Consider the following 41,033-nt stretch of genomic DNA (forward strand, 5'->3'; position numbering starts at 1 on the left):
TTGAACATGGTAAAGGTACCCTGTAATAAATCTTTTAAGGCGATGATTTCTAAAGCACTCAATAAATAGATGTGCTCGCAACCATTAAAGGTAACCAATTCGAAATCGGCTTTGTGGGTATTTAAAAGAAGTGCTTCGATATCGATATCTTCTACAACCTTTTTCAATTTTTGGAGCGACAGGCAATTGAAGCGGGCAAACTTGCCGCCAAAATCTACATAAAAGCAATTTAATTTATCTGATTGATAAATAGAACCATGGGTATTTGAGAATACGTTAACCAGTTCGTTAATATCGATACATGCTTTTTCCATCGGTTACAAAAATTGGTATTATTTAGATTAAATACAAATAAAAATGGAAATAAATTTGAGAAGCGCTTTGCGGGGAGCGTTCAGCGAAAAGCGTTTGGCGGTAAGCGTGAATAACCAGAGGCTAATTATTTGATCTTAAAAATCATGTGGTGATACAAGCCACCCATAAATTGTTTTTCGTTCTGGATAAAGAAACCCATTTTTTGGTAAAGCTTTACTGCGTTTTCATTATTTTGTTCTACCAGAAGGCCAACAGTATGGTGACCAAGTTTTTTAGCCCAATCGATGCCAGCCTTAATTAATTGTTTTCCAATTCCCTTTCCCTGGGCGGAGGGCTTAACGCTGATGCTATCGAGGTAAAACTCTCCGGCTTCGGTTTCTGTGCCTTGATTGAGGTCGCTTGCATGGTAGTGCGCTGCTACATAGGCTAAAAAAGGTTTGCGGAGTTCGAGCAGTTTTGCCCCATCATAAGTGTTTAAGGATCCCAGTACTTTGCCTTCTTCTTCAAAAACCAGGGTATCCCGTAACTGTATTGATTGCCCTCCAGTTTAAAGAAGTGCGTAAATGTCGCATTAATCAATTCGTCGTCTTCAATATTGGTTAATTTATGCGCTAGTGGACCCATCGCCTGGATAATCAATGGCACTACTTCTTCTGCATCTGTGGGTTTGGCTGGTCTGATCATTTAAATGTCGCTTAGGTTGAAGATTTCGGCCACACGGATTCCTTTTTCTGTTCTTTGTAGGGTACAGCATTCATGAATAGGGTCGTGCTCTAAGTATAATATATAGTTGTTGTTAACCGCTTCTTCTAAAAAGGCTTGTTTCTCTGTCAGGGTTTTTAAAGGGAACATATCGTAGGCCATTACATAGGGTAGGGGAAGGTGACCAACGGAAGGCAATAAATCGGCCATATATACAATGGTTCGTCCTTTATAGTTAATTTTTGGCAACATCATGGCATCGGTATGTCCGTATGCAAAACTAATGTTGATGTTTTTCTGCCATTCGATGTTTTCTTGCTCTTCAATAAATTTAAGTTGCCCACTTTCCTGGATTGGAAGAATGTTTTCTTTCAGGAAAGAGGCTTTTTCCCGTGCATTTGGTTCTACAGCCCATTGCCAATGTTTTTCGTTGCTCCAGTAGGTTGCGTTTTTAAAGGCTGGTATCAGTTTATCGTTTTCTCTTACCACTGCGCCACCAACATGATCGAAGTGTAAGTGGGTGAGGAAAACATCTGTAATATCAGCTGTTCCGAAACCCAGTTGTGCCAGCGATTTTTCTATCGTATCATCGCCATGCAGATAATAGTGGCTGAAAAATTTTTCATCCTGTTTGTTTCCTATACCGGTATCCACTAAAATCAATTGATTACCTTCTTCAATTAAAAGAAGACGCATGGCCCAGGTACAAAGGTTATTCGCATCTGCAGGATTGGTTTTTTGCCAGATCGCCTTTGGGACAACGCCAAACATAGCGCCGCCATCTAATTTAAATAAGCCTGAGTTTATGGTGTGGAGTTTCATTTTTGTAGTATCGAGTATTTAGTATCAAGTATCAGGTATCAAGACTTGATTGGTTAAAAATACAAAAACCCTTTAGGATTAACTAAAGGGTTTTGTTATGTGGACCCTGGACTATAGACTTTCGACTACAGACTCTGGACTTATAAGTGGATCACTTCTCCGTAAGCATCAGCGGCAGCTTCCATAATGGCTTCGCTCATGGTAGGGTGAGGGTGAACAGATTTAATCATTTCATGACCAGTGGTTTCCAGTTTACGTGCCACTACGATCTCGGCAATCATTTCGGTAACGTTTGTACCGATCATGTGTGCGCCTAATAATTCGCCGTATTTAGCATCGAAAATTAATTTTACGAAACCATCTTTAGCACCTGCAGCACTTGCTTTACCTGAAGCTGAAAATGGGAACTTACCGATTTTCAATTCGTAACCCGCTGCTTTCGCTGCTTTTTCGGTATAACCTACTGAAGCAATTTCTGGAGTGCAATAAGTACAGCCCGGGATATTGTTGTAATCTAAAGGCTCTGCATGCTGACCAGCAATTTTTTCTACACAGATAATACCTTCTGCAGAAGCTACGTGGGCTAATGCTTGTCCGCCAACTACATCACCAATGGCATAATATCCTTTAACTGATGTATTGTAGAATTCGTCGGTAACGATTTTACCTTTTTCGGTTTTGATACCGGTTTCTTCTAAACCAATGTTTTCGATGTTGGCTACGATACCAGCCGCTGAAAGCACGATATCGGCTTCGATGGTTTGCATACCTGAAGCTGTTTTAACAGAAACTTTACAGCCTGCACCGCTAGTATCAACCGCTTCAACACTTGCTGAAGTCATTACATCGATACCCACTTTTTTCAGGCTGCGCAATAATTGTTTAGAAACGTCTTCATCCTCAACCGGAACAACGTTATCCATAAATTCGACGATGGTTACTTTGGTACCCATTGTGGCATAGAAATAAGCAAACTCTACACCAATAGCACCAGAACCTACTACTACCATGCTTTTTGGCAATTCAGGAAGTACCATGGCCTGGCGGTAGCCGATAATTTTTTTACCGTCTTGTTTCAGGTTAGGCAATTCTCTCGAACGTGCGCCTGTAGCGATGATGATATTTTTTGCACTTAGTTCTTGTTGAGAACCATCGGCACCTTTAACTTCTAATTTGTTTCCTGGTTTTACTTTACCAGTACCCATAATAACGTCAATTTTATTTTTTTTCATTAAAAATTGAACGCCTTTGCTCATCCCGTCTGCTACACCACGGCTACGTTTTACCACTGCTGCAAAATCTGCAGTTGCACCAGCTGTTGTAATGCCGTAATCAGCTGCATGATTAATATATTCGAAAACCTGCGCGCTTTTTAAAAGGGCTTTAGTAGGGATACAGCCCCAGTTTAAACAAATACCACCTAATGATTCACGCTCAACAATTGCAACTTTTAGTCCCAATTGAGAAGCTCTGATTGCAGCTACGTAACCACCTGGGCCGCTGCCTAAAACAATAACATCGTAATTCATCTGTTTTTTCTAGTTTATTTTTTATCTCTCAAATGGAGTTTATATTATTAAAGTCATCATTAATGATATGGCCCCTATCTATTTTAAGAGATTTATTTTTTAATTGTTTTGTATTCGCTGTAATCTTCGGATGAAGGAGTCTCTGCTTTGGGCGGATTAATCTCGTGCTTATAGTTTCCTATTTTCACCTTACAAAAAGTTAAAGGGTCGTCATCCTTAAACAATCGTTCAAAACTAAAAAAAAAATGTCAATTGACTAGATCAATATTGAGATAGCAGGTAAAATTTACACTGACTGAATATTGTTGCTTAAAATTTAAGGTTTTGTGTTGGTGCATTATATGGAGTTTATGCTAAAAAATTGCAGCCGTTTACGGCGATAAGTTAAATTAATGTGCTGTTTTTGCTTCGAGAATTGCTGTTAGTAGCTCTTTTTAGAAAAATACCAATGTTTAGAAGGGTTTTTTGCTTAAATTATAATCAACGGTAAGTTTTGTTGTTAAAAATTTACTTGTGTCATCAATGTATTGATAAAGTGAAAGTTATAACAGACTCAATGTGTGTTAAATGTTGAAAAGTTTTGCCCGACTTAATAATTATTTAACATTGAATGTTAAAATGTGTTAAATTTTATTGGGTAACTTTGTAGCATTAATTATCCCTTTTTAGATTATTATTCAACAACAAAAAACATTTAAAAAACAAAGTATGAAGAAATCTTTACTTTTAAGATTAGTACTGGTTATTGTGGCATTTGTAGGTATTACTATTGGTGCAAGCGCACAGGTAACCACATCATCAATAACAGGAACAATTAAGGATGCCAAAGGCGCCTTACCTGGTGCAAGTGTTAAAGCAACACACACACCAACCGGTACTGTTTATTCAGTATCTACAAACAGCGATGGTCGTTTTACAATTGGTGGTACTCGCGTAGGTGGACCATACACCATTGAAATTAGTTTTGTTGGTTACAATCCAGAAAAATTAACTGATGTTTATTTAAAATTAGGTGAACCTTACTTATTGAATGTAGTATTAGCAGACAATAGCTCTACTTTATCAGAAGTTAAAGTTGTTGGTCAAAGTACTAACAGCATCATGAATTCAAGCAGAAATGGTACTTCTACAGTTATTACAAAGCAACAAATTCAAAGTTTGCCAACCATTACCCGTAGTGTTAACGATTTAACCCGTTTAACACCACAAGCTAATGGTACATCAATTGGGGGTGGTAACTACCGCTCAAATAACTTTACGGTAGATGGTGCCAACTTTAATAATCAATTTGGTATTGGTCAGAACATTCCTGCTGGTGGTTCTCCAATTTCGATTGATGCATTGGAGCAAATCTCGATCAATGTAACTCCTTTTGATGTACGCCAGACCGGTTTTACGGGAGGTTCTGTAACTGCGGTTACCCGTTCAGGTACAAATACTTTTACTGGTAATGCTTTCTACACGATGCGCGGTGAAGAACAACAAGGAAAAAGAATCGGTGAAGAATTTAGATTAGGTACGCTTCAAAAGCTAGATGAGAAAAATTACGGGGCCAGTTTTGGTGGTCCAATTATTAAAGATAGATTGTTCTTTTTTGTGAATTATGAAAAAAAACATACTGTATCTCCAGGTACTACTAAAATTGCCGCTACATCAGCACTTCCGTTCGGAGGATCTTCTCCTTCGTTTGTATCTAGGCCAACGGTAGATTTTCTAAATGGGGTTTCTGCTTATTTAGATTCTAAGTATGGTTATAAAACGGGTCCTTACCAAGGTTATTCAAATATCAGCGACAACGAAAAAATGTTTGCACGTTTAGATTGGAATATTTCTAAAACTCAACGCTTTAGTGTACGTTATAATCAGGTAGAAAGTCAGTCGCCATCATCTTTGAGTAATTCTACAACAGGTTCTGGTGTAACTTTTGCATCTGCAAATAATAGGGTTGCAAATACTGCATTGTCATTTGCCAATTCAAATTACTATCAAGCGGCTAATCTATATTCAGGAGTTGCTGAGTTAACATCATCTTTCGGAAGTAAAGTAACAAATGTTGCGAGAGCTACCTATTCACATCAGAATGATCCAAGAAAATCAGATAGTAGCCCTTTTCCATTGGTTGATATCCTAGATGGTTCTGCTGTTGCAACATCATTTGGTTATGAGCCATTTACTTATGGCAACTTAAGAGATGTTAAAGGTTATACTTATTCTGATGATTTAAGTATTGCTTTGGGTAAACATAACTTAAGTGTTGGTTTACAAGCAGAATTTAGTACAACTAAAAATGGTTTCCAACGTTTTGGTACAGGTTATTATGTATTTAATTCTTGGAATGACTTTGTAAATGGTGCAAAACCATCAAACTACGCCGTAACTTATCCTTTAACTGCTGATGGTTCTCAGGCATATCCAAGTTTTAAATTCAACCAATATTCTGCTTATTTGCAAGACGAGTTTACGGTTTCTGATCGTTTGAAATTAACTGCTGGTTTACGTGTTGAACAAGCTAGTTATCCAGATGTTAGTGAAGTTAAAACCCATCCTTTAGTGGCAGGTTTAAATTTTGCAGGTCAAAAAGTAGATACTGGTGTTTTACCTGAAAACAGAATTTCTTATTCACCTCGTTTTGGTTTTAACTGGAATGTATTTGGTGATCGTTCTTTCCAAGTACGTGGAGGTACGGGTATCTTTACTGGTCGTATTCCTTTTGTATGGATCGTTTCTCAATCGGGTGATGCAGGTCTATTACAATACACTCAAACTTATTCTGGTCAGGCAAATACGCCATTTTTCAATCCAAGTATTGCACCGAATTTATTATCTGCTGCACCTGCCGCAGGTTCATCAATTCCAAGTAGCATTAGCGTAATGTCTCCTAATTTGAAATTCCCACAAACATGGAAATCCAGTATCGCATTTGATATTAAATTGCCTTGGGGTATCGTAGGTACATTAGAAGGTATTTACGGAAGAGATTTAAATGTAGCTGTTGCCAAAAATATCAATTTAGTTGACCCTACTGCTTTAAATATTAGTGGATATGGGGATAATAGGCCTATGTTCCCTTCTGGTGGACAATTGCCAACAACTTCGGCTGGTGCATTTGCAAGACAAAACGTATCATTAACTGCCGCGGGTGCTGTTGCTACGACTGCTGCTGCAACAAGTTCTTCTGGTTTTAACGTAATTCAAATGAGCAATGCAAAAGGTGGATATAACTGGCAAGCTACTGCTCAATTGACTAAACAGTTCAAAGGTGGTCTTAATGCTATGATTGCTTATACACGTTCTGATCAACGTAATTACGGTGATGGTGGTGGTGATCAATTGTTAAACCTTTGGTCTATACCTCAAACAACGGGTAATCCTAATTCGCCAACTTTAAGTTATTCTAGTAACTTAAATCCTGACCGCGTAATTGCTAACATCTCTTACAGAAAAGAATATTTTGGTAATTTAGCAACATCATTCTCACTGTTCTATGAGGGGTCTCAGCAAGGAAGATTCTCTTATACATATAGTTCAGATTTCAATCGTGACGGTATATCTGGAAATGATTTGATCTATATTCCAAAAGACGCGTCTGATATTACTTTTAGTGGTAATGTGGTTGTAGGTACAGGACCTACCCAAAAGACATATACACCTCAACAACAAAGTGATATTTTTATGGCTTATATTGAGCAGGATAAATATTTAAGTAAACATAAAGGTGAATATGCTCAACGTAATGCTGCGACTTCTCCTTGGAGAAATCAATTCGATTTCAGATTAACCCAAGAGGTGTTCAAGAATTTTGGAAAAACAAAAAACTCTTTCCAGTTTACTGCTGATATTTTTAATGTTGGGAATTTGTTAAACCGTAAATGGGGTAATCAAAATTTCGTGAACAACGCTGCAATTCTTGTTCCTCAAAATGTTGGTGCTATTAACAATACTACTAAGCCAACATTTAGGTTGAATACGGCTAATAATGATATCGTGAAAGAAACATTTGGTACATCGCAAACTATTATTTCTACTTACTATATGCAATTTGGTGTTCGTTATAACTTTAACTAATACTTAATTCACTTTATATTTTATGAATCCCCGATCAGTTTGATCGGGGATTTTTTTATGATTTTATTTTAAATACTATTATTGTATTTTAGAGTAAGTATTTGGCAGCGTGAAATGCTGTAATGATGAATAGAAATTGTAGCGTTTATTATCCTAGATACGTTTTTGTAATAAATCTAAAAAAAAATATGAAAAATCTTATCTATTTAACACTCTTGTTTTTATGTTTTACTTCTTGTAAAAAGCTAACGGTAAAGGAAGAAAAAACATTTTATGAAATTAATGTACCCAAGCCAAATGGATACCTTAGCAGTGCGATTCGTGTTACACTCATGGTAGATGGCAAAGCAGATATAGTACCAGGTGGCGATGTTTCAGATAGGGGTACCTACAAAATTAAGGGTAAAAAGCTAACTATAACCACAGTGAAAGAATACGAATTTGAAATCACCTCCGAAACAGAAATTAAGTATGGTGAACGGATTTTGAGGTTACAATAGTTGATACAGGTAACTAAATGTTTTTGAAACGCCCGGTCAATTTGATCGGGGATTTTTTTGTAAATAAATAAAACCATTTGGGCTGGTATAGGATTTTAAGATTAGATCTATTTATTAAACTAATATTTAAAACAATGAGCAGTTCAAAACAAACCCATGATCATGCTACCATAAAAGCATGGGTAGAAAAACATGATGGTGTACCAGCAATAGTTGCTGATACTGCAAAAACTAAAAGTGAAGGTATTTTAAGGATACACTTCCCAAAACATAGTAACAGTTCTTCTGATTTAAAAGAAACAGATTGGGATAGCTTCTTTAAAACCTTTGATGATCATAAACTCGATTTCCTTTATCAGGATAAAAAGGCGGATGGAAAGGAAAGTACCTTCCACAAATTTGTAGATCGTGAATAACCCGTAAAAAAAAAGCCTGCTGAAAATTTAATTTCAGCAGGCTTTTTAATTGAATATTATCTCTTAATGATAGACAAAAGTTCCTTTTTCGCTTTCGATGGTTACCTGTTTTTGCTCAGCTTTTTCTACGCGACCGATGATCTGCGCATCGATGTTAAAACTTTTCGATATTTCGATAATGCTTTCGGCAATTGCTTGTGGTACGTATAACTCCATGCGGTGACCCATATTAAATACCTTGTACATTTCTTTCCAATCGGTGCCCGATTGCTCCTGTATGAGTTTAAAAAGCGGTGGAATAGGAAATAAATTATCTTTAATCACATGGATATCATCATTGATGAAATGTAATATCTTGGTTTGTGCACCACCGCTGCAATGTACAATACCATTGATCTGACTGCGGTAAGCTTCTAAAATCTTTTTGATTACAGGTGCGTAGGTACGGGTAGGAGATAATACCAGTTTACCAACGGTGATTTTGCCGAAATCTTCAATTTCGATTTCTTCTGTCAACTGTTTTTTTCCAGAGAAAACCAGGTCGAAAGGTACTGCCGGGTCAAAACTTTCCGGATAACTATTGGCTACGGTTTTATCAAAAACATCATGGCGGGCAGAGGTTAATCCGTTTGATCCCATACCACCGTTGTATTCCGTTTCGTAAGTAGCCTGTCCGGAAGAGGCCAGGGCCACAATTACGTCGCCTGGTTGAATGTTATCGTTGCTGATGATGTCTTCGCGCTTTAACCTGCAGGTTACGGTAGAATCGACGATAATGGTTCTTACCAAGTCGCCCACATCGGCAGTTTCGCCACCTGTTGAATAGATGGAGATACCCTGCTCGCGTAAATCGGCCAAAATTTCTTCAGTTCCATTGATTACGGCGGCAATTACTTCACCTGGGATCAGGTTTTTGTTCCGGCCGATAGTTGAGGATAACAAAATATTATCGGTAGCACCCACGCAGATTAAATCGTCGATATTCATGATGATGGCATCTTGTGCAATGCCTTTCCATACCGAAATATCGCCGGTTTCTTTCCAGTATACGTAAGCTAAAGATGATTTGGTACCTGCACCATCTGCGTGCATGATATTGCAATATTCCTCATTTCCACCCAAAATATCGGGGATGATTTTGCAGAATGCTTTAGGGAAAATTCCTTTATCGATGTTTTTGATGGCATTGTGCACATCTTCTTTTGAGGCAGAAACGCCACGTTGATTGTACCTGTTATCACTCATGTTGGCGCAAAGATAAGGTTTTAAGGGGAAAGACTAAAGCTAAATACTTAAGGTTTTTTACGGCTAAGCGGCAAGGTTTTTTTACCACATAAGGTGCCTGAGTGCAACTAAGCTGATTTGACCACAAAGGCACAAAGCACACAAAGGTTTGCGATTATGAAAGGGAGTATTTTATTTTTTTTGGAAGTGAATGTTCGTTTTTCATGGCGGCTTTCAGTCCCGCTTTTCCTCTCCAGACTTAACGTCCCGGTGTGTGGACAAAAATATTCAATTATCTTTTCCGCTCTTTGCCGCGGAGGCATGGTACTTTGGAGCGCCAAAGTACCCAAAGCGCTTTGTCATCCGATAGCTATCGGATCCAGCAAGGTGGCTTCTCAGTGCCCACGCTCATCAAAAAAACAGTGGCACTTCGTTTTGTGTTCAGAGTTTATACTAAACTTTCAATTCGGTGCAAATGAACACAAAACCACTGCGTTTCAGGTTTGTTAGTGCTGGTATTGCTATTGTACACCTTTTTTTTTGATTCTTCTGCCACTTGGAATTGACGCCGTCCTTCGGTAAAGCCTGTGGTTTTTCAAAGCCGGTTTGCATGACGCCCAAACTATTTTAAAAAAAGACACCCACACAGTAGGATTTTATTTCTGGACCATACAATCGGGCTTATTAGGGTACGAAGAGCAGTTCGTTGTGGCGGGGTTTCTCTTGCACCTGCCTAACTGAACTAAACCTGATTGGATGGATGCTGTAAACCATGAATTAAAAATCTGGAGAAAACTCTACAGCAGGAAGGAAAGCAGGACTGGATTAACCGATGCGCACTGAAATTGCTTTCCAAATTAATTTTTACCACCTAAGGCACCTCCGTACAGCTAAACTGATTTGACCACAAAAGCACAAAGCACACCAAGGTTTGAGATTGTTAAAGGTTGTTTTTAGTTTTAGGATGGATTTTTTTACACAGATCAAGCAATTAGCCAGGGTTTAGCACTCTCTATCAGATCCTGAAACAAGTTCAGGAGGACGATATACAGGAATACAGTTAACCGATTAACCAGTTTGCAATTTTCAGTTGGCAGTTGACAGTTAACCGATTTCAACAATTAACCGATTAACAAGTTTGCAATTTACAGTTGGCAGTTTCCGATTGACAGTTAACCGATTAACCAATTTTCAGTTGGCAGTTTTCAATTGGCAGGTTACAATTACTAATGAACTTGACTAAGTTTGGAGTTGGGAGTCGATTAACCGATTTAAACAATTAACCGATTAACCAGTTTGCAATTACTAATGAACCAATGACAAATGAACTAATGAACCAAAAAGAAAAGGGCGTAAAGTTTAAAACCTTACGCCCTATACCTTAAACCTTACGGCTTAAAATCTATTTCATGAATAACAATTCTCTGAATTTTGGTAAAGGCCAAACGCTGTCGTCAACAATCTGCTCTAATTTATCAGCGTGGTAACGGATGATATCGAAGTAAGATTTAACTTTCTCATCGTAAGCAATCGCTTTTTCGCGGGTATCTTCGATTTTGTTGGTTACTTTACGTTCTTCTAACATCGCATCGATATTGGTTTTCACAATTTCTAAATGCTCAGTTAATTTTTTAACGATATCGATAGAAACTTTGCTATCTACACCAATTGCTTTTAATCCTTGTACGTTTGCGATTAAAGAGTTTTGGTAAGCAATTGCAGCCGGGATAATGGCTGTGTTAGCCACTTCGCCCATTACACGTGCTTCGATCTGTAATTTTTTGTAGAAGTTTTCTAACATGATTTCATGACGGGCATGAATCTCACGTGCACTGTAAATACCTGTTGTAGCAAATAACTCAGCAGATTTTTCAGTTAAATAAGCGTCTAAAGCTTTAGGTGTAGTTTTGATGTTTGATAAACCGCGTGTTGCCGCTTCATCTTCCCACTCCTGGCTGTAACCATTGCCTTCGAAACGGATACCTTTAGATTCTTTGATGTATTTTTTGATTACTGTTAATAAAGCGATGTCTTTTTTGTCGCCTTTTTTGATCAATTTATCAACTTCAACTTTAAATTTAACCAATTGCTCAGCCATAATCGCGTTTAAGATCGTCATTGGTGCAGAAGAGTTTGCTGAAGATCCAACAGCTCTAAGCTCAAATTTGTTACCTGTAAATGCGAAAGGAGAAGTACGGTTACGGTCGGTATTGTCTAATAAAATCTGAGGGATTTTAGGGATACCTAACCAAAGTGCATTATCTTCTTTGATTTTTTTGCTGATACGTGAGTGCTCAATCTCATCTAATACGTCGTTCAATTGAGAACCTAAGAAGATAGAGATAATTGCAGGTGGCGCTTCGTTGGCACCTAAACGGTGATCGTTGCTTACTGATGCAATACTTGCGCGTAATAAATCGGCATGCTCGCTAACGGCTTTGATTGTATTTACAAAGAAAGCAAGGAACATTAAGTTGTTTTTAGGCGTTTTACCTGGTGCCAATAAGTTTTTACCAGTATCGGTAATTAACGACCAGTTGTTGTGTTTACCTGATCCGTTGATACCTGCGTATGGTTTTTCGTGTAACAATACACGGAAATGGTGACGGCGGGCAACTTTTTCCATCAAATCCATCAACAATTGATTGTGATCGATAGCCAGGTTGATTTCTTCATAAATCGGTGCACACTCAAACTGAGATGGTGCAACCTCATTGTGACGGGTTTTTAAAGGAATACCTAATTTTAAAGCTTCGTTTTCGAAATCTACCATGTAGCTGAATACGCGCTCAGGGATAGAACCGAAATAATGATCTTCTAATTGCTGGCCTTTAGCAGACATGTGTCCGAATAAAGCACGGCCAGTTAATAATAAATCGGGACGAGCATTGAATAACGACTCATCAACCAGGAAATATTCTTGTTCGATACCTAAAGAAGCATTTACTTTAGTAATGCTTTTATCGAAATATTGGCAAACATCAACGGCAGCTTTATCAAGCGCAGCTAATGCTTTTAATAAAGGTGCTTTATAATCCAAGGCTTCACCGGTATATGATACAAATACTGTAGGGATACAAAGTGTTTTACCTGCTTTACTTTCCATGATGAAAGCTGGAGAAGAAGGATCCCATGCAGTATAACCACGTGCTTCGAAAGTATTACGGATACCACCGTTAGGGAAACTAGATGCATCTGGTTCTTGTTGAACTAATGCACTACCAGCAAATTTCTCGATAGCTCCATCGCCACTTGGCTCAAAAAATGAATCGTGTTTTTCTGCAGTTGTACCAGTTAATGGCTGGAACCAGTGCGTATAATGCGTTGCGCCAGCGCTCATTGCCCACGCTTTCATAGCAGTTGCAATTTGGTTGGCATCGTCTGAATTAATTAATTCACCCTGGTTGATGGATGATATTAATTTTTCGTACACGTCCTTAGATAAGAAATCTCTCATTTTTCTCTTATCAAATACATTAGCGCCAAAAAAGTCAGAAATTTTTGCTGCTGGTGCTTTAACTTCTGGTGAAATTCTGTTTTGAGCCTCTTTTAATGCGATGGTTCTTAAGCTTTTCATTAATTTGTTATGTTTTTTGTCAAAAATAGTATATTTTATTAATTTTCGTAAAACAATCGTATTATTTATATCAATTTTATTGAAAATGAAATAAAAAAATGTTTTTCAGATGAAAAATTTCATTTTTTGTAAAGAAAATAGATTTTTTAACGCTTTTATGGAATCGGTGATTTGGCTGCATCATGCTATAAAAATAAAAGCTATGTTCAACTCTTTCATTAACGTATACAAAACCGAGTGGCTCGATCTTGTATTTGCAGACCGCAACAAAAACTATGGTGCTTATCAATTAAGGTCTAAATCTTCGTCGATTATGACAAGGGCACTTTTCGTATCTGGCAGTTTATTTATCCTGTTGTGTTTTTCTCCTTTGATTTATGCGAAGTTGTTTCCAAAAACAATTGTAAATGATGATAAAGGAATAATAGTGATTACCCCACCCGATCAGATCCATCAGATGAAACCGGATGTGCCCAAACCGGAAGAAAAACCTCAGCCCAAACAAGCTGATCCGGTTAAGCTTAAAACAATAGCGCTTCCATCACAAGTAGTGGTGGTTGATAAAACAGAGCTTCCGCCGCCACCAACAGTTGATGATATCAAACTGGCAGTGATCGGTCCTAAAACTCAGGATGGCGTTGTGGCTCCTAATGCTACTGTTTCTGATGGTAAGGGAAGTGGCGATGGCACGGGGACAGCTAAAGAAGGTACGGGTGCTGGTGAGGATAAAGAAATTTATTTAGGTGCTGATGAGTACCCTGAATTTACCGGTGGTGCTAAAGCCTGGTCTAAATATATGGAGCGTAATTTAAGATATCCATCCAGGGCACAGGAAGAAGGTGCTGCAGGTAAAGTATATGTAAGTTTTGTGGTAGAGAAAGATGGTTCGATTACCGATGTATCGGTGATTAAGGGGATTGGTTTTGGTTGTGATGAGGAAGCGATTAAAGTAATTAAAAAATCACCGTTATGGAAACCGGGAAAAAATAAAGGTACCCCAGTACGGGTGAGGTATAATATGGCCATCAACTTTCAGATTTCTAATTAAAGCATTCCATCATGAAAAAGTCCCTTTTAATATTATTCCTTGTTTGTTTTACAATGCTTCATTTGAGTGCTCAAATTGTAAAGACTATTGATAGTGCTAAAGTATACAGTACTAAACTTGCTAATGTCGACTTGAAGAATGGAAGTGTTAAATTTTTAATCCGTGGGGGCATTGTATCTTCATATGTTAAGGGACAGGAAGTGTTTGAAGCTAAATATGGTATTGCTTATTATAGTTTTGGCTGTGTAATGCCGGTTAATATTTCTATTAACGATTATAATAAAGTAGTGGCTTCTTTTATGGACCGTAAATATGGAAGGGACTGGCGGAAAGAGGTGAGGAGTGATATTCAGGGGATTTAGAAAGGATGGCAGAGGGGAGATGGAAAATGGATGATGGAGGGGCTTTATTTGCTTAAACGTACTCATTGTCAGTATGAGCGTAGCCGAAGACCTAATATTATATGAGAAATCAAAAAAGATCCTTCGACTACGCTCAGGATGACACCTCCTTTTTTTAATTAAAAGATGAATTTTCTATTAACGCTCCAGGTTTTTAGGAGAAGTAGGGTTGGGTAAATTGAAACGGTTTGGGTGGTGCCCGGGCCGTTTTTTTGGTTCTCGCGGTTTGTCACCCTGTTGAGATTTTCATCTGTGGCAGGACAGAAATATATTTATAAAACCGCTTTGGTTCTGACCTTAATAAGGATAAGTATTTATTGTTGCTTTTTTGGAAAGCGAGAAAAGCACTTTTTTGTAATTGCAGTCCCGCCCTTTGTTTCAAATCCTCGCCCTCGTACCTCAGGCTGCGGGTTTTCCACTTCGGTCGGGTTTAGGTGGCAAGGCAGGTAGCGCTATTAAAGGTTTATTGCGAGGGCAGAAACAGGCCGTATGTTGAAGAACAGGCTTTTGTTCAATAAACCCGACAGAGCGGTTAGCCCGCAGTGTAGTGCAACGGAACGAGGACTATAAGTGATGGCGGGTGTACAGCAGCTATGAAAAGCGGAACGCTCATTTTCTGATAAAGCAATCATTCAGAATACTTTTGTTAATCCACATTTCCATTGGTAGTGGCACGGTGGTCTGTAAACAAAAATGGATGATGGCTTTAATTCCATCATCCATTTTACATCCTCCATCAAAGGTCTATCCTTTATTCTCAATCCACTTGCGTGCATTTACAAAGGCTTCCATCCATGGTGAAACTTCATCTTTACGGCCTTGTGGGTAATTTGCCCAGTGCCACTGGAACAATGAACGCTCGATGTGTGGCATCATTACCAGGTGACGGCCTGTTTCGTCGCATAACATTGCGGTGTTATAATCAGATCCATTCGGACTGGCCGGATAACCTTCGTATGCATATTTTGCTACAATTTTATATTGATCTTCTGCATATGGCAACGAGAACCTGCCTTCACCATGTGATACCCAAACACCTAAAGTGCTTCCGGCCAAAGTAGATAACATGACCGAATTGTTTTCCTGTAGGGTTAAAGAAGTGAAAATACTTTCGTGCTTGCCACTTTTGTTGTGCAGCATTTTAGGTTTTTCGGCGTGGTCTTTATTAATTAAGCCCAACTCTACAAATAACTGGCAACCGTTACAAACACCAACCGATAAGGTATCCGGACGGGCAAAGAATTTCTCTAAAGCCAATCTTGCTTTGTCGTTGTATAAAAATGCACCTGCCCAACCTTTAGCTGATCCTAAAACATCAGAGTTAGAGAAACCACCCACGGCACCGATAAACTGAATGTCTTCTAAAGTTTCTCTACCGGTAATTAAATCGGTCATGTGTACATCTTTCACATCGAAACCAGCTAAATACATCGCATTGGCCAGTTCGCGTTCGGAGTTACTTCCTTTTTCGCGGATAATGGCTGCTTTTGGCCTCGGCTTGGTGGTATCAATTACAGGTTTCTTTCCATCAAATTGCGGTGGGAAAGTATAGTTTAAAACCTGGTTTTTATAATTATCATAACGTTCTTTCGCTAATCCGTTGCCAGTTTGCTTGCTATCTAACAGGTATGAAGTTTTGAACCAAACATCACGTAAATGGTCGATATCGAAACTGAAGCTATCTGTAGCATTTTTAACTTCCAATTTAGCTGAAGTATTTACCTCACCGATTTTATGGAAAGCAACACCAGCCTGTTTGAAAGTTTCTTCAACCGAAGCATCGGCCTGGAATACAATACCAATGTTCTCTGCAAACAGTACTTTAATGCTGTCTGCTTCTGCTAATGAAGATAAATCTAAACTTGCGCCTAAATCGCGATCGGCAAAACACATTTCCAATAAGGTTGTGATTAAACCGCCGCTACCAATATCGTGTCCGGCCTGGATTTTATCCGCTTTAATTAATTGTTGTAGTGTATTGAAGGTGGTTTTAAATTGGGCAGCATCTTTAATATCCGGTGTTTCGGTGCCGATTTTATTTAAAATCTGTGCGAAAGACGAACCACCTAATTTATACGTATCATTAGAAAGGTTGATGTAATAAATTGATCCGCCATTTTTCTGCAATACTGGCTCAACCACTTTAGTAATATCATCACAATTTGCTCCTGCAGAAATGATTACGGTACCTGGTGCAATCACATCACCATCTTTGTATTTCTGTTTCATCGATAACGAATCTTTCCCGGTTGGGATATTGATTCCTAAATCGATGGCAAAATCAGAACAGGCTTTAACCGCTGCATATAAACGGGCATCTTCGCCTTCGTTTTTACAGGCCCACATCCAGTTGGCAGAAAGTGATACACTTTTTAAACCATCTTTTAACGGCGCCCAAACAATATTCGAAAGTGATTCGGCAATTGCATTGCGGCTACCCGCTGCAGGATCGATCAAAGCTGAAAGTGGTGCATGGCCAACTGAAGTGGCGATACCTTCCTTACCCTGGAAATCTAATGCCATTACGCCACAATTGTTTAAAGGCAATTGTAACGGACCTGCACATTGTTGTTTGGCCACACGGCCACCCACACAACGGTCTACTTTATTGGTTAACCAATCTTTAGATGCAACTGCTTCCAATTGAAGTACTTGCTCTAAGTAGGTGTTTAATTCATTATTGTTGTATTCAACGGCTTCGTATTTACGGTCGATGGTTTGATCGTCCATTACGATTTTAGGTGAACTGCCAAACATGGCGGCCAGTTCAAAATCCATTGGCTTTAAACCTGTCGTTGCAGATTTAAAGGTAAAACGGTGATCGCCGGTTACTTTACCTACGGTATACATTGGTGAACGTTCGCGATCGGCTATTTTTTGTAGGGTTTCGATATGCTCGTTGCCGATTACCAATCCCATTCTTTCCTGCGATTCGTTACCGATAATTTCTTTGGCCGAAAGGGTAGGGTCGCCAACAGGTAATTTATCTAAGTCGATTAAACCACCTGTTTCTTCTACCAGTTCTGATAAACAGTTTAAGTGGCCACCTGCTCCGTGATCGTGGATAGAGATAATCGAATTGTGATCGCTTTCTACCATGCCACGTACCGCATTGGCTGCACGTTTCTGCATTTCGGGGTTTGAACGCTGAATGGCATTTAATTCGATGCCACTTCCATGCTGACCGGTATCTGCAGATGAAACTGCTGCTCCGCCCATTCCGATCCTATAATTCTCTCCACCAAGAATAACGATGTTATCGCCTTCTTTTGGTTTAAGTTTTTGTGCCTGGCTGGCTTTACCGTAACCGATACCGCCTGCAAGCATAATTACTTTATCGAAGCCTAACTTGCGCGATGTCATACTGAGCTTGTCGAAGTGCTCGTGCTCGAAGGTTAATACCGAACCTGTAATGAGCGGTTGTCCGAATTTATTTCCAAAATCTGTAGCACCGTTTGATGCTTTGATCAGGATATCCATTGGGGTTTGGTATAACCATTCTCTTTCTTCAACACCTTTTTCCCAGGGACGGTTATCTTCCAAACGCGAAAGCGCTGTCATATAAACTGCGGTTCCGGCCAAAGGCAATGAACCTTGTCCACCAGCTAAGCGGTCTCTGATTTCGCCTCCTGAGCCCGTTGCAGCACCATTAAAAGGCTCTACTGTGGTTGGGAAGTTATGGGTTTCTGCTTTTAATGAGATGACCGATTCGAAGTCGCTTGTGGTGTAATAATCAGGCTCATCGGCACGTTTAGGTGCAAACTGCTGTACTTTAGGGCCTTTAATAAAAGCCACGTTATCTTTATAGGCCGAAACAATATCGTTAGGGTTTTCTTCGGATGTTTTGCGGATCAGTTTGAATAATGAAGTAGGCTGTTCTACTCCATCGATTACAAATTTGCCATTGAAAATTTTGTGGCGGCAGTGTTCTGAGTTCACCTGAGAGAAACCAAAAACTTCAGAATCGGTTAAAGGTCTTTCCAGTTTTTGTGCCAAGGTATTTAAATACTCAACTTCTTCATCACTTAAAGAGAGTCCTTCCTGTTTGTTATAAGCAGCAATATCGTTGATTTCTAAAATCGGCTCAGGTTTGATATTAATGGTGTATACCTCTTGATCGAGCTTGCTGTATTTTTGAGAAAGCATCGGGTCAAAATCAGCAAAGTTTTCTTCAACCTGCTTAAATTCTTCGATCCTGATGATCCCCTGCATGTCCATGTTTTGGGTAATCTCAACGGCGTTGGTACTCCAGGGAGTAATCATTGCTGCTCTTGGTCCAACGAAAAAGCCGGTTAGGGCCGTTTCTTGCGAGATTTTGGCGCCGCCAAATAACCATTCAAGTTTAGTAATATCAGTGGTAGAAAGCGCTTTGTCTGTTTGTAGAACAAAAATCGCCTGCGATTGACTAAGGAAGAAATGAATCATGCTTTTTTTTTGAAGTTGCAAAAATAGCTTTTTTAAATGAAAAAACTGGTGTAGTGGAGGGATTGAATGAGAATATTTAATTATTGAATGAGAGAATTTTGAATGATTGAATGTCAAAATATAATGATTGAATGATTGAGTTTTGAATGAGAGAATATTTAATTATTGAATGAGTGATTTTTGAATGATGGAATGTCAAAATATAATGATTGAATGATTGATTTTTGAATGAGAGAATGGATGTTGATTGAATGATTGAGTTTTGAATGAGAAAATGCTGAAAATAATTTTCATTTACTGATTAGATATTTTGCAACTTTGCTTATACGATCGGTAATTCACTCACTCACTCACTCACTCATTCACTCATTCATTCAATCAATCAATCAATCTGTCATTCAATCATTATCTATGCTTCGCATCCATCATATTGCCATTATCTGTTCTGATTACGAAAAATCGAAAGATTTTTATGTAAATAAATTGGGTTTTACTGTATTGGCGGAAGTTTATCGTGCCGAAAGGAAATCCTATAAATTAGATCTGGCAGTAAACGGGGTGTATCAGATTGAGCTTTTTTCTTTTGAAAATCCTCCGGCGAGGCCATCGCGACCTGAAGCACAAGGTTTACGGCATTTGGCTTTTGAGGTTGAGGATATTGAAAAAGAAATTTCGCGTTTGAATCATCAGGGCATAATAACGGAACCGATCCGTATTGATGAATTTACCGATAAAAGGTTTACCTTTTTTGCTGACCCAGATGGTTTGCCCTTAGAATTGTACGAAATTTAAGATGAGTATTTTTAAGTTCAAACAATTTGAAGTCGACCAGACCGGTTGCGCCATGAAAATTAATACTGATGGGGTGTTGCTCGCTGCAACTGTTGCCCACCCTTCGCCATCGGCAATATTGGATATTGGTACGGGCACAGGTGTAATTGCACTGATGTTGGCACAACGTTTTCCGCATGCAAATATACACGCGGTAGAAATTGATGAACAGGCTGCGGAAACTGCTGGAAGGAATTTTCAATCCTCAGTTTTTAGTGAGCGGTTAACGGTTAAACATGTTTCAATTGAAGAATATAGTCATACTCAGCAATTCGACCTCATTGTTTCCAATCCTCCTTTTTTTGTAAATGACTTAAAGAGTGAAGAAGAGAGGAAAGGAATAGCGAGGCATGCGCATGAAGACTTTTTTGCCATGTTGATTGAAAAATCAAATGCTCTTTTGGCTGATGGCGGGATGATCTGGCTCATTTTACCCATCAAGCAGGCTGATGAGGTGATCGGTTATGCCTCTCACTACGGTTTGTCACTTGTGGAGCGGATCCATATTCATTCTGATGAAAATAAGCCAACTTTCAGGCAGATCATCTGTTTGAAAAAAGGTGAAGCGGTTTTGAAGGAAAATGATTTTTATATTTATGAATCTTTAAAGCAGCATACGCAAGAATATAAGCTTTTGCTCAGTGATTTTTTTCTGGCTTACTAAGGGAATAGTTGAATTTAACCATTTTCTGATAGAATCCTCATTATCATTTGTAATTTAGGGCGTATAAATATCTCACCTAAATTAAAATGAAACGTAGCCTAAATGTGTTCTTATTGTGCTTAATGGCACTATCTGCCCTTGCGCAATCGAAAAAACAAAAAACAGTAGATCCTTTAAAAGGGATTGATACTTTATTAAACAGGATTTTGAAAGATCAGCAGGTGGCTGGTTTTGCGGTAGCTGTGGTAAAGGGCGATCAGGTAATTTACAGTAAGGGTTTCGGTTATCGTGATGTAGAAAACAAAAAACCGGTTACTCCAAATACCCTTTTTGCCATCGGCTCGAGTACAAAGGCCTTCACATCCGGTCTTGTTGGTCTGTTGCAAAAAGAAGGAAAGCTTTCATATGATGGTATTGCAACCTCTTATTTACCGCAATTAAAGTTTTATAACGATAATATGAACAACCAGATTACGGTGCGTGATATGATGTGCCACCGAACCGGTTTATCGCGTTATGATCTTTCGTGGTTTATATTTAATACTTCCAACCGCGATAGCATTATACAAAGGGTGCGTTATATGGAGCCGACGGCCGCCGTGCGCGAAAAGTGGCAGTATAATAACTTTATGTTTTTGGCGCAGGGCATGATTGTTGAAAAACTGACCGGAAAAACCTGGGAGCAGAATATTAAAGAAAAGTTTTTTGATCCATTGGAGATGACCCATTCCAATACCAACATTTTTGAATTCGAAAAAGATAGCGAAGCTTCGTTGCCTTACACGATTAACAGCAAAGGCGGTATCGAAAAAATTGATTATTTTAATATCGACGGAATGGGGCCTGCAGGGAGCATCAATAGCAGTGTAAACGATATGACGCATTGGCTGAAAGTTTGGATTAACGGCGGGACTTATAAGGGAAAAGAAATTCTGCCTGTTTCTTATATCAGAGAAGCCGCGAGCTCTCAAATGGTGAGAGATGGGGGTTTACCAGCGAAGGATAATGATATTTACCTATCTACTTATGGTTTTGGCTGGATGATCAACTCTTACCGCGGTCATTATATGGTAGAGCATGGCGGTAATATCAATGGTTTTTCGGCTAGCGTATCCTTTTTTCCGACCGATAATTTGGGTATTGTCGTGTTAACCAATCAAAATACTTCAAGTGTTCCGGAAATCGTATACAGCAGTATTGCCGACAGGTTGTTGGGGTTGAAAATCATTGATTGGAATGGGCGAACCAATAAAGAAAAAGCTGCGGCGAAAGAAAGGGAGAAAGCGGTGAAGAAAACCACTGAAAATGCACATATTTTAAATACCAAACCTTCACATCCTTTAAAAGATTATGATGGTTTGTTTGATAATCCTGCTTATGGTGTAGTTAATGTAACCTTTAAAAATGATTCACTTTTTGCCATGATGGGTAAAGAGAAACTCCTGCTCAGGCATTATCATTACGATGTATTTAGCATTAGTGGGATAGATAAAAACGGTAAAATTGACACAGCCGAAAGTGACCTGCGTTTTAATTTCATCAGCGGTCAGGATGGCAAGATAGAGGGAATTAGTATTCCGCTCGAACGGGGAATGAAACCTGCTGTGTTTGCATATAAGACAAAGACGATCGAATTGAGCGCAGCAAATTTAGCTGGTTATGTTGGTAGTTATGGCGAAAAAGGCATGAGTAAAGTCTACTTAAAAGGTAAGGTTTTATTCGTTTCGGTACCTGGTCAGCCAGAATATGAAACCATTTCTGTAGGAAACGATACTTTCAATTTTAAAAATCTGAAGGGATTTAGTCTAAAATTTGAAAAGAAAGAAGGGACAGAAAAGGCTATAGCTGTTTCGTTTATCCAGCCTAATGGAATATTTAAGCAGGTAAGAAAAGATTAAATAAAACAGTCTTATCTATATTACTACTCAAATGTTTAGGTGTTTTGGCCGCTGGTGTAAAGATAATTTAGCTAAAATTTTATAGTTGTAGAGGATAATATCCTATAACTTAAAAATGATGATTTCTTTTACTTTGTTTGTTATTTAGGTTTAGAAAAAAGGTTTTTTCTGAATTTTTTAATCCAATAAAAATAATTTTGAGGTCAGTTAAATGTGTAAAAACTGGAGGGTATTAAATTACAAAATGAGAAAAATAGGATTAATTTCTGATACGCATGGTTTTTTGGATGAAGCGGTTTTTAAACACTTCGACAGTGTGGATGAGATTTGGCATGCGGGCGATTTTGGACCTGATGTTGCCGAACCTCTGGCAGCGTTTAAACCTTTACGCGGGGTATTCGGAAATATAGATGATGCAACAATCAGATCTGAATTCCCTGAACAAAATCGATTTAGTTGCGAGGGGGTGGATGTATGGATGACGCATATTGGCGGATACCCAGGGCGATACTCTTCGTATGTTAAGCCTGAAATATACACTAACCCTCCGAAATTGTTCATTACCGGGCATTCGCATATTTTAAAGGTAATGTTTGATGAAAAAATAAAATGTTTACATATAAACCCCGGATCAGCAGGAAAACACGGCTGGCACAAGGTGCGGACCCTGATCAGATTTTGCATAACTGATGAAAATATTCATACCTTAGAGGTTATAGAGTTATCGGGTAGATAATGTAAAATATACACTAAGTATGGTTTGTGGCGTTAAAACACTAGGACAATTTATTATAGAAAAACAAGCAGATTTCCCTTATGCAAAAGGTGAACTTTCGAGATTACTTAGGGATATTGCCATTGCCGCTAAAATTGTAAACCGCGAAATCAATAAAGCGGGTTTGGTTGATATTCTTGGCGATATGGGAACCACCAATATCCAGGGAGAGGAACAAAAGAAACTGGATGTTTATGCAGATGAACAGTTTATTGCTGCCTTAACCAGTGGTGGCGAATGTTGTATTGTAGCAACTGAAGAGGAAGATGAAATTATCCATATCGATTCGCCGGTTTCTCAAAATGCCAAATATATTGTGTGTATTGATCCTTTAGATGGTTCTTCGAATACCGATGTAAATGTTGCCGTAGGAACGATCTTTTCTATTTATCGGAGAAAATCGGTTGATGGCAGGGCAAGTATGGCGGATGTACTGCAAAAAGGCACGCAACAGGTTGCTGCAGGTTATATTATTTATGGTTCATCTACCATGTTGGTGTATACCACAGGGAAGGGCGTTAATGGTTTTACGCTCGATCCCTCAATTGGTGAGTTCTGTCTTTCGCACCCGCAGATGAAAATACCCGAAGCGGGCTATATGTATTCGGTTAATGAGGGGAATTATGTACACTTTCCTGATGGGGTTAAAAAGTATATTAAGTATTGTCAGGTTGAAGATGAGGCCACGAAGCGCCCGTATACCTCACGTTATATCGGTTCGATGGTGGGCGATATCCACCGGAATTTAATTAAGGGTGGAATTTATATTTATCCAACTACTTCACGCTCTCCGAACGGGAAGTTAAGGTTGTTGTACGAATGTAACCCCATGGCTTTTATTATTGAGCAGGCTGGGGGCAAGGCAAGTACAGGCTTTGATCGTATACTCGATATCAACCCTACCGAATTGCATCAGCGTGTTCCGATTTTTATCGGCTCAAAAAAGATGGTCGAAAAAGCAGAAGAAATGATGTTGTTATATACCGCAAAATCAATTTCTGTTGATGCCAGTGTAAATGCTAAACTTGAAGATTTAAATGTAATCGGTGGGTTAGACTAAAGCTGCGCTTTGCTTCTTTCCACTTCAAAAAAAGTATCTATAGCTAAATTTTGCTTGTCTTGTGAGGCAAAAACAGCTAAGCGGTCGCAACGCTCATTCTCAGGATGGTCGTTGTGGCCTTTTATCCAGATGAACTTCACTTTGTGTAGTTTGTACAATTCCAGGAACCTCAACCAGAGATCCTTGTTTTTTTTGTCTTTAAAATTTTTGGTTACCCAGCCGAAAACCCATTTCTTTTCTACGGCATCTACCACATATTTCGAATCGGAATAAACGGTTACCTGTTGGTTCAGGCTTTTTAATGCTTCTAATCCTTTTATTACAGCCAATAGCTCCATGCGGTTATTTGTGGTCATTCTAAAGCCACCACTCAGTTCTTTGTAGTGTTGTCCTGCCCTTAAAATTGTACCCCAACCACCTGGTCCGGGGTTTCCGCTAGCTGCTCCGTCTGTATAAATTTCGATCATAAACGCTGTAAAGTTATGTTTTTAGGTTCAAAATAGCTTGTTTTATCTGCGTATGTGAAAATATTTTGATTTCAAATAATTGAATGTTAAGGAATTAAAAATTTGTTGTAAAAACTTCGAAAAAAATATTTGCTGGAAATATTAAAAGTCGTACTTTTGTGACACTAAAAACGGTGGTTGTAGCTCAGTTGGTTAGAGTATTGGTTTGTGGTGCCGAGGGTCGTGGGTTCGAGCCCCATCAGCCACCCAGGTTTTGAAAGCAGTTCTGAAAAGAGCTGCTTTTTTTGTTTAGAGTGTATTATTTAATAAGTTACAAACCAATCAAGTTAATAGAAATTGGTATGATATCTATACGCCAATAATGAAGATATCCTCAAAAACGCATTGTGGGCACAGCGCTATTTATTTTTGATTGTGGTCTCACCAAGTATCAGCATCTAATTTTTGATTAAAAAATATTGTTTAAGTTTTTCTTAATTCTCCCGGAGTTATTAGCATTGAGTTTAACATAATAATGTGAGTCAACGCATACTAGCGCAAGTCTTACCGGTTAAGGCAATGAGGGCCGGCTGACTTGTGCTTTAAAGTTTTTTTAAAGTTAATATATTGATTTAACGAAAGCACATTCGAGGCCTCTGCTTGGGCCTGGCGCTAAGACTTGCGCTAGTGGGGGTTTTATATTGGTCACTAAGATTTGGAAGATGAAAGGTATAATAAAAATAATAATAGTTGGATATGTGCTGATCTGTTTTGCCTGTCAACAAAAAAGCGTTTATTATCTTGAGCTTCAGAATATCAGAAAAGAACAAAAGATCGATACCCTTGAAAGATTAAATGATATAGCAATAGTCAATATAATAACTTATGGTGCTCTGGGAGATTTTGAGAGTCAATTAGGTTTCTTGAAGCAGCAAAACCCAAATAAATCCATCATTTATGCTATTAAGCAAGGAAATAGAGAAGGAGCTAGAATATATAAGCGGTACATTTCTTTTTCAGATATAAGTAGTGTACATAACTGGGGATGGTTCTTTATAAAAAAAGGCATAATTCAAAAAAAACTTCCAGCTATTGATAAGCTTATTGACAGTCTACGGGGAATGATAAAATTTATTCTACCGTTTTCCAAAGAAATGGATTTATAGAAATTAAGAGCAAAGAATTAAACAAGACATTTAACTATGGAAATTTTGTGACTAGATACAAGAAGATCGACTTTGAAAGTTTAGATTATAATTTATACAAATTAGTTAATAATGATTTAAAAGTAGTATCAAAATCTGGGAAAGACCTTTTTTCTCAAAAAGACGGATTATACTTCTTGCCTCCACCTGGATATAATATTAATCGTTATTATGAAAAGCAGAGAATTTTACAATTGGTCGATTCGATTTCACACTTAACTAAACATCCATTAAAAGTCAAGTTAAAAACTTTGGAATACTAAGTGGTAATTCTTTAAAAAATATCCACGATTTCCGCGTAAAATTAATGGACTACCCATTGAGAGGGGTTTCTAGGAAATTTTGACAAGTATAAAAGGAGAACTAATCCTAACTGGCGCAAGGCTTAGCCGGTTAGGCAATGTGATGCAGAACTTGTGCCTAAAATATATTAAATTAGATGCCTAACATTTTAAAAATGAGAGGTGGATGATTTGTGCTTTTCGGAATATAGCTAGGATAAGTTTTACTTAGTAAATCTAATTTTAGCCAGAAATCAGACTATGGTTAAGGCGATGTGCGCTAAGACTTGTGCTAGTGAGTTGGATTGAATAAGGAGCAGCAAAAGGTTAACGACTTCTCAATGCTAAACGGAGGCAGGGGGGCATTAATCAACTTAGACCAAAACCCAATAAATAATGTCATTATCACAAATCGATTTAAGGGCGAAATTTCGACATGAATACGCATCAATATTTAATCTTCAAAGTTGGTGCATTTCAGAACTTTATTGGTCCTTTTTAATAAAATATGATGTTGGGAAGGTAAAAAAGTGTTTTATACAGGTAAGTGATGATTGGGGTGGGGAGTTGAATAAATATACTGATTGGAATGATTGCAAAGGTATAAATATGGAATTTTCATTCGAAGCATATTTTAGTATTAGCGACCCGGGTAAAAAGGAGATGTTGCTTGAAATAGTTCATCGGGGGATGATGATAATTGCGAATAAAGAGGGCTGGGACTCGGATCCACTTTTAGATGCATTCAATTCTTGTAAGAAAGCCGATTTAAACTATGAGTTCCTGGTTCAGGACAAATTTAAAAGCTCACCAAATAAAAAGCATAAATTCGGTCTCTTGTGTGAATGGGGACTTAAAGAACTTAAAGTTTTTTGGATTCTAGCCGATAAAAAGGAGAAAGAGATAAAAAGAATTTTGTTAATTAATGAAAGTCCTATTAATGGAGAATCGGTTTATTATTTCAATTACAAATGGAAAGATAATGATATCGTATTGGTTACAGATGATTATAGCAGCATAAAGCGGTTATGGGAAATTGATATCAGCATGTAGTTGTGATTTTAAAGAAAGCACAAGTTGAGGTCTTTGCTTGGGCCGGGGCGCTAAGACTTGCGCTAGAATGGGTAACAACAAATCCAAATGGCTCACTAAACATTCCGTCAAGACCTAATGGTGCGGTTATATATGATAGAAACTCTAATCCGAAGGTTGAATTGAAGAGAGATGCCATTTTGCGTATAATAAATAATCGATAATATGAAAAATGTTTTGTTAGTGCTTTTTCTTGTTTTTTTAACGGTCTGTACCTATGGACAAGGTAAGCGTGATTTTGATTTTATTATAGTAATTGATGAAACAATTGTTACTAGCCTAAGTAACCCAAAGTTGCTAATCAAAAAGGAAAACGAACTATTATCAAGTATTAATATCTCTTTTAAACCTGGCAATTTATCGATAGATACAGAGGACTATAACTTAATAGTGAATAGTAATGATGATTTGTATTTGAAATTCGACTATTATGATTATTCAAGAGATAAGCATGGGTATTTCAGGGAAAATGGCCGGTCGTTCCGTTTTCAAAGTGACGCCGCATTTCGCTTCAAACTGACGCTCGATTACGGAGCAAAGTGGCCGTTTTGGTTGTCTTAGCTGCTTTTTTAGATCATAGTTTCAAGAAATATTTCTTCGAATTTAAGCGAAATTAGAGCCTGTAGGAAGCTCTCACGATTTAAGGCGTGGTGTTAGTCCATCAGTCCTTCTGAGTTGCTTATATCGCATTTTCTGAGATTTCGTAACTTGGGTTACCCAGAACGTCTGGTTTTGGGCTAATTTGAGTCAAGGATGAATTATTTTAGAAAAAACTGAATCCAACAAGCAGTTGGGGGGAGTTGTTGGTATTTGTTCAGAGGGAAAGGAACAATATTGTATTTACTCGGCAATCCATTTGGCGGCCACTTTGCACTGAAATGGAGGGGTCACTATTAGTGAAATATGCACTCTGGAGATATATCTTTTTTATAAATGTGCCTTTAGGCCTCATTGCGGTGCTGATATTGCTCTTTCGGGTAGCTGAAACCCTAGATCATAAAACCATAAAGAAAATCGATTTTCCCGGGGCGATAATCGCTGCCTTATCTCTCGCCTGTATCACATATGGCCTGCTTAGCCTTCCTGACCATAGTTTCTGGACGTTTTTTGTCGCGGGAAGCATCGGCATGGGAATAATATGTTTTTTGATTTTTATCCGGGTCGAATGGAAAACAGACAACCCCATGATGCCGCTAAGTTTATTTCGGGATAAAGTATTTGCAGGGACTAACCTTTTGACATTTTTTCTATACGCGGGATTAGGAGGCGCAATGCTGTTTTTATCCCTAAACCTCGTGCAGGCACAGGGATACAGCCAATTGCAATCGGGAATGGCTTTTCTCCCGTTCACCTTATTAATGATTGCCCTTTCAGGTTTTGCAGGAAGGCTTTCGGATAAATATGGGGCAAGGTTGTTTTTAACCTTTGGGCCTATGCTAAGTGCATTGGGGTTTTTCCTGTTGTCGCTAGCCGGTGAAACGGAAGGCCCTAAAACGTATTGGGTGTCATTTTTTCCGGGTATTCTGGCTTTAGGCATTGGAATGTCTTTTACGGTTTCTCCACTCACGGCCACAGTAATGGGATCGGTAAAGGAAGAGTTTTCGGGAGTGGCCTCCGGGATCAATAATTCTTTGAGCAGGATAGCCTCGGTTTTTGCAAATGCTATTTTTGGCGCCCTGGCGCTGATCATATTTTCCAATACCGTGACCCTGGATTTGAAATCCAGGAACTATAGCCCCAGCGAATATAAAATAATAGAAAGCCGCGCATCCGGATTTGGGGCAGCAAGGGCACCTAAAAATTTTATCATCCGGAAACAAATAGAGATCAACAAAACCAACCGGCAATCCTTTATCCACAGTTATCAACTGGTGTTGAAAGGTGCTGCCGTACTTGCTATGCTAGCTGCAATCGTCGCACTGGTTTTTCTTAAGCCAGGCAGGCTAAATAGGCAGCATTCTTCTGACTAAGGCTGCTGCCCATTGTTTTTTAATAGTGATGAATGGCGTGCCGAATAATCGCGGATACAACAAAAACAGCTAAGGAATAACTTATATAATTTATTTAAATAATTGTGGGGTGAAAAGCACAAGATAGTCGCGCCAGTTCGACCAGGTATGGCCACCTTCACTTTCCGAATAGGTGTATTTTGCACCAGTTTCATCTAATTTTTTTCTGTAATCTGCTACCGATTTGTAAAGGAAATCGGTTTTGCCTATGCCAATCCAATATAATTTTAAACCGTTATTGAACTGGTTTTTTAAGGTAACATCAAAATTTTCGTAAACAGGAGAGGTCGTTTTGGCGAATGGCATGATGGCCGGCGAAAAAAGACCGACATAATCAAATGTTTTTGGATAAAACCTGCTGATGTGCAGGGAATGGAAGCCACCCATTGATAAACCTGCAATAGCCCGGTGGGCCGGATCTGCTTTTGCCCTATAGTTTCCTTCAATAAATTTAATGATGTCCGGGAACGTTTCTTCCATTTTGCCATCCATCGTATTGGGCAGTTGCATGCCTGGCTTATACAGTCCCTTCGAATCTTCTCCTGGGGCTGCGGCCTGTGCTACGTTTCCATTGGGCATAACCACAATCATTGGTGTAACTTTGCCATCTGCAATCAGGTTGTCTAAAATCTGTGCAGTTCTGCCAAGGGCCAGCCATGCTTCTTCATCACCGCCCATACCATGTAACAGGTACAATACCGGATACTTTTTTTTATCATTCTCATAACCTGGCGGCGTGTAGATGGAAATTCTTCTGTCTTTTTCATTTCCAGGTGATTTATACCATCTTTTGCTAACTGTTCCATGAGGCACATCTTTTACCAGGTAGTTATCTGCCTTTCCGCCCGGAACAATAACAACATTCACTACCGATGCTACATCCCTGATCTGGTAAACATTATTTGCATCCCTGATCTTCAGTCCATCCACAATGAATGAATAGCTGTACAATTCGGACTTTAAGGGAGAAGTAGTGTAGCTCCACAAACCATCATCCTGTTTAGTCATGGCAACGGGATCATTTTTTCCAAGCAGATCGCCCTGCAGTTCTACCTTTTTTACATTTGGAGCCATTAACCGAAAGGTCAGGCTTTTATCAGCATTGATCTCCGGTGAGGCGATTTCTTTATTACGATTAAAATTCAGATTTTCCTGTGCCTGCCCGTTTAAGGAAGTAAAGAGGAGCAGCGCAAACACCAGTTTCTTTATCATTTGGAATGTGTTTTGAGTTAAGGGATGTAATATGGTAATGCTTACCTTGATACTGGAGACAATGTATGAATTTTTTTTGTTTGATGAAGCCGCTCGGTTCAACAATTGGGAGTAGTTGATTTGTTGATCGGGCGCATACCTGTTGGCGACTGGCTCACCTTGCTGTTCAAAATCAATTTCAAAAGAACAAAAGGCCAGCTGGAAAATTACCCGCTGGTTGATATCTAAAATTTTATAGATTTGTTTTTGACTAAAACCTGTTAAATAAACCAAACCAGGATCATAATGATACGATATTATCTTTTACTGTCTTTTCTCTTAATTTACGGTGAAGGGTTTACACAGGAAACTAAAATTAAAAAGGAAAAATGGCATTGGAACAAGGAGTTGAAGCAGGATACCGTTGCCGGATATTGTCAGGTTTTAAAAGTTGACAACATCCTGTACATTTCAGGTGCAGTAACAAACGATATCACGCCCGAGGGAATTTCATCTGTTTATAACGATTTAAAAGCTTCATTAGCAAGCTATGGGGCTACCTTTGAAAATGTGGTTAAAGAAAATTTATATACCACAGATATCGAATCCATGAAAAGGTTCAACTATGTCAGAAAAAAGTTCTACAAAAACGATTTCCCGGCCGCAACCTGGGTGCAGATACAACGGTTATATATGTCCAAAGCGAAATTGGAAGTCGAGTTGATTGCTCATTTGCCTAAATAAAATTGTATCTCTCTTTTATAGCCTCGATGATATACTATCGGAAATGAGTACCCTTATTAGCGAAAGTTTTAGGGTTTGGGCAATGTAGTTGGATGACTTGTGCTTTTAGAAATATGGCTGGATAAGTTTTGCCTAATCGATCTGTTTCAGGCATATGCCATGTCATCGGCCATTAGCACGGAGAATGTGTTAGTATGGGTTCAGTCTTTTCCAGATCGGGCTAAAATCAATTTGCCCTCGTTAACCAGAACAGTTTTATTTGATCTCAATTTTGGTTAATTCCTGGTAAGGCTTGTTGTCTAAAATGGCCTGTATTGCGGCGGCGATTTCATAAACATTTCCCTGTCTTTGATTGGAGAGGATTATAATCGTCCGGCCTTTGGAGGCATCTGTTGTTAACAGCGCCTGATAGTGTAGGGCGCTGCCATCATGCGTATGGGTGATGACTTTATTGCCTTTCAGTTCACCGCCGCCAAGGCCAGCTTGCTGGTCTGCGGCAAAGGAGCTCATAATTTCTCCAGTAGATTCCGGTTTAATCAGGCAAAAGTTATTGATGCATTGTGACCATTTGTAAAAATCATCAATATTTAAACAGGTCCATCCCGAAATCGGTACTTCAAGGCCGTCCTGTTTAAATTCATTGTTAAATGACCTGGCGATCAGTAGATCGCTGTCTGTCGGATCAACCGCTCCATTTGCTATACCTGCAACTTTGAGCATGTTATCCTTTACGAACTGGTTAAAGGAAATGCCTGTTACCTTTTCAATAATCCGCCTACGCAAAAATGTGTTGTTATTGTTATAGGAATAGCGGCTTCCGGGATCGAAATCGAGTTTTTCCAGGGATTGAAGGTCTTTCCAGTTATCCGCATCACTGTGTACAGTCTTATATTTTATTTCGGGTAATCCACTGGTGTACTGCAGTAAGTTTTTAATGCTTATGGTGTTGGCCCAACCGGGCAGTTCAGGAAAAAACCTGGAAACTTTATCACTTATGTTTAGTTTGCCCTGTTCCTGAAGCATCATGATACCTACCGCGTCAAACTCTTTTGCTATAGATCCGATATGAAAACGGTAGGGTGTGCTAAGCGGAATCTTTTTTGATGCATCTGCATATCCAATAGATTTTCTGATGATTACTTTTCCACCTTCTGCAATCAATATGTTTCCGTTGAAAGCTCCCGATTGATTCGCTTTAGCGATGAAAGTATTTATTAACGCAACTTTACCATCCTGTGCAAATGTCTGGGTCCCGGTTAAAAAGGCTATCAAAAAAAATAATATCATACTTTTATGCTTGTTCATAGGTTTTATTTTTTTTAAGACATCGCATAAGTTTATTAGTTACATCATAACGATCCTTTAAATAAAAAAGAAGGTCTCTGATTTCTTCATTAATCATTTTTATTCGTTTCTATTAGCGAAGCCATATTGGAATTAAAGATAGGAAGATCTTGGTTCAACGAAGAGAAAAATGCTATATCTGCCGACTCCACAGCGATAATGGCTTTTTGGAGCACGGTTTCGCCGCTCTCGGTCAGGCTGATGGTTTTTGCCCTGGTATCAGTTTTATGCTCCTGCCTCGTAATGAATTTTTTTTCCTCCAGTGTACGCAATACTTTAGATACCATCATCCGGTCGGCATTGCCCTGGTTGGCGATATCAATTTGGGTAACATTGTCGCTTTCCCTGGAGAGCCAAGCCAGTGCGCAGAGCAATGCAAATTGGGTATGGGTGAGGTCTAAAGGATCAAGCACCCGTTTCAGTTTTCGCTGCCATAACATGGTTAACTGGCCGAGCAGATAGCCAGGGCTATCCAATGGACGCTTAAAATGAAATTCTATTTTGTTAGGCATAATGGTGTAGGAGCATTTGTGAGGAGATCAGTTCAAAGTCGTGCTGTTTAATCTCAAAAAAACCAAAGCGGAAGGGATAACCCCAGCTTTTTTTGTTTTGGATGAAATCCAGTTCAGCGATCAAAGGTAAGATAGAAATATCTTTGCTCGGCAAAAATTCGATATTTCGCCTTGAAGGGCAGAAGTCTTCAGTAACCTGAAACTGATAGGTATGCTCGTCGGTTACCTTGCCGATGGCGGTAAACTGTTGGCAGGGTTGGGGCTGACCCATAGTCTGCTTGCCTGAATAATAAATGATAAAATCGCCCTGCCGCATTCTTCTTAAGGGCGAGGCTTTTCCATGGCAGGCTTGTGCGAATCCCTCAGCTATGCCATTTTTAACATGGTCTTTGGAGGCTACAATGATCCAGTATTTTGGTTTTTGATTTTCCATGTTAGGATTAGTTTGGTTGTAAAAAAGTGATATTGTATCCATCAGGATCTTTTACGATGAGCGTTCTTCCAAATGGGGTAGTGTTGATTGCGCCAAGCGGTTTGACTTCTACTAAATGAAGCCGTTTCTCTAAATCCTCCATACTCCCATCAATGGCAAACCATAACGAGGCACCAACACCAAGTTCTTTTCCTTCTAGGTTTATCATTGGTTTTCTGATGGCAAAGCTGGCTTCACCCTGATTGTAGCTAAAAATACAGGCATCGGGTGTAGATACCGATATTTCAAACCCCAGTTTGTTGGTGTAAAAGTCTTTCGAAGTGTCTAAATCCCTAACTTGAAGGGAAGCAAAATCTAATTTTCTCATGCTATATATTTATTGTAGTCACAAATATAGTATTCACGACAACAATAAACAAATATTTTTATATTTAATTATTTAGACGTCCAATAACCTGATGCATAAATCTGCTCATTATGAATGGATTTCTGTATTCCAATGAACAAATTATTGGATTCGCATCCTGTACTGTCCTGTATCAAAAGGCTGATCAATAGGTATTTGAAATTTGCAAATTCACTTTAATAGTTTTAATATTACAGGGATTATCCCTAAAATAAACCAAATTGCACAAAACAATTTCAGCTGATGAGCTTGCATCTTTAAGATCTGGCGATCTTTCTGTTTTCAACAGTGTATACCTGTTGTATGGCAGGAAAATTTATGCACTGGCCTTCCGTTTTCTGAAAAATCAGCAGCAAAGTGAAGAGATTGTACAGGAAACCTTTATCAATTTATGGGTGAACAGAGAGAAGTTAGATGTACAGGGAAATATCTATCTATACCTATATGTTATTGCCAAGCGCTTGTGCTTAAATGAGCTTAGAAAGATTAATCAGTCTGTTGCGCTTTTCTCCGGATTGATCAATAGGATTTCAGAATTGCACAATGCCACGGAAGAAGAAATTCTGGCCAACGATATGGAGCAGTTTGTAGGTACGTTATTGAAAAAACTGCCCAGCCAACAACAGTTGATTTTCAAAATGAGCAGAGACGAGGGGCTTTCGCACCGGGAGATCGCCGAAAAACTGCAGATATCGCCCAATACTGTTAAAAACCATATGGTTGAAGCGCTTAAAACCCTAAAATCGAAGCTAAACTACAGCCATCTCTTTTTTTTAGTCCCTTATTTTTTCCTGGATTAAAAAAAAAATCTTTCCCACTAGTCCTATGCAGGCGTACCTGTGTTCTATATTAAGAACGCACCTAACTTTCTGCAAGTGGACAAAACCAGACTTACTTTTTTACTTCATGCCTATTTTTCAGATACGATAAGTCCAGAGGATACAAAGGAATTATTGGACTATATTTCCATTGCAGATCAACAGGAGCTTGATCGTACAATAGATGAAGTAATCCCTCCTGATGATATAAAGGATGACTGGGATTTGGAACGCCTATCTCCGGTTTATTCGCAGATACTGGCCGACAAACGTTTTATCGCCGCTGCTCCAAAAAAACAGCTCCCGCTTAAAAGGTATCTATCAATAGCCGCTTCTCTTTTTGTGCTGCTTTCGATAAGTTTCTCCCTCTATTATTTTTTCGGTAGGAATCCATCGGGACGTCAAAATCAAATCGCTAAAGGGCCGCTTGTTCCAGGTTATGATCATGCCGTTCTGGCATTGGATAAAATGGACCTGATCCATCTGGATACCGCTACAACTTTAAACATGACTTACGCAGGTGCAAGAATTGTACAGCGCAACAATACATTGGATTATTCCAGAATACATATGGATCGCGCTGCATCTGCGATGAATACCTTAACTACACCAAGGGGAGGGCAATTTGCACTCGTTTTGGATGATGGCACTAAAATATGGCTCAATGCCGCTTCTCAACTGCGTTATCCTGCTGTATTTACCGGCAGCAACCGACTGGTTGAATTAACAGGAGAGGCTTACTTTGAAGTAGCAAAAGACAGCAAACATCCTTTCCAGGTAAGAGTGGGCAATAGTACGGTTCAGGTATTGGGCACACATTTCAATATTAATGCTTATCCGGATCAACCGGGCATGGAAACTACTTTACTCGAAGGTTCGGTACGCCTATTAAACAAGGGTAAAAGTGCCCTGTTAAAGCCAGGTGAAAAAGCCGCGGTAGCCCGGTATGATGGTGCCATCGCTATCCATTCGGTTGATGTAGCAGAGGCCATTGCCTGGAAGAAAGGATTGATCAGCTTTAGGGATGAAGATATCTCCGCGATTATGAAAAAGATTTCCAGATGGTATGATGCTGATGTTGTGTTTTCTAAAACACCCGATAAGCAGCTTTTTGGGGGTACGCTGAATAGAAAAAAGCCACTTGCAGAGCTGCTTAAAAATCTGGAAGTATTGTGTGATCTTAAATTTAAGATTGAAGGAAGGAGGATTATTGTAATGGAATAAGACTACGCTAAACCCTTACAATTGTCCAAAAAAGCCGGAAGTTTCTCACCACTTCCGGCACCGGTTTAAACCACCGTTCAGGATAATTACAATTAATCGGAAATCAACAATAACTAAACCCAAACAAATGTATAGAAATTTAACCAGATTCTTAAGGGAGCCCTATGCCCAGCCTTTAAGTTCAATCTTGCTCAGGATGAAACTGACATTTTTTATTTGCCTCGCTACCCTTATGCAGGTAAGCGCATCGATACACGCACAGAAAGTAACCCTAAAGGTTAGTAATGCGCCTGTTGAATCTGTTTTTGCTCAACTGCGTGAGCAAACAGGTTACGATATCCTTTACCGTTCTGCCGACCTTAAAAAAATAGCACCCATTAACCTTAACGTAAAGGATATGCTGTTAAAAGAGGTGATCGAAAAATGCCTTTCCGGGCAGAATCTGAGTTATACCATATCCACAAATACGGTCATTATTAAAAGTATGCCAGTTTTGAAAAACAGGGCAGATAGCTTATTTAAAATTAAAGGACGCGTTTTTGATAATGGAGAGCCACCTACGCCCATACCCGGTGTTATTGTTAAGGTGAAAGATAAGACTATCTCGGCAACAACAGATCCAAATGGTAATTTTGAAATCTCCATTAATCAGGGTGATATACTGCTTTTTAGCTATGTAGGTTTTAAAAACCAGGAGTATACCATCCGAAACCTAAAAGAAAACCTGACCATTTCGCTGGTAGCGGATATTAATGCTCTCGATGAGGTAGTGGTAACCGGATATACCGAACGTAAACTTAAACATTTGGCCAACTCCATGGGTCTGGTTGATATCAAAGCAACCATTCAGGATAAACCCATTACACAGCTTTCACAAGCCTTACAAGGTGGGGTAACCGGTCTTACCGTGCAGCAGGCCTCAGGTCTTCCAGGGGGTGACGCTGCAAAAATCCTGATCCGCGGTATTTCTACCCTTGGTGTATCAGATCCCCTCATCCTGGTAGATGGTGTGCCTTATCCTTTGGATGACATTGATCCCACGACAGTTGAAAGCATTAGTGTATTAAAGGATGCAGCAGCAGCGTCTATTTATGGATCCAGAGCGGCAAATGGGGTAATCGTGGTGACCACCAGAAGAGGTAAGGTAGGGAAGGTGAGTATTGTGTATGATGGATATTTCGGTATACAGAAACCAACCTATATCCCCGAGTTTGTTGAAGCACCACAATATATGGAAATGGTAAATCTTGCTCAACGCAACAACGGCGGTACACCTACCTATACCCAAAGTCAGATCGACATTACCCGAGCGGGAACAGATCCGCTGGTTTATCCAAATACCAATTGGTCTGCACTGATTTTAAAAGACCAGGCCAATTCACAAAACCATACCATTGGTATTTCGGGAGGGAATAACCTGGCCAGGTTTGCCGTAACCGGAAGTTACCTCAAGCAGGATGGCATCATTTCCAATACCAGTTTTAACCGGTATAACCTAAGGGCAAATACCAGTGTAACGTTAAGCGATAAACTGTCGATGTACCTGGATCTGGCCTTGGTGAGAAAAGAAAGCGAAAGGCCAGTACAGCGTATCGGTAATCTTGCCGCTGGTGCTGGCGGGCCTGGATATATTCTGTACGAAACATACCGGATTCCACCAAATATTGTGGCCAAATATCCGGATCGGGCAGATGGTTATCAGGCTTATGGTGTTTACGGCGAGATGTTAAACCCGCTTGCCGAACTGGAAAGAGGTGGTTATACCTTAAGTAAGGATGATGATATCAATATCAATTTTCAGCCGCAATGGGATATTATCCCAGGTTTAAAATTGCGTGGTCAATACCTTTTCAGAACATTTAGTACCGGTTCGGTAACAAATCGCGATGCCTATAATTTTCTTGATTATTTTACCAATGCACTTCGTTACCAGTTTGGCGCGATAAAAACCACCGGACTGGCTAAGAAGAACTACCAGTACATGTCGGCAACATTGGATTATAACAAAACCTTTGCGAAACATACCATTTACGGTTTGGCAGGTTTATCGAGGGAAATGGATAATCCCAGTACCAGTAATCAGTTTGCAGAAGCGAATCTGGCTTCTTTTTTCCTAAAGCTGAATTATATTTATAACGATAAATATCTTTTTGAAAGTACCATCCGTACCGATGGTTCCTCCAAATTTGGTCCTGGCAAAAAATGGGGCGTATTTCCTTCAGCAGCGCTTGGCTGGAATATCAATAAAGAAGAGTTCCTAAAGAATGTTAAAACCATTAGCAACTTAAAGCTAAGAGCATCTTATGGGCTATTGGGCAACAACCAGAACGTAGGGCTTTACCAGTACCAGACCACGATCAATGCCGGAACGGGTAGGGAAGCAGTAATCGGAAATCCCGACATTACCTGGGAAACGGTAAAAATGCTAGATATCGGTCTTGATGCTTCATTTTTGGAGAACCGAATCGGTTTAACGGTTGATTATTTCGATAAAAAGACCGAAGATATCCTGCTAACCCCGCCGCTGTCGTTATCTTCAGGTTTGGGTAGTTCAATTCCGGTAAATGCAGGTTCAGTAAGCAATAAGGGCTGGGAAGTTGCGGTAAACTATAATTATGAAATCGGAAAGCAACTTAAAGGCAGTGTTAGCGCTGGTTATTCTTACTATGAAAACAAAATACTCAGCTTAACCAAGGGTCCTTACGTCAACGGATCGCAGATTCAAAAAGAAGGCTTTCCGCTAAACAGTTATTACGGTTATATGAGCAGTGGTCTTCTTCAGCAGGCTGATATCGCTGCCGGAGTACCCATTATTGCAGGGCAGGTTGCCGGTGATATCCGCTATCTGGATTTAAATGGCGATAAACAGATTACCAGTGCCGACCGTACGGTTATCGGCAATCCAAATCCTAAGGGGAACTATTTCCTGAACATGAGATTAGACTTTAAACGTTTTGATCTGCAGGCTCAGCTGAACGGGTTTACCAAAACCGACGCTTATTATACCGGTCGTTACAATGCCCCGTTGAACTTTACCGATGGTGGCGGTACACCGATGACCTGGCAAACTGATACCTGGACGCCTGAAAATACCGGAGCCAGTTTACCAAGGTTAACGCCTTCACCTGGCAATAATGCCCTTGCTTCCGATTATTGGCAAACCAATGCGGCATTCGCAAGGGTACGTTTTATTCAGCTTGGATATACTTTTAACGAAAAGCTGATCAAAAAAGCAAGGCTTTCGCAGGTGCGCCTGTATTTCAATGCCCAGAACCCTTTCACTTTTACGGATATGAAATATTTAGACCCTGAAACCAGAGGGGCGGATACCACCTACCCGATGATGCGCTTTTATACTTTCGGAATCAATGTTAAAATTTAAAAGACATGGCAAGTAAAAGACAACAGACCAACGTAAAAACAGGCCATCGCAGATGGCCGATCAATTATGGAAATTCTCTTATGAAAAAAATATATGTATTGGCGGCAGCATACCTGCTGTTCTTCCCTTCCTGTACGAAGGAATTTTTGACCAAAGACAATCCGACTTCTACTACCGATGAGCAATTCTGGAAAACAGAAGCCCAACTGCTTACCGTAGTGAATGATCTTGCCGGAGGGCTTCCGGGAGGGGTATTTAATTTTAACGGAAATACGAGGATCTCCTTCACCGGGCTTACCGATGATGCAGTATGGACCGCAAATTTCCTTCCCGAAATCAATACCATTGCGCTTGGTAATGCCACGCCAATCCTGCCGCCATCTGCTTTTATGGCCGTTCTGCCTTTTTGGAGAGACGATTACAGCAGGATCAGGCTGGCCAACCGTTTTCTGGAGAATGCATCAAGCGCTTATGTTGATCCGGCAGATCTTAAAAGATATATGCTCGAAGTAAGGGCGTATCGCGCTTTCTTTCATTTGGAACTGTTTTTATATTACGGCGCGATACCCATCGTAACCAAATCCATCACACCAAACGAATCAGATCTTAAACGCAATACCAAAGAAGAAGTGATCCAGTTTATTACTTCCGAGCTTAGCGAATGTGCGGCAGGCCTGCCTTTAGATTATTCTGCCCAGGGTGGCGATATTTTTAACCGCGTAACCAAAGGAGCTGCCCTGACGATGAAAACAGTTGCTTTTCTTAATGCAGGCATGTATCCACAGGCGGCATCGGCAGCAAAAGAGGTAATCGATCTGCGTTATTATGAGCTTTACAAAGCTGCTGACCCCAAAAATAGTTATCTCAATCTTTTTATGTATTCGGGAGAAACCAATAAAGAAAGGATCATCTCAATACAGAACGGAAACCACAAGGATGCTTTTCTTAGGCTTGCACCGCCAAATGCCGGTGGAACATCGACCGTAAACCCAACTGCCGCAATGGTAAATAGCTATGAAACAAAGCAGGGTAAGACTTTGGCTGAACTGGGAGCCGACAGTCTGGAGATTTACAAAAGGAACCCCAATTATAACGATAATCGTGATCCGAGGTTAAAAGCCAGTATTATTTATCCGGGTGCTACCTTTTATACGCTTGTTGATCCATTTGCGCCACTGCCCAATGTTTGTGCAATTGGTGCAAACAACTCATCGCGTACTGGTTTCTGGGTAAGGAAATATGCCGATCTGGCCGATCGTACCCGTCCGGAAAACGGATCATTGGATTTTATGATCTACCGTTATGCGGATGTACTTTTAATGTATGTTGAAGCCCTTGTAGAAAGCGGTCAGTGGAACAATCCTGATGTAGTGACCTATCTTAACCAGATCCGCGACAGGGCTGGCATGCCGAATGTAAATACTACCGTATACAATACAGAAGCAAAAATGCGCGAACTCTACCGTAGAGAACGCCGTGTTGAACTGGCATTTGAAGGGAGCCGTTTATTTGATATGAGAAGATGGCGTATTGCTGATCAGGTGATGAATGGCGTTGTTTATGGCGCAACCAATCCTGCAACGGGAGTTACGGTAATTGCCGAGACCAGGAAGTTTACGAATAAAGACTGGTTATGGCCCATACCTGGAGAAGAGATGGCCGGAAACCTGAATATGGTACAAAACCCAGGCTAT

The 41,033-nt window shown here is 39.5% G+C and carries 33 protein-coding genes and 1 tRNA gene; 20 read left to right on the forward strand and 14 right to left on the reverse strand.

Annotation, left to right across the window (positions count from 1 at the left end; translation table 11 throughout):
• The 5 genes from R2S57_RS26730 to lpdA form a co-directional block, all read right to left on the reverse strand.
• The coding region (locus R2S57_RS26730; RefSeq protein WP_316847979.1) for a hypothetical protein at positions 1 to 314 on the reverse strand (314 nt) is incomplete at its 3' end.
• A gap of 125 nt (positions 315 to 439) precedes the next feature.
• Positions 440 to 847, reverse strand: coding sequence for a GNAT family N-acetyltransferase (locus R2S57_RS30615; protein WP_410479115.1), 408 nt, complete (start codon positions 845 to 847; stop codon positions 440 to 442).
• The gene (locus R2S57_RS26735) at positions 790 to 999 is read right to left on the reverse strand and encodes a hypothetical protein (protein WP_316847980.1); all 210 of its coding nucleotides are present in this window, start codon (positions 997 to 999) and stop codon (positions 790 to 792) included. Before R2S57_RS26735 ends, R2S57_RS30615 begins: the two co-directional genes overlap by 58 nt.
• The gene (locus R2S57_RS26740) at positions 1,000 to 1,839 is read right to left on the reverse strand and encodes an MBL fold metallo-hydrolase (RefSeq protein WP_316847981.1); all 840 of its coding nucleotides are present in this window, start codon (positions 1,837 to 1,839) and stop codon (positions 1,000 to 1,002) included. It abuts the gene before it with no gap.
• 140 nt (positions 1,840 to 1,979) lie between these two features.
• On the reverse strand, positions 1,980 to 3,368 hold the full coding sequence (gene lpdA, locus R2S57_RS26745; protein WP_316847982.1) for a dihydrolipoyl dehydrogenase: 1,389 nt from the start codon (positions 3,366 to 3,368) through the stop codon (positions 1,980 to 1,982).
• A gap of 708 nt (positions 3,369 to 4,076) precedes the next feature.
• On the opposite strand from lpdA, the gene R2S57_RS26750 reads away from it, so the two are divergent.
• The 3 genes from R2S57_RS26750 (at position 4,077) to R2S57_RS26760 (ending at position 8,349) form a co-directional block, all read left to right on the forward strand.
• Positions 4,077 to 7,433, forward strand: a complete 3,357-nt coding sequence (locus tag R2S57_RS26750) for a carboxypeptidase regulatory-like domain-containing protein (RefSeq protein WP_316847983.1) — start codon at positions 4,077 to 4,079, stop codon at positions 7,431 to 7,433.
• Between the two features lie 188 nt (positions 7,434 to 7,621).
• Entirely contained in the window at positions 7,622 to 7,933 is a 312-nt protein-coding gene (locus R2S57_RS26755) for a hypothetical protein (protein ID WP_316847984.1), read from the forward strand.
• A 134-nt stretch (positions 7,934 to 8,067) separates the two neighbouring features.
• Positions 8,068 to 8,349, forward strand: coding sequence for a hypothetical protein (locus tag R2S57_RS26760; RefSeq protein WP_316847985.1), 282 nt, complete (start codon positions 8,068 to 8,070; stop codon positions 8,347 to 8,349).
• A 63-nt stretch (positions 8,350 to 8,412) separates the two neighbouring features.
• Here the strand turns inward: R2S57_RS26760 and R2S57_RS26765 are convergent, their stop codons facing one another.
• Positions 8,413 to 9,594 (reverse strand): AIR synthase related protein, encoded by a 1,182-nt coding sequence (locus R2S57_RS26765; protein WP_316847986.1) that lies wholly within the window; start codon positions 9,592 to 9,594, stop codon positions 8,413 to 8,415.
• 1,381 nt (positions 9,595 to 10,975) lie between these two features.
• On the reverse strand, positions 10,976 to 13,150 hold the full coding sequence (locus R2S57_RS26770) for a glutamine synthetase III (protein ID WP_316847987.1): 2,175 nt from the start codon (positions 13,148 to 13,150) through the stop codon (positions 10,976 to 10,978).
• Positions 13,151 to 13,352: 202 nt separating this feature from the next.
• Between R2S57_RS26770 and R2S57_RS26775 the strand changes: the two genes are divergently transcribed.
• Complete coding sequence (locus tag R2S57_RS26775) at positions 13,353 to 14,198, forward strand: TonB family protein (protein WP_316847988.1); 846 nt, start codon at positions 13,353 to 13,355, stop codon at positions 14,196 to 14,198.
• An 11-nt stretch (positions 14,199 to 14,209) separates the two neighbouring features.
• On the forward strand, positions 14,210 to 14,560 hold the full coding sequence (locus tag R2S57_RS26780; RefSeq protein WP_316847989.1) for a hypothetical protein: 351 nt from the start codon (positions 14,210 to 14,212) through the stop codon (positions 14,558 to 14,560).
• 783 nt (positions 14,561 to 15,343) lie between these two features.
• Here the strand turns inward: R2S57_RS26780 and purL are convergent.
• A complete protein-coding gene (purL, locus tag R2S57_RS26785; RefSeq protein WP_410479116.1) occupies positions 15,344 to 19,087 on the reverse strand; it encodes a phosphoribosylformylglycinamidine synthase in 3,744 nt (1,247 codons plus the stop codon).
• 348 nt (positions 19,088 to 19,435) lie between these two features.
• Between purL and R2S57_RS26790 the strand changes: the two genes are divergently transcribed.
• The 5 genes from R2S57_RS26790 (at position 19,436) to fbp (ending at position 24,252) form a co-directional block, all read left to right on the forward strand.
• A complete protein-coding gene (locus R2S57_RS26790) occupies positions 19,436 to 19,816 on the forward strand; it encodes a VOC family protein (RefSeq protein WP_316847991.1) in 381 nt (126 codons plus the stop codon).
• Between the two features lie 52 nt (positions 19,817 to 19,868).
• Positions 19,869 to 20,519 (forward strand): tRNA1(Val) (adenine(37)-N6)-methyltransferase, encoded by a 651-nt coding sequence (locus R2S57_RS26795; protein ID WP_316847992.1) that lies wholly within the window; start codon positions 19,869 to 19,871, stop codon positions 20,517 to 20,519.
• Between the two features lie 86 nt (positions 20,520 to 20,605).
• Positions 20,606 to 22,417, forward strand: coding sequence for a serine hydrolase (locus R2S57_RS26800; RefSeq protein WP_316847993.1), 1,812 nt, complete (start codon positions 20,606 to 20,608; stop codon positions 22,415 to 22,417).
• Between the two features lie 244 nt (positions 22,418 to 22,661).
• A complete protein-coding gene (locus tag R2S57_RS26805; protein WP_316847994.1) occupies positions 22,662 to 23,153 on the forward strand; it encodes a metallophosphoesterase family protein in 492 nt (163 codons plus the stop codon).
• 19 nt (positions 23,154 to 23,172) lie between these two features.
• Positions 23,173 to 24,252, forward strand: a complete 1,080-nt coding sequence (gene fbp / locus R2S57_RS26810; RefSeq protein WP_316847995.1) for a class 1 fructose-bisphosphatase — start codon at positions 23,173 to 23,175, stop codon at positions 24,250 to 24,252.
• Here the strand turns inward: fbp and rnhA are convergent.
• Positions 24,249 to 24,719, reverse strand: a complete 471-nt coding sequence (gene rnhA, locus R2S57_RS26815; RefSeq protein ID WP_055910649.1) for a ribonuclease HI — start codon at positions 24,717 to 24,719, stop codon at positions 24,249 to 24,251. The genes fbp and rnhA overlap by 4 nt on opposite strands.
• A 173-nt stretch (positions 24,720 to 24,892) precedes the next feature.
• Here rnhA and R2S57_RS26820 point away from each other — a divergent pair.
• From R2S57_RS26820 to R2S57_RS26840, 5 genes are all read left to right on the forward strand, one after another.
• Positions 24,893 to 24,966: transfer RNA gene (locus tag R2S57_RS26820), tRNA-His, on the forward strand.
• A gap of 454 nt (positions 24,967 to 25,420) precedes the next feature.
• Positions 25,421 to 25,864, forward strand: a complete 444-nt coding sequence (locus R2S57_RS26825; RefSeq protein ID WP_316847996.1) for a hypothetical protein — start codon at positions 25,421 to 25,423, stop codon at positions 25,862 to 25,864.
• A 716-nt stretch (positions 25,865 to 26,580) separates the two neighbouring features.
• A complete protein-coding gene (locus R2S57_RS26830; protein WP_316847997.1) occupies positions 26,581 to 27,237 on the forward strand; it encodes a hypothetical protein in 657 nt (218 codons plus the stop codon).
• Positions 27,238 to 27,441: 204 nt separating this feature from the next.
• On the forward strand, positions 27,442 to 27,837 hold the full coding sequence (locus R2S57_RS26835; RefSeq protein ID WP_316847998.1) for a hypothetical protein: 396 nt from the start codon (positions 27,442 to 27,444) through the stop codon (positions 27,835 to 27,837).
• Between the two features lie 317 nt (positions 27,838 to 28,154).
• Positions 28,155 to 29,246: an MFS transporter gene (locus R2S57_RS26840; RefSeq protein WP_316847999.1), complete on the forward strand. Its 1,092-nt coding sequence runs from the start codon at positions 28,155 to 28,157 to the stop codon at positions 29,244 to 29,246.
• A gap of 90 nt (positions 29,247 to 29,336) precedes the next feature.
• Here the strand turns inward: R2S57_RS26840 and R2S57_RS26845 are convergent, their stop codons facing one another.
• Complete coding sequence (locus R2S57_RS26845) at positions 29,337 to 30,497, reverse strand: esterase (protein ID WP_316848000.1); 1,161 nt, start codon at positions 30,495 to 30,497, stop codon at positions 29,337 to 29,339.
• 285 nt (positions 30,498 to 30,782) lie between these two features.
• Between R2S57_RS26845 and R2S57_RS26850 the strand changes: the two genes are divergently transcribed.
• Positions 30,783 to 31,220: a RidA family protein gene (locus R2S57_RS26850; protein WP_316848001.1), complete on the forward strand. Its 438-nt coding sequence runs from the start codon at positions 30,783 to 30,785 to the stop codon at positions 31,218 to 31,220.
• A 255-nt stretch (positions 31,221 to 31,475) separates the two neighbouring features.
• On the opposite strand, the gene R2S57_RS26855 is transcribed toward R2S57_RS26850, so the two are convergent.
• The 4 genes from R2S57_RS26855 to R2S57_RS26870 form a co-directional block, all read right to left on the reverse strand.
• Positions 31,476 to 32,525: a serine hydrolase domain-containing protein gene (locus tag R2S57_RS26855; RefSeq protein WP_316848002.1), complete on the reverse strand. Its 1,050-nt coding sequence runs from the start codon at positions 32,523 to 32,525 to the stop codon at positions 31,476 to 31,478.
• An 89-nt stretch (positions 32,526 to 32,614) separates the two neighbouring features.
• The gene (locus tag R2S57_RS26860; RefSeq protein WP_316848003.1) at positions 32,615 to 33,076 is read right to left on the reverse strand and encodes a MarR family winged helix-turn-helix transcriptional regulator; all 462 of its coding nucleotides are present in this window, start codon (positions 33,074 to 33,076) and stop codon (positions 32,615 to 32,617) included.
• Complete coding sequence (locus R2S57_RS26865; RefSeq protein WP_316848004.1) at positions 33,069 to 33,509, reverse strand: EVE domain-containing protein; 441 nt, start codon at positions 33,507 to 33,509, stop codon at positions 33,069 to 33,071. The genes R2S57_RS26860 and R2S57_RS26865 overlap by 8 nt, the downstream gene beginning before the upstream one ends.
• Before the next feature lie 7 nt (positions 33,510 to 33,516).
• Positions 33,517 to 33,876: a VOC family protein gene (locus R2S57_RS26870; RefSeq protein ID WP_316848005.1), complete on the reverse strand. Its 360-nt coding sequence runs from the start codon at positions 33,874 to 33,876 to the stop codon at positions 33,517 to 33,519.
• A gap of 260 nt (positions 33,877 to 34,136) precedes the next feature.
• Between R2S57_RS26870 and R2S57_RS26875 the strand changes: the two genes are divergently transcribed.
• From R2S57_RS26875 to R2S57_RS26890, 4 genes are all read left to right on the forward strand, one after another.
• Positions 34,137 to 34,715 carry an RNA polymerase sigma-70 factor gene (locus tag R2S57_RS26875; protein ID WP_316848006.1) on the forward strand — a complete coding sequence of 193 codons (579 nt, stop codon included), beginning with the start codon at positions 34,137 to 34,139 and terminating at the stop codon, positions 34,713 to 34,715.
• A 75-nt stretch (positions 34,716 to 34,790) separates the two neighbouring features.
• A complete protein-coding gene (locus tag R2S57_RS26880; RefSeq protein ID WP_316848007.1) occupies positions 34,791 to 35,957 on the forward strand; it encodes a FecR family protein in 1,167 nt (388 codons plus the stop codon).
• Positions 35,958 to 36,084: 127 nt separating this feature from the next.
• Complete coding sequence (locus tag R2S57_RS26885) at positions 36,085 to 39,339, forward strand: TonB-dependent receptor (protein WP_316848008.1); 3,255 nt, start codon at positions 36,085 to 36,087, stop codon at positions 39,337 to 39,339.
• A gap of 5 nt (positions 39,340 to 39,344) precedes the next feature.
• A partial coding sequence (locus R2S57_RS26890; RefSeq protein ID WP_316848009.1) for a RagB/SusD family nutrient uptake outer membrane protein occupies positions 39,345 to 41,033 on the forward strand: 1,689 nt, incomplete at its 3' end.

This window comes from Pedobacter psychrodurus, from assembly GCF_032678585.1.
Lineage (GTDB): Bacteria > Bacteroidota > Bacteroidia > Sphingobacteriales > Sphingobacteriaceae > Pedobacter > Pedobacter psychrodurus_A.

Bases quoted from the DNA above. Each gene is read 5' to 3' on its own strand.
- R2S57_RS26850 (WP_316848001.1), top strand. From the start codon at position 30,783: ATGATACGATATTATCTTTTACTGTCTTTTCTCTTAATTTACGGTGAA.
- lpdA (WP_316847982.1), bottom strand. From the start codon at position 3,368: ATGAATTACGATGTTATTGTTTTAGGCAGCGGCCCAGGTGGTTACGTA.
- R2S57_RS26735 (WP_316847980.1), bottom strand. From the start codon at position 999: ATGATCAGACCAGCCAAACCCACAGATGCAGAAGAAGTAGTGCCATTG.
- R2S57_RS26760 (WP_316847985.1), top strand. From the start codon at position 8,068: ATGAGCAGTTCAAAACAAACCCATGATCATGCTACCATAAAAGCATGG.
- R2S57_RS26755 (WP_316847984.1), top strand. From the start codon at position 7,622: ATGAAAAATCTTATCTATTTAACACTCTTGTTTTTATGTTTTACTTCT.
- R2S57_RS26865 (WP_316848004.1), bottom strand. From the start codon at position 33,509: ATGGAAAATCAAAAACCAAAATACTGGATCATTGTAGCCTCCAAAGAC.
- R2S57_RS26845 (WP_316848000.1), bottom strand. From the start codon at position 30,497: ATGATAAAGAAACTGGTGTTTGCGCTGCTCCTCTTTACTTCCTTAAAC.
- R2S57_RS26840 (WP_316847999.1), top strand. From the start codon at position 28,155: ATGGAGGGGTCACTATTAGTGAAATATGCACTCTGGAGATATATCTTT.
- R2S57_RS26870 (WP_316848005.1), bottom strand. From the start codon at position 33,876: ATGAGAAAATTAGATTTTGCTTCCCTTCAAGTTAGGGATTTAGACACT.
- R2S57_RS26740 (WP_316847981.1), bottom strand. From the start codon at position 1,839: ATGAAACTCCACACCATAAACTCAGGCTTATTTAAATTAGATGGCGGC.
- R2S57_RS26825 (WP_316847996.1), top strand. From the start codon at position 25,421: ATGAAAGGTATAATAAAAATAATAATAGTTGGATATGTGCTGATCTGT.
- R2S57_RS26795 (WP_316847992.1), top strand. From the start codon at position 19,869: ATGAAAATTAATACTGATGGGGTGTTGCTCGCTGCAACTGTTGCCCAC.
- R2S57_RS26750 (WP_316847983.1), top strand. From the start codon at position 4,077: ATGAAGAAATCTTTACTTTTAAGATTAGTACTGGTTATTGTGGCATTT.
- R2S57_RS26765 (WP_316847986.1), bottom strand. From the start codon at position 9,594: ATGAGTGATAACAGGTACAATCAACGTGGCGTTTCTGCCTCAAAAGAA.
- R2S57_RS26780 (WP_316847989.1), top strand. From the start codon at position 14,210: ATGAAAAAGTCCCTTTTAATATTATTCCTTGTTTGTTTTACAATGCTT.
- R2S57_RS26885 (WP_316848008.1), top strand. From the start codon at position 36,085: ATGTATAGAAATTTAACCAGATTCTTAAGGGAGCCCTATGCCCAGCCT.
- R2S57_RS26860 (WP_316848003.1), bottom strand. From the start codon at position 33,076: ATGCCTAACAAAATAGAATTTCATTTTAAGCGTCCATTGGATAGCCCT.
- R2S57_RS26805 (WP_316847994.1), top strand. From the start codon at position 22,662: ATGAGAAAAATAGGATTAATTTCTGATACGCATGGTTTTTTGGATGAA.
- R2S57_RS26835 (WP_316847998.1), top strand. From the start codon at position 27,442: ATGAAAAATGTTTTGTTAGTGCTTTTTCTTGTTTTTTTAACGGTCTGT.
- R2S57_RS26800 (WP_316847993.1), top strand. From the start codon at position 20,606: ATGAAACGTAGCCTAAATGTGTTCTTATTGTGCTTAATGGCACTATCT.
- R2S57_RS26830 (WP_316847997.1), top strand. From the start codon at position 26,581: ATGTCATTATCACAAATCGATTTAAGGGCGAAATTTCGACATGAATAC.
- R2S57_RS26770 (WP_316847987.1), bottom strand. From the start codon at position 13,150: ATGAAAAGCTTAAGAACCATCGCATTAAAAGAGGCTCAAAACAGAATT.
- fbp (WP_316847995.1), top strand. From the start codon at position 23,173: ATGGTTTGTGGCGTTAAAACACTAGGACAATTTATTATAGAAAAACAA.
- R2S57_RS26855 (WP_316848002.1), bottom strand. From the start codon at position 32,525: ATGAACAAGCATAAAAGTATGATATTATTTTTTTTGATAGCCTTTTTA.
- R2S57_RS26790 (WP_316847991.1), top strand. From the start codon at position 19,436: ATGCTTCGCATCCATCATATTGCCATTATCTGTTCTGATTACGAAAAA.
- rnhA (WP_055910649.1), bottom strand. From the start codon at position 24,719: ATGATCGAAATTTATACAGACGGAGCAGCTAGCGGAAACCCCGGACCA.
- R2S57_RS26775 (WP_316847988.1), top strand. From the start codon at position 13,353: ATGTTCAACTCTTTCATTAACGTATACAAAACCGAGTGGCTCGATCTT.